Annotated in this window: 47 protein-coding genes and 3 pseudogenes (1 of these 50 cut by a window edge); 21 read left to right on the top strand and 29 right to left on the bottom strand. The window is 73.5% G+C overall.

The window, feature by feature from the left end:
- From I5Q34_RS29950 to I5Q34_RS29900, 11 genes and pseudogenes are all read right to left on the bottom strand, one after another.
- Positions 1-228: pseudogene (locus I5Q34_RS29950) on the bottom strand (sirohydrochlorin chelatase) (its annotated part extends 501 nt beyond the left edge of the window); the annotation flags it as partial.
- A complete protein-coding gene (locus I5Q34_RS29945; protein ID WP_199895580.1) occupies positions 225-1,100 on the bottom strand; it encodes an ABC transporter permease in 876 nt (291 codons plus the stop codon). The gene I5Q34_RS29945 and the pseudogene I5Q34_RS29950, both read right to left, overlap by 4 nt.
- Complete coding sequence (locus tag I5Q34_RS29940; protein ID WP_199895579.1) at positions 1,087-1,890, bottom strand: ABC transporter ATP-binding protein; 804 nt, start codon at positions 1,888-1,890, stop codon at positions 1,087-1,089. The genes I5Q34_RS29945 and I5Q34_RS29940 overlap by 14 nt, the downstream gene beginning before the upstream one ends.
- Positions 1,891-1,923: 33 nt before the next feature.
- A complete protein-coding gene (locus I5Q34_RS29935) occupies positions 1,924-3,030 on the bottom strand; it encodes an aliphatic sulfonate ABC transporter substrate-binding protein (RefSeq protein WP_199895578.1) in 1,107 nt (368 codons plus the stop codon).
- A 164-nt stretch (positions 3,031-3,194) separates the two neighbouring features.
- On the bottom strand, positions 3,195-4,523 hold the full coding sequence (locus I5Q34_RS29930; RefSeq protein ID WP_199895577.1) for a sulfate adenylyltransferase subunit 1: 1,329 nt from the start codon (positions 4,521-4,523) through the stop codon (positions 3,195-3,197).
- Between the two features lie 109 nt (positions 4,524-4,632).
- Positions 4,633-5,541: a sulfate adenylyltransferase subunit CysD gene (gene cysD / locus I5Q34_RS29925; RefSeq protein WP_199895576.1), complete on the bottom strand. Its 909-nt coding sequence runs from the start codon at positions 5,539-5,541 to the stop codon at positions 4,633-4,635.
- Positions 5,538-6,080, bottom strand: coding sequence for an adenylyl-sulfate kinase (gene cysC, locus I5Q34_RS29920; protein WP_199895575.1), 543 nt, complete (start codon positions 6,078-6,080; stop codon positions 5,538-5,540). Before cysC ends, cysD begins: the two co-directional genes overlap by 4 nt.
- A gap of 26 nt (positions 6,081-6,106) precedes the next feature.
- Complete coding sequence (locus tag I5Q34_RS29915) at positions 6,107-6,790, bottom strand: phosphoadenylyl-sulfate reductase (RefSeq protein ID WP_199895574.1); 684 nt, start codon at positions 6,788-6,790, stop codon at positions 6,107-6,109.
- Positions 6,777-6,956: a hypothetical protein gene (locus I5Q34_RS29910; protein ID WP_199895573.1), complete on the bottom strand. Its 180-nt coding sequence runs from the start codon at positions 6,954-6,956 to the stop codon at positions 6,777-6,779. Before I5Q34_RS29910 ends, I5Q34_RS29915 begins: the two co-directional genes overlap by 14 nt.
- A gap of 16 nt (positions 6,957-6,972) precedes the next feature.
- Positions 6,973-8,676, bottom strand: coding sequence for a nitrite/sulfite reductase (locus I5Q34_RS29905; protein WP_199895572.1), 1,704 nt, complete (start codon positions 8,674-8,676; stop codon positions 6,973-6,975).
- A gap of 435 nt (positions 8,677-9,111) precedes the next feature.
- The gene (locus I5Q34_RS29900) at positions 9,112-9,747 is read right to left on the bottom strand and encodes a GNAT family N-acetyltransferase (protein WP_199896048.1); all 636 of its coding nucleotides are present in this window, start codon (positions 9,745-9,747) and stop codon (positions 9,112-9,114) included.
- Between the two features lie 231 nt (positions 9,748-9,978).
- Here I5Q34_RS29900 and I5Q34_RS29895 point away from each other — a divergent pair, with 231 nt between their 5' ends.
- The 4 genes from I5Q34_RS29895 to I5Q34_RS29880 all read left to right on the top strand — a co-directional run bounded on the left by I5Q34_RS29895 (position 9,979) and on the right by I5Q34_RS29880 (position 14,587).
- Positions 9,979-11,064: a YihY/virulence factor BrkB family protein gene (locus tag I5Q34_RS29895; protein WP_199895571.1), complete on the top strand. Its 1,086-nt coding sequence runs from the start codon at positions 9,979-9,981 to the stop codon at positions 11,062-11,064.
- Between the two features lie 218 nt (positions 11,065-11,282).
- Complete coding sequence (gene rsgA / locus I5Q34_RS29890) at positions 11,283-12,389, top strand: ribosome small subunit-dependent GTPase A (RefSeq protein ID WP_199895570.1); 1,107 nt, start codon at positions 11,283-11,285, stop codon at positions 12,387-12,389.
- 210 nt (positions 12,390-12,599) lie between these two features.
- Positions 12,600-14,054 (top strand): DNA-3-methyladenine glycosylase 2 family protein, encoded by a 1,455-nt coding sequence (locus I5Q34_RS29885; protein WP_199895569.1) that lies wholly within the window; start codon positions 12,600-12,602, stop codon positions 14,052-14,054.
- Between the two features lie 44 nt (positions 14,055-14,098).
- Positions 14,099-14,587 carry a methylated-DNA--[protein]-cysteine S-methyltransferase gene (locus tag I5Q34_RS29880; protein ID WP_199895568.1) on the top strand — a complete coding sequence of 163 codons (489 nt, stop codon included), beginning with the start codon at positions 14,099-14,101 and terminating at the stop codon, positions 14,585-14,587.
- 18 nt (positions 14,588-14,605) lie between these two features.
- Here I5Q34_RS29880 and I5Q34_RS29875 read toward each other — a convergent pair whose 3' ends face one another.
- On the bottom strand, positions 14,606-15,328 hold the full coding sequence (locus tag I5Q34_RS29875; RefSeq protein ID WP_199895567.1) for a helix-turn-helix transcriptional regulator: 723 nt from the start codon (positions 15,326-15,328) through the stop codon (positions 14,606-14,608).
- Between the two features lie 102 nt (positions 15,329-15,430).
- On the opposite strand from I5Q34_RS29875, the gene I5Q34_RS29870 reads away from it, so the two are divergent.
- On the top strand, positions 15,431-17,407 hold the full coding sequence (locus I5Q34_RS29870; protein ID WP_199895566.1) for a protein phosphatase 2C domain-containing protein: 1,977 nt from the start codon (positions 15,431-15,433) through the stop codon (positions 17,405-17,407).
- 238 nt (positions 17,408-17,645) lie between these two features.
- On the top strand, positions 17,646-18,197 hold the full coding sequence (locus I5Q34_RS29865) for an ATP-binding protein (protein WP_199895565.1): 552 nt from the start codon (positions 17,646-17,648) through the stop codon (positions 18,195-18,197).
- A 56-nt stretch (positions 18,198-18,253) separates the two neighbouring features.
- Here the strand turns inward: I5Q34_RS29865 and I5Q34_RS29860 are convergent, their stop codons facing one another.
- Both I5Q34_RS29860 and I5Q34_RS29855 read right to left on the bottom strand, forming a co-directional pair.
- Positions 18,254-19,312: a DUF2637 domain-containing protein gene (locus tag I5Q34_RS29860; RefSeq protein WP_199895564.1), complete on the bottom strand. Its 1,059-nt coding sequence runs from the start codon at positions 19,310-19,312 to the stop codon at positions 18,254-18,256.
- Positions 19,313-19,501: 189 nt separating this feature from the next.
- On the bottom strand, positions 19,502-20,356 hold the full coding sequence (locus tag I5Q34_RS29855; RefSeq protein WP_199895563.1) for an iron-sulfur protein: 855 nt from the start codon (positions 20,354-20,356) through the stop codon (positions 19,502-19,504).
- Positions 20,357-20,473: 117 nt separating this feature from the next.
- On the opposite strand from I5Q34_RS29855, the gene I5Q34_RS29850 reads away from it, so the two are divergent.
- Entirely contained in the window at positions 20,474-21,259 is a 786-nt protein-coding gene (locus I5Q34_RS29850) for a GntR family transcriptional regulator (RefSeq protein ID WP_199895562.1), read from the top strand.
- A 418-nt stretch (positions 21,260-21,677) separates the two neighbouring features.
- Here the strand turns inward: I5Q34_RS29850 and I5Q34_RS29845 are convergent, their stop codons facing one another.
- On the bottom strand, positions 21,678-22,502 hold the full coding sequence (locus I5Q34_RS29845; protein WP_374193073.1) for a hypothetical protein: 825 nt from the start codon (positions 22,500-22,502) through the stop codon (positions 21,678-21,680).
- 288 nt (positions 22,503-22,790) lie between these two features.
- Between I5Q34_RS29845 and I5Q34_RS29840 the strand changes: the two genes are divergently transcribed.
- The gene (locus I5Q34_RS29840) at positions 22,791-24,761 is read left to right on the top strand and encodes a translation factor GTPase family protein (protein WP_199895561.1); all 1,971 of its coding nucleotides are present in this window, start codon (positions 22,791-22,793) and stop codon (positions 24,759-24,761) included.
- A gap of 57 nt (positions 24,762-24,818) precedes the next feature.
- On the opposite strand, the gene I5Q34_RS29835 is transcribed toward I5Q34_RS29840, so the two are convergent.
- Entirely contained in the window at positions 24,819-25,718 is a 900-nt protein-coding gene (locus tag I5Q34_RS29835) for a VCBS repeat-containing protein (RefSeq protein WP_199895560.1), read from the bottom strand.
- Positions 25,719-25,890: 172 nt separating this feature from the next.
- On the opposite strand from I5Q34_RS29835, the gene I5Q34_RS29830 reads away from it, so the two are divergent.
- Complete coding sequence (locus tag I5Q34_RS29830; protein ID WP_199895559.1) at positions 25,891-26,403, top strand: protein phosphatase; 513 nt, start codon at positions 25,891-25,893, stop codon at positions 26,401-26,403.
- Here the strand turns inward: I5Q34_RS29830 and I5Q34_RS29825 are convergent, their stop codons facing one another.
- Positions 26,404-26,613 (bottom strand): DUF397 domain-containing protein, encoded by a 210-nt coding sequence (locus I5Q34_RS29825; protein ID WP_199895558.1) that lies wholly within the window; start codon positions 26,611-26,613, stop codon positions 26,404-26,406.
- Complete coding sequence (locus I5Q34_RS29820) at positions 26,610-27,419, bottom strand: helix-turn-helix transcriptional regulator (protein WP_199895557.1); 810 nt, start codon at positions 27,417-27,419, stop codon at positions 26,610-26,612. Before I5Q34_RS29820 ends, I5Q34_RS29825 begins: the two co-directional genes overlap by 4 nt.
- Positions 27,420-27,552: 133 nt before the next feature.
- Here I5Q34_RS29820 and I5Q34_RS29815 point away from each other — a divergent pair, with 133 nt between their 5' ends.
- Positions 27,553-27,696: a hypothetical protein gene (locus I5Q34_RS29815; protein ID WP_199895556.1), complete on the top strand. Its 144-nt coding sequence runs from the start codon at positions 27,553-27,555 to the stop codon at positions 27,694-27,696.
- Between the two features lie 212 nt (positions 27,697-27,908).
- On the opposite strand, the gene I5Q34_RS29810 is transcribed toward I5Q34_RS29815, so the two are convergent.
- The 4 genes from I5Q34_RS29810 to I5Q34_RS29795 form a co-directional block, all read right to left on the bottom strand.
- Entirely contained in the window at positions 27,909-28,163 is a 255-nt protein-coding gene (locus tag I5Q34_RS29810; RefSeq protein WP_199895555.1) for a type II toxin-antitoxin system RelE/ParE family toxin, read from the bottom strand.
- Positions 28,160-28,504, bottom strand: coding sequence for a hypothetical protein (locus I5Q34_RS29805; protein WP_199895554.1), 345 nt, complete (start codon positions 28,502-28,504; stop codon positions 28,160-28,162). Before I5Q34_RS29805 ends, I5Q34_RS29810 begins: the two co-directional genes overlap by 4 nt.
- A 79-nt stretch (positions 28,505-28,583) precedes the next feature.
- Positions 28,584-29,642 carry a pyridoxal-phosphate dependent enzyme gene (locus I5Q34_RS29800; RefSeq protein ID WP_199896046.1) on the bottom strand — a complete coding sequence of 353 codons (1,059 nt, stop codon included), beginning with the start codon at positions 29,640-29,642 and terminating at the stop codon, positions 28,584-28,586.
- A gap of 160 nt (positions 29,643-29,802) precedes the next feature.
- Positions 29,803-31,485 carry a PucR family transcriptional regulator ligand-binding domain-containing protein gene (locus I5Q34_RS29795; RefSeq protein WP_199895553.1) on the bottom strand — a complete coding sequence of 561 codons (1,683 nt, stop codon included), beginning with the start codon at positions 31,483-31,485 and terminating at the stop codon, positions 29,803-29,805.
- 238 nt (positions 31,486-31,723) lie between these two features.
- On the opposite strand from I5Q34_RS29795, the gene I5Q34_RS29790 reads away from it, so the two are divergent.
- From I5Q34_RS29790 to I5Q34_RS29770, 5 genes are all read left to right on the top strand, one after another.
- Positions 31,724-32,611: a xanthine dehydrogenase family protein subunit M gene (locus I5Q34_RS29790; RefSeq protein WP_199895552.1), complete on the top strand. Its 888-nt coding sequence runs from the start codon at positions 31,724-31,726 to the stop codon at positions 32,609-32,611.
- Positions 32,602-33,096 carry a (2Fe-2S)-binding protein gene (locus tag I5Q34_RS29785; RefSeq protein WP_199895551.1) on the top strand — a complete coding sequence of 165 codons (495 nt, stop codon included), beginning with the start codon at positions 32,602-32,604 and terminating at the stop codon, positions 33,094-33,096. The genes I5Q34_RS29790 and I5Q34_RS29785 overlap by 10 nt, the downstream gene beginning before the upstream one ends.
- 4 nt (positions 33,097-33,100) lie before the next feature.
- Entirely contained in the window at positions 33,101-35,476 is a 2,376-nt protein-coding gene (gene pucD / locus I5Q34_RS29780; protein WP_199895550.1) for a xanthine dehydrogenase subunit D, read from the top strand.
- 263 nt (positions 35,477-35,739) lie between these two features.
- Positions 35,740-37,191 carry an NCS2 family permease gene (locus tag I5Q34_RS29775; protein ID WP_199895549.1) on the top strand — a complete coding sequence of 484 codons (1,452 nt, stop codon included), beginning with the start codon at positions 35,740-35,742 and terminating at the stop codon, positions 37,189-37,191.
- Between the two features lie 35 nt (positions 37,192-37,226).
- Entirely contained in the window at positions 37,227-38,345 is a 1,119-nt protein-coding gene (locus I5Q34_RS29770; RefSeq protein WP_199895548.1) for an XdhC family protein, read from the top strand.
- A 1,180-nt stretch (positions 38,346-39,525) separates the two neighbouring features.
- Here the strand turns inward: I5Q34_RS29770 and I5Q34_RS29765 are convergent.
- From I5Q34_RS29765 to I5Q34_RS29740, 6 genes are all read right to left on the bottom strand, one after another.
- Positions 39,526-40,557, bottom strand: a complete 1,032-nt coding sequence (locus tag I5Q34_RS29765; RefSeq protein WP_199896045.1) for an ABC transporter ATP-binding protein — start codon at positions 40,555-40,557, stop codon at positions 39,526-39,528.
- Positions 40,554-41,615 (bottom strand): iron ABC transporter permease, encoded by a 1,062-nt coding sequence (locus I5Q34_RS29760; protein ID WP_199895547.1) that lies wholly within the window; start codon positions 41,613-41,615, stop codon positions 40,554-40,556. Before I5Q34_RS29760 ends, I5Q34_RS29765 begins: the two co-directional genes overlap by 4 nt.
- A complete protein-coding gene (locus I5Q34_RS29755; RefSeq protein WP_199895546.1) occupies positions 41,612-42,829 on the bottom strand; it encodes an ABC transporter substrate-binding protein in 1,218 nt (405 codons plus the stop codon). Before I5Q34_RS29755 ends, I5Q34_RS29760 begins: the two co-directional genes overlap by 4 nt.
- Complete coding sequence (locus I5Q34_RS29750; protein ID WP_199895545.1) at positions 42,826-43,296, bottom strand: hypothetical protein; 471 nt, start codon at positions 43,294-43,296, stop codon at positions 42,826-42,828. The genes I5Q34_RS29755 and I5Q34_RS29750 overlap by 4 nt, the downstream gene beginning before the upstream one ends.
- 92 nt (positions 43,297-43,388) lie before the next feature.
- A complete protein-coding gene (locus I5Q34_RS29745; RefSeq protein WP_199895544.1) occupies positions 43,389-44,348 on the bottom strand; it encodes a cyclopropane-fatty-acyl-phospholipid synthase family protein in 960 nt (319 codons plus the stop codon).
- Positions 44,349-44,413: 65 nt separating this feature from the next.
- Entirely contained in the window at positions 44,414-45,313 is a 900-nt protein-coding gene (locus tag I5Q34_RS29740; RefSeq protein ID WP_199895543.1) for a phytanoyl-CoA dioxygenase family protein, read from the bottom strand.
- On the opposite strand from I5Q34_RS29740, the pseudogene I5Q34_RS29735 reads away from it, so the two are divergent.
- Positions 45,198-45,989: pseudogene (locus tag I5Q34_RS29735) on the top strand (adenosylcobinamide amidohydrolase); the annotation flags it as partial. The gene I5Q34_RS29740 and the pseudogene I5Q34_RS29735 sit on opposite strands and share 116 nt — an antisense overlap.
- Positions 45,990-46,055: 66 nt before the next feature.
- Here the strand turns inward: I5Q34_RS29735 and I5Q34_RS29730 are convergent.
- On the bottom strand, positions 46,056-47,846 hold the full coding sequence (locus tag I5Q34_RS29730) for an ABC transporter ATP-binding protein/permease (RefSeq protein WP_199895542.1): 1,791 nt from the start codon (positions 47,844-47,846) through the stop codon (positions 46,056-46,058).
- A 420-nt stretch (positions 47,847-48,266) separates the two neighbouring features.
- Here I5Q34_RS29730 and I5Q34_RS29725 point away from each other — a divergent pair, with 420 nt between their 5' ends.
- From I5Q34_RS29725 to I5Q34_RS29705, 5 genes and pseudogenes are all read left to right on the top strand, one after another.
- Positions 48,267-50,066, top strand: a complete 1,800-nt coding sequence (locus I5Q34_RS29725; RefSeq protein WP_199895541.1) for a serine protease — start codon at positions 48,267-48,269, stop codon at positions 50,064-50,066.
- Positions 50,067-50,198: 132 nt separating this feature from the next.
- On the top strand, positions 50,199-52,031 hold the full coding sequence (locus I5Q34_RS29720; RefSeq protein WP_199895540.1) for a trypsin-like peptidase domain-containing protein: 1,833 nt from the start codon (positions 50,199-50,201) through the stop codon (positions 52,029-52,031).
- A gap of 544 nt (positions 52,032-52,575) precedes the next feature.
- Positions 52,576-55,335, top strand: coding sequence for a magnesium-translocating P-type ATPase (mgtA, locus tag I5Q34_RS29715; RefSeq protein ID WP_199895539.1), 2,760 nt, complete (start codon positions 52,576-52,578; stop codon positions 55,333-55,335).
- Between the two features lie 42 nt (positions 55,336-55,377).
- The gene (locus I5Q34_RS29710; RefSeq protein WP_199895538.1) at positions 55,378-56,166 is read left to right on the top strand and encodes an MgtC/SapB family protein; all 789 of its coding nucleotides are present in this window, start codon (positions 55,378-55,380) and stop codon (positions 56,164-56,166) included.
- A 9-nt stretch (positions 56,167-56,175) separates the two neighbouring features.
- Positions 56,176-56,688, top strand: a pseudogene (locus I5Q34_RS29705) (GNAT family N-acetyltransferase).
- Positions 56,689-56,852: the final 164 nt, after the last annotated feature.

The following is a 56,852-nucleotide window of genomic DNA, read 5'->3' as shown; positions in this document are numbered from 1 at the left end:
CCGCGTCAGCAGCAGCGGCACCGCGACCGCCGACCGCACGCCGTCCGCCGCCAGCCGGGCCAGCATCTCCGGGACCGACGGCGCGGACGGCCCGCAGAAGTCGAGGAAGCCCGCCTCGACCCGTACGTCCGGCCGCCGGGCCGCGACCCGGGCGCGCAGCGCGGCGACGGTCGCCGCGTGCCGGGGGTCGCGGCTGCCGTGGGCGACCAGCAGCAGGGCGGCGGTCACCGCGCCGCCAGCCCGCGCGTCCGCAGCACCCGCCGCTCCAGCGGGCTGAAGACGGCGAGGTCGATGGCGATGCCGACGAAGAGGATCAGCAGGATCCCCAGCAGCACGCCCGGCATGTCGGAGTCGGTGCGGGCGTTCTCCAGGTACTGGCCCAGCCCCAGCCCCAAGTCGGGGGAGGACGCGATGAGTTCGGCGGCCATCAGTGAGCGCCAGGAGAAGGCCCAGCCCTGCTTGAGTCCGGCGATGTAGCCGGGCAGCGCGGCCGGCAGCAGGACGAACCGCGCGCCCCGCGCCCCCGTGGCGCCCAGCGTCCGCCCGGCCCGCAGATAGAGCGGAGGGACCTGGTCGATGCCGGAGACCAGCCCGTTGGCGATCGACGGCACCGCGCCCAGCAGGATGACCGTGTACATCGCCGCGTCGGTGATGCCGAGCCAGATGACCGCGGCCGGTACCCAGGCGACCGACGGGAGGGACTGGAGGCCGGACAGGACCGGGCCCAGCGCCGCCCGGACGAACGGCACCCGGGCCACGACCAGCCCCAGCGGCGTGCCGATGACGAGGGCGGCCACGAAGCCGAGCAGGCCGCGCGAGACGCTGGTCCAGATGATGTCGAACAGCGTGCCGTTCAGCCACAGTTCGCGCAGGCTGCCCCAGACCGCCGACGGGTCGGGGAGCTTGTAGTCGTCGGTGACCCCGGCGACGACCAGCAGCTTCCACACGGCGAGCACCAGCACCACGGCGGTCACCGGCGGCAGCACCTTGCGCAGCAGGACCTGGCGCCACGACACCCGGCGGTCCGGCACGGCGTCCAGCGCGTCGAGTCCGGCCTCCAGCCCCGCGAGGTCCGGACCGGCGGTGTCAGTGCTTGCCATGACGGCGGATCTCCCCACGCAGTTCCTCGGTTATCTCCACGGACAGCTCCGCGACCGCGCCGTCCTCGATGCGGCGCGGCTGCGGCAGGTCCACCGTCCACTCCCGCACCACCCGGCCGGGCCGCGAGGACAGCAGCACCACCCGCTCCCCGAGCCGTACGGCCTCGCGGACGTTGTGCGTGACGAACAGCACCGACAGCGCCGTCTCCGACCAGATACGGGTCAGTTCGTGGTGCAGCACGTCCCGGGTGATCGCGTCGAGCGCGGCGAACGGCTCGTCCATCAGCAGCAGCCGGCTGTCCTGCGCCAGGGCGCGGGCGAGCGCGACGCGCTGGCGCATGCCGCCCGACAGCTCGTGGACCCGCTTGCCGTACGAGCCGCCGAGGCGGACGAGGTCGAGCAGCCGCTCGGCCTCCGCGCGCCGCCCGGCACGGGGGACGCCGCGCAGCCGCAGGGCGAGTTCGATGTTCCGGCCGGCGGTCAGCCAGGGGAACAGCGCGTGTTCCTGGAACATCAACGCGGGCCGCCCGCCCGGCACGTCGATGGTGCCGGCGGTGGGCCGGTCGAGCCCGGCCACCAGGTTGAGCAGGGTGGACTTGCCGCAGCCGGACGCCCCGAGGAGGCAGACGAACTCCCCGGGGCGGACGTCGAGGGTGATGTCGTCCAGCACGGCGCGGTCCCCGCCCGCCCGGCCGAACCGCTTGTGGACGTGGTCGAGCCGGACGGCCGGCGGAGCGTCCTCCGCGACGGCGGTCGTGCCGGAACTGTCAGTGGTCGCTGCCGGGGCCATCCGGACCTCCAGGTACGTGGGCGGACACTGCCACTACTGCTTGCCGAGCTTCGCCGCACTGACGGCCGGTTTGCCCTCGGCCCTCAGCACCTTGTTGAGCAGGGTGAGGTCGTAGATGCCGGACAGGTCGGGCTCGTCGAGCAGTCCGGCCGCCACGGCGTGCTCCGCCTCGGCCCGCAGCGTCGGGGCGAGCGGGTCGTCGAGCGTCCGGAGGGACTTCCACGCCGGGTCGAGGACGCCGGCCGGGAGCGCCTTGCCGGAGAGCCTCTTGAGCGCGGCGTTGGCCGACGCCTTGGCCCGGTCCGGATGGGCGGCGATCCAGGCGTTGGTCCGCACCGAGCCGCGCAGCACGGCCTCGACCACGTCCGGGTGCGCGGCCAGGAACTTCTGCGACACGATCACATTGGTGATCACGAACTTGCCGCCCGGCCACAGCGAGGACTCGTCCAGCAGCACCTTGCCGCCCTCGGAGACCAGCTTGGAGGCGGTGGGCTCGGGCACCCACGCGCCGTCCACGGAGCCGGACCTGAAGGCGTCAGGGACGACCTTGTTGTCCGTGCGGACCACCGAGACGTCGCCCTTGCCGCTCTGCGGATCGACCTTCCAGCCCTTGCCGGCGATCCAGCTGAGGAAGGCGACGTCCTGGGTGTTGCCCTTCTGCGGCGTCGCGATCCGCTTGCCCTTCACGTCCTCGGCCGAGGTGATCTTCCTGGGGTCGACGACGAGTCTGACGCCCCCGGACGCGGAGCCGGAGACGATGCGCAGGTTCTTGCCCCTCGACTTGACCCAGCCGTTGATGGCGGGCGACGGGCCGATCCAGCCGATGTCGATCGAGCCGGCGTTGAGCGCCTCGATCGCGGACGGCCCGGCGTTGAAGGCGGCCGACTTCAGCCTGGTGCCGCCGAGTTCCCTCTGGAAGATCCCCTCCTGCTCGCCGACCAGGGGGGTGGCGTGGGTGATGTTGGGGAAGTAGCCGATCCGCACGGTGTCCGCGGAGAGTTTCCTCCCGCTCGTGGCGGTGGAGCCGACGTCGTTCCTCTCGGCCCGGGATCCGTAGCCGCAGGAGGTGAGCGCGGCGGTCAGCAGCGGCAGTGCGGCCAGGGCCGCGAGCGCGCGGCGGGCCGGGTGGGGGGCGGACATGAGGGGGCTTCCTCTCGACGGTCCGGACGTGCCTGGGCGGGGGAGGGGGATACGGGCGTCAGCGCGCACATCGGCCCACTCCGCCCTGTCCGCTGCCGAGGGCGCCGCTGCCCACGCGGCCGCCCTTCTTGTCGAAGCCGGAGAAGAAGTCCCGTGGTGTCATGTCAGAAGTCCCAGCCCTCGTCGTCCTCGTCCGCCGCCGCCCCGTCGGGCGCGCCGAACGCCGCGCCCGCCATGCCCGCCGCCAGCGTCGTGCCGTCGGCCGGGTCGATCAGCAGGAACGAACCGGTGCGCCGGGAGAGGGCGTACGCGTCGAGCGCCAGCGGCTCGGCGGTGCGCAGCACCACCCGGCCGATGTCGTTGGCCGCCAGCTCGCCGGGTGCGGGGTGCTGGGACAGGTCGGCGAGGTTCAGCCGGGACGGGAGGTCCTCGACGATCGCCTTGACCGTGCGCGTGGTGTGCTTGAGCAGCACCCGGTCGCCGGGCCGCAGCGGCCGGTCGGCGACGTGGCACACGGTCGCCTCCACCTCGCGCACCGGCACGGGCGCCCCGGCGGTGGGCGCGATCAGGTCGCCGCGGGAGACGTCGAGGTCGTCGGCGAGGAGGACGGTCACGGACTGCGGGGCCCAGGCGACGTCGGCCGGGGTGCCGAGCGCGTCGAGGGCGGCGATCGTGCTGGTGCGGCCGGAGGGCAGCACGGTCACCGAGTCGCCGACGCGCAGCACGCCGGAGGCGATCTGCCCCGCGTAGCCGCGGTAGTCGGGGTGCCCGGCGGTCCGCGGCCGGATCACGTACTGCACGGGGAAGCGGGCCGGGTCGGCGGTGGGGTCGGCGACCACGGGCACGGTCTCCAGGTGCTCCAGCACGGTCGGGCCGCCGTACCAGTCCATGTGGGCGGACGGCGTCACCACGTTGTCGCCGGCCAGCGCCGAGATCGGGATCGCCGTCACCTCGGGGACGCCCAGCGAGGCGGCGTAGGCGCCGAACTCCTCGGCTATGCGGGCGAAGACGGGCTCCGCCCAGTCCACGAGGTCCATCTTGTTGACGGCCAGCACCACGTGCGGGACGCGCAGCAGGGCGGCCACCGCGGCGTGCCGGCGGGTCTGTTCGACGACGCCGTTGCGGGCGTCGACCAGCACCACGGCGAGTTCCGCCGTGGAGGCCCCGGTGACCATGTTGCGGGTGTACTGCACGTGGCCGGGGGTGTCGGCGAGGACGAACCGGCGGCGGGCGGTGGCGAAGTAGCGGTACGCGACGTCGATGGTGATGCCCTGCTCGCGCTCGGCCCGCAGCCCGTCGGTGAGCAGGGCCAGGTCGGGGGCGTCGTGGCCGCGGCTGCGGGAGGCGTGCTCGACGGCCTCCAGCTGGTCGGCCAGCACCGAACGGGAGTCGTGCAGCAGCCGCCCGACGAGGGTGGACTTGCCGTCGTCGACGGATCCCGCGGTGGCGAAGCGCAGCAGGGTCGTGGCCCCGGCGTGCTCGGCTGTGGTCATGGATCGTCCCTGGAGCTGTGGGTGAACGGGGGCGTGACGAAGGGGCGGGCCGGCGCCAGCCCTTCCGGGCCGGAAGGGCTGGCCGGAAGCCGGGCCGGAAGCAGCCGGGCTAGAAGTAGCCCTCTCTCTTGCGGTCCTCCATGGCCGTGTCCGAGAGCCGGTCGTCGGCCCGGGTGGCGCCGCGCTCGGTCAGGCGCGAGGCGGCGATCTCGGCGATCACGGCGTCGGTCGTCGTCGCGTCCGAATCGACGGCGCCCGTGCAGGACATGTCGCCGACGGTGCGGTAGCGCACCAGGCGCTTTTCGACCGGCTCGCCGTCCTTGGGCCCGCCCCAGTCGCCGGCGGTCAGCCACATGCCGTCGCGGCGGAAGACCTCGCGCTCGTGCGCGAAGTAGATGTCCGGCAGTTCGATGCGCTCGCGGGCTATGTACTGCCACACGTCCAGCTCGGTCCAGTTGGACAGCGGGAAGACGCGGACGTGCTCGCCGGGGGAGTGCCGGCCGTTGTAGAGCTGCCACAGTTCGGGGCGCTGGCGGCGCGGGTCCCAGCCGCCGAACTCGTCCCGCAGCGAGAAGACCCGCTCCTTGGCGCGGGCCTTCTCCTCGTCGCGGCGGCCGCCGCCGAAGACCGCGTCGAAGCGGTGCCCGGTGATGGCGTCGAGCAGCGGGGCGGTCTGCAGCGGGTTGCGGGTGCCGTCGGGGCGCTCGCGCAGCCGCCCGTCGTCGATGAACTCCTGGACGGACGCGACGAACAGGCGCAGCCCGTGGCGGGCGACCGTGCGGTCGCGGTAGGCCAGCACCTCCGGGAAGTTGTGCCCGGTGTCCACGTGCAGCAGGGCGAACGGCAGCGGGGCCGGGGCGAACGCCTTGAGCGCCGCGTGCAGCATCACCACGGAGTCCTTGCCGCCGGAGAACAGCAGCACCGGGCGCTCGAACTCGCCCGCCACCTCCCGGAAGACGTGCACCGCCTCCGACTCCAGCGCGTCCAGGTGCGACAGGGCGTACGGACTGTCGGTCACAGCAGACCCCTTCCCGCCAGCAGCGCGTGCACCGCGTCGGCCGACTCCCCGGGCGTCCGCCCGTGCGCGGCGAGCCGCAGGTCCGGGGCGTCCGGGGCCTCGTACGGGTCGTCCACTCCCGTCAGCCCGGATATCTCGCCCTTCGCCTGCCGCGCGTACAGGCCCTTCACGTCGCGCTCGGCGCACACCTCCAGCGGCGTCGCCACGTGCACCTCGACGTAGGGGGTGCCGCGCTCCAGGTGCCGCTTGCGCACCGCCTCGCGGGAGTCGGCGTAGGGGGCGATGACCGGGACGAGGACGGTGACGCCGTGCGCGGCGAGCAACTGGGCGACGAAGCCGATCCGCTGGACGTTGGTGTCGCGGTCGGCGCGGGAGAAGCCCAGCCCGGCGGAGAGGAAGGCGCGGATCTCGTCGCCGTCCAGCACCTCTGCCCGGCGGCCCTCGTCGCGCAGCCGGCCGGCCAGCGCGCGGGCGATCGTCGTCTTGCCCGCGCTCGGCAGGCCGGTGAGCCATACCGTCGAACCCGTCGTACCCGTCATGCGGTTCCCCCAGGGGTCCGTTCCGGTCATCCGTGCAGTCCGCACTCGGTCTTGGCGAGGCCGGCCCAGCGGCCGGCCCGGGCGTCCTCGCCCGCCCGCACCCGCCGGGTGCAGGGCGCGCAGCCGACGGACGCGTAGCCGTCCGTCAGCAACGGGTTGACGAGGACGCCGTGTTCGGCGACGTAGGCGTCCACGTCGTCCTGGGTCCAGCGGGCGATCGGTGCCACCTTGACCTTGCCGCGGCGGGCGTCCCAGCCGACGACGGGCGTGTTCGCCCGGGTCGGGGACTCGTCGCGGCGCAGCCCGGTCGCCCAGGCGTCGTAGCCGGCCAGCCCGGCCTCCAGCGGCCGCATCTTGCGCAGGGCGCAGCACAGGTCCGGGTCGCGGTCGTGCAGCTCCGGGCCGTACTCGGCGTCCTGTTCGGCCACGGTCTGGACGGGGGTGAGGGTCAGGACGCGGACGTCCATCACCGCCTCGACGGCGTCCCGGGTGCCGATGGTCTCGGGGAAGTGGTAGCCGGTGTCCAGGAAGACGACGTCCACGCCGGGCCGGACCCGGGAGGCGAGGTGCGCGACGACGGCGTCCTCCATGGAGGAGGTGACACAGAAGCGGTCGCCGAAGGTGCCGGCCGCCCAGCGCACGATCTCCAGCGCCGGGGCGTCCTCCAACTCCCGCCCCGCGCGCAGGGCGAGCTCCTCAAGAGCGCTCATGGGAACCTCCCGGACCGGTGCGCCGGGCGAGCAGCCCGAGGAACTTCAGCTGGAACGCGCGGTTGCAGGCCGCGCACTCCCAGGCGCCGTGGCCCGACTCGTGGGGGCGCAGGTCCTCGTCGGCGCAGTAGGGGCAGTGGAAGGGGACGGCGCGGGCGCTGCTCACGACAGGTTCTCCTTGCTCACGACAGATCCTCCTCGGACGCCCGGGTGGTCCACGCCGCGAACCGCTCGCCGTCCTCGCGCTGTTCGAGGTAGCGGCGCAGCACCCGCTCGACGTAGTCGGGCAGGCCCTCGGAGGTGACCTTCAGGCCGCGGACCTTGCGGCCGAAGCCCGGCTGGAGGCCCAGCGCGCCGCCCAGGTGCACCTGGTAGCCCTCGACCTGGTTGCCTTCGTCGTCCATGACGAGCTGGCCCTTGAGGCCGATGTCCGCGACCTGGATGCGGGCGCAGGCGTTGGGGCAGCCGTTGAGGTTGATGGTGAGCGGCTCGTCGAACTCCGGGAGGCGGCGCTCCAGTTCGTCGATGAGGGACGCGCCGCGCGCCTTGGTCTCCACGATCGCGATCTTGCAGAACTCGATGCCGGTGCAGGCCATCGTGCCGCGCCGGAAGGGGGAGGGCGCCACGCGCAGGTCCAGCGCCTCCAGACCGGCGGTCAGGGACGCGACCCGGTCCTCCTCGACGTCGAGCACGATCATCTTCTGCTCGGCGGTGGTGCGCAGCCGTCCGGAGCCGTGCTCCTCGGCCAGTTCGGCGATCTTCGTGAGGGTGCTGCCGTCGACGCGGCCGACGCGCGGGGCGAAGCCGACGTAGTAACGGCCGTCCTGCTGGCGGTGCACGCCCACGTGGTCGCGCCAGCGCTCGACGGGGACCTCGGGCGCGGGGCCGTCGAGGAGCGCGCGGCCGAGGTACTCCTTCTCCAGCACCTCGCGGAATCGTTCCGCTCCCCAGTCGGCGACGAGGAACTTCAGCCGGGCGCGGGTGCGCAGCCGCCGGTAGCCGTAGTCGCGGAAGACGCGGATGACCGCGCCGAAGACGTCCGGCACCTCGGCCAGGGGCACCCAGGCGCCCAGCCGGACACCGATCTTGGGGTTGGTGGACAGCCCGCCGCCCACCCAGACGTCGAAGCCCGGGCCGTGCTCGGGGTGGCGGACGCCGACGAAGGCGACGTCGTTGATCTCGTGGGCCACGTCGAGCAACGGGGAGCCGGAGACGGCCGACTTGAACTTCCGCGGCAGGTTGGAGAAGTCGGGGTTGCCCACGAAGCGGCGGTGGATCTCGTCGATCGCCGGGGTGCCGTCGACGATCTCGTCCTCGGCGATGCCGGCGACGGGGGAGCCCAGGATCACCCGGGGTGTGTCGCCGCACGCCTCGGTGGTCGACAGGCCGACCGCCTCCAGCCGCCGCCAGATCTCGGGGACGTCCTCGATGCGGATCCAGTGGTACTGGATGTTCTGCCGGTCGGTGAGGTCCGCGGTGCCGCGGGCGAATTCCTGGGAGATCTCGCCGATCACGCGCAACTGCCCGGTGGTCAGCCGGCCTCCGTCGATGCGCACCCGCAGCATGAAGTACTTGTCGTCGAGCTCGGCGTCCTCGAGGACGGCCGTCTTGCCGCCGTCGATCCCGGGCCTGCGCTGGGTGTAGAGCCCCCACCAGCGCATCCGGCCGCGCAGGTCGGCGGGATCGATCGAGTCGAAACCCGTCTTCGAATAGATCGTCTCAATTCGTGTCCGTACGTTGAGACCGTCGTCGTCCTTCTTGAACTGCTCGTTGCCGTTGAGCGGGGTGAAGTGGCCGACGGCCCACTGGCCTTCGCCTCGGTGGCGGCCGGTCTTCCGGCGGGCCGCCGCGTTCGCGGCGGAGGGGGATTTCGGGGTGGCGGGCATGGCGATCCGTCCTTCGGGGTGCTGCTGCTGTCCTGCTGCGGCGGTGCCGGGCGGTGTATCGGGCGGTGGGCGGCGCACAGGGGCACACCCGGGGGCCCGGAGGGGCCTGGAGGGGCACGCCTGTCACCTGCGGATTCGCCAAGGGGCGCCGAAGAGCGCGCACTTACGGACCGGTGGGGAGCGAACAGGAAACGCAACCGTCCACGACAGTGGGGACGGCGGTGGGAACGGTGGTGCTGTGACTGTCAGCCCGCCGGACAGATGGCGCTGAACACGCGGCCGAGGTCGATATGACGCCGGCTCACCAAGGCAATTCCACCTCGTGACATGAGGGAAGAGTGGCACGCAGGCCTTCGGGCAGTCCACCATTCGCCATAATGTGAGACACCCCGTCCCGAGGAGTGGGACGGGGTGTCGAGGGGGCGCGTTCGGGGGTCAGGCGGCCGCGCCCTCGTGCGCGCCTCCGGATGCGCCCTCGTACGCGCCCTTCCGCGTACCTTCGTGCGCGCCCTCGTGTGCGTCGTCGTGCGTGTCGTCGTGCGCTCCCGGCCACGGGCCCGGGGCGCCGACGGCCGGCTCCTCCGCGGTCTCCGTCGCGAACACCCGGAAGCCGCGCCGCTCGTAGTTGGCCAGCGCGTGCGGGCCGTCCTTGGTGCAGGTGTGCAGCCACACCCGCTCCGTCGGCTCCCGGTCCGGCCACCGCCCGGCCAGGTCCCAGGCCCGCCCGGTCCCGAACGCCAGCAGGTGCCCGCCGATGCCCCGGCCCTGGAAGGCGGGCAGCAGCCCGAAGTAGACGATCTCCACCGCGCCTTCCGGCTGCGCCTCCAGTTCGATATAGCCCGCGGGCGTCCCCCGGTCGTAGGCGACCCAGGTCTCCACTCCGGGCCGCTCCAGGTACGCGCGCCACCGCTCGTACGACCACGGCAGGCGGTCCGTCCACGTCCAGTCGCCGCCGACGGCCGTGTAGAGGTACCGGCTGAATTCGGGCGAGGGAACCTCGGCGCGGACGAACCGGACCTCCGGCCCCGGCGCGGGAGCGGACGGCGGAACCAGGTCGGCCGGTGAGGTCATCTGCAGGGACCAGGTGGTCACGGAGATCGTCGCGTCGTTCACGCTCACACTCAACCACGCCCCTCCGCGGGCCCCGCCCGGGCCCCTCGGCAGGCTGCCCGGCGGATGAACGCACCGGTCGGAGGCGGATACCGTTAGCGCGTGCAGGAAGCGACAAATGAACCACCGGGGCCTCGGAAGGGCCGGCTCCACCGAGCCCGAGCCCTGTACCGGAACGTTTCGAAACGCAGGATGGCCTGGCTGCTCCTGAAGGACACGGTCAACTCCTGCATGGAGTACCGCGTCACGGGACTGGCCGCCGAAGCCGCCTTCTTCACCCTGCTCTCGCTGCCGCCCCTGCTCCTCGCCCTCATCAGCCTCCTCGGCTACCTGGACGACTGGACGGGCACCCACACCATCGAGAGCCTGAAGAACAACATCATCAAGGCCTCGGCGGCCGTCCTCTCCGACCGGGGCGTCAACGAGATCACCAAGCCCCTGCTGCGCGACGTCGACCAGAGCGGCCGCCGCCCGGAGATCGTCTCCGTCGGCTTCGCCATCGCCCTGTGGTCGGGCTCCCGGGCCGTGAACGTCTTCGTCGACACCATCACGATCATGTACGGGCTGGAGGGCCGGCGAGGCATCGTCCACACCCGGCTGCTCGCCTTCCTGCTCTACATCGTCGCCCTGCTCATCGGGACGGTGGTGCTGCCGCTGATGGTCATCGGCCCCGAGACGATGGTGAGCATCCTGCCCTGGAGCGAGGGCCTGGTCCGGTTCCTGTACTGGCCGGTGGTCCTGGTGCTGTCCATCGCCTTCCTCACCACGCTCTACCACGTGTCCGTCCCCGTCCGCTCGCCCTGGCAGGAGGACATCCCCGGGGCGTTCGTGGCCCTGACGATGTGGGTGCTGGGCAGCTTCCTGCTGCGCATCTACCTCACGCACACCGTCGAGGGCCCCACGATCTACGGCTCGCTCGCCGCGCCCGTCGCCGTCCTGCTGTGGATCGGCGTCTCGGCCTTCGCGGTGCTCGTCGGGGCGGCGGTCAACGCGGCCATGGACCGGGTGTGGCCGTCGGTCGCCACCGCGGCCGCCCGCGCCGACGTCGACCGGCAGCGCGCGGCGGCCGCGGCCCAGGCGGCGGCGGAACGGGCGGCGCTGGCGATGGTCCACGAGTACGAGGACGACCCGGCCGAGGACGACGGGGTGGCCGGCCAGGACCGGGTGCCGCCCTCGGAGTTCCCCGAGCGCTGGGCGCAGTTCCTGCCGCCGGAGGATGTGCGGACGCGGCTGCAGCATGTGAAGGGGGAGCGGGGCGGCAGGCACCGCAAGGAGTAGCGGGCGGGCCGGCGCGGGCGCGGGGCGAAGGGTGGAAAAAACCCTTCGCCCCGCGCCCTTTCGCATGCGTAGAGTCCCCGCGAAACGTTCGTATCCATCGGCATCCATCGGCATCCATCGGCATCCATCGGAATCAGGAGGTGAGCCCGCGATGACTGTCATCACGGAGATCCCCGCACACCACACCACCTCTCCGCTTCCGAAGGAGCACCACCACCGTGTCCACCGCTGCTCACCCCCTCGCCGCCTACGGCTGGGACGAGGGCTTCGCTGACAGCCACGCACCCTTCGCCGCCCGGGGCCTCGTCCCCGGCCGGATCGCCCGCGTCGACCGCGGGCACTGCGACGTCGTCGTCGCCTCCGACGACGGCGCCGGCGTCCGCACCGTACGGGCCGACGCCGCGCCCGTCGCCACCGGCGACCCCCTGCGCATCATGTGCACCGGGGACTGGGCGGCCGTCGACCTGACCGCCGGCCACGTCCGGGCGCTGCTCCCGCGCCGGACGGCCTTCGTCCGCTCCACCTCCTCCAAGCGGTCCGACGGGCAGATCCTGGCCGCCAACGTGGACCGGGCGGTCATCGCGTTCGCGCTCACCGCCGATCCGGACCTCGGCCGCGTCGAGCGGTTCCTCGCGCTGGCCTGGGAGTCCGGCGCCGAGCCCGTCGTCGCCCTCACCAAGGCGGACCTCGTGCCCGACCCGGTGACGCTCTCCCATCTGCTCGCCGATACGGAGGCGGTGGCACCCGGGGCGCGGGTGCTGGCCGTCAGCTCGGCCACGGGCGAGGGCGTCGGCGAGCTCGCCGCGCTGCTCGCCGGGGGCACGGGGGTGCTCCTCGGCCAGTCCGGCGCCGGGAAGTCCACGCTCGCCAACGCGCTCGTCGGCGAGGACGTGCAGGACGTCCGGGCCATTCGCGACCGCGACGGGAAGGGGCGGCACACGACGACCACCCGCAATCTGCTGCCGTTGCCGCTGCCGGGCGGGGGCGTCCTCATCGACACGCCGGGGCTGCGGGGGGTGGGGCTGTGGGACGCGGAGTCCGGGCTCGCCCGGACGTTCACCGACGTCGAGGCGCTGGCGGCGTCGTGCCGCTTCCATGACTGCGGCCACGACGGGGAGCCGGGGTGCGCGGTGGCGGCGGCGGTCGCGTCGGGTGCGCTGGGGCACCGCCGGCTGGAGAGCTACCGCAAGCTGCTGCGGGAGAACGCGCGGATCGCGGCGCGGACGGATGCGCGGCTGCGGGCGGAGATGCGGCGGGAGTGGAAGCGGCGGCAGGCGGAGGGGGAGCGGGCGGGCGCGCTCAAGCGGGGGCGCTCGCGCCGCTAGGCGCCCTGGGGGGAGGGTGCCCCAGTCCCGCCCTTTCTCCGTTTCCCGGGGAGACCCCGGACCCCGATCGCCCTTCCGGCGTTTGAGGACAATCTGCGCGCAGCGCGCGAGAAACGGTGAAAGGGCGGGCCAGGGGCATCCAAACCCGCGTCCAAACCCCACGTCCGATTCCCGCCAGCCCACCCCCACCCACTCCCGCACACTGGAAACGTGAACCCCACGGCCACCACAACCCCCGACGACGACCTCCGCTACGAAGCCGTCAGCAGCAGAGACGCCCGCTTCGACGGCACCTTCTTCTTCGCCGTCGCGACCACCGGCATCTACTGCCGCCCCAGTTGCCCGGCCGTCACCCCCAAGCGGCGGAACGTCCGCTTCTACCCGTCGGCCGCCGCCGCGCAGGGCGCCGGGTTCCGGGCGTGCCGGCGGTGCCGGCCCGACGCGGTGCCGGGGTCGGCGGAGTGGAACATCAGGGCCGACCTCGTCGGCCGGGCCATGCGGCTGATCGGCGACGGCGTCGTGGACCGCGAAGGCGTCCAGGGCCTCGCGGACCGGCTCGGCTACAGCACCCGCCAGGTGCACCGGCAGCTCACCGAGGAGCTCGGCGCCGGCCCCGTCGCCCTCGCCCGCGCCCAGCGCGCGCACACGGCGCGCGTCCTGCTGCAGACCACGGACCTGCCGGTCACGGAGACCGCGTTCGCGGCCGGCTTCGCGAGCGTGCGGCAGTTCAACGACACGATCCGCGCCGTCTACGCGCAGACCCCCACCGCCCTGCGGGGCGCGCCCCGGGCCACCGGGGGCAGCGCGCCGTCCGGCGTCCCGCTCCGGCTCGCCCACCGCGGCCCGTACGCCGCCCGCGAGGTCTTCGACTTCCTCGGCCGCCGGGCGATCGAGGGGGTCGAGGAGATGACGGGCGTCCCGGGCGCCCGGACCTACCGCCGCACCCTGCGGCTCCCGTACGGCACCGGGATCGCCGAGGTCCAGGAGCCGCACCGGGCGGACGCCGGCTGGCTCGCCTGCCGGCTGCACTTGACCGACCTGCGCGACCTGGCCGCCGCCGTCCAGCGCGTACGGCGCCTGTTCGACCTGGACGCCGACCCGGACGCGGTCGCCGAGCGGCTGGGCGCCGACCCGGCGCTGCGGCCGCTGGTCGCCGCCCGGCCGGGGCTGCGCTCGCCCGGCGCGGCGGACGCGGACGAGCTCGCGGTGCGGGCCGTGCTCGGCCAGCAGGTCTCCGTCGCGGCGGCCGGCCGCCTCGGGGCCCGGCTCGTCGCCGCGCACGGCACCCCCCTCGCGGCGCCCGACGGCACGCTCACCCACCTCTTCCCGGAGCCCGCGGCCCTGGCCGACGCCGAGTTCGACGGCATGCCCGAGGCCCGCCGGGACACCCTGCGCACGGTCGCCGGCGCTCTCGCGGACGGCACCGTGCGCCTCGACCCGGGAGCCGACCGCGACGCCACCGAGCAGCGGCTGCTCGCCCTGCGCGGGGTGGGCCCCTGGACCGCCGGCTACATCCGGATGCGGGCGCTCGGCGACCCGGACGTCTTCCTCCCCGGCGACGCCGGGGCACGGCGCGCGCTCACCGCCCTCGGCGCGGAGCCCGAAGACGCCGACGCCTGGCGGCCCTGGCGCTCGTACGCCCTGCACCACCTCTGGAACCTCTGAAACTCCTGGAACTCCTGGAACCCCTGGAACAAGGACTCCTGACCATGCTCTACACAGAGATCGACAGCCCCCTCGGCGTCCTGCTGCTCGCCGGCCGCCCCTCGCCCACCGCACCCGGCGGGACCGCGCTCGCCTCGCTGTCCGTCCCCGGCCAGAAGGGCGGCGCGACGGCCGCCCCGGACTGGCGGCGGGTGCCCGGGGCGTTCACCGAGGCGGAGCAGCAGCTCGCGGCGTACTTCACCGGTGAACTGCGCGAGTTCGACCTGGAGTACGCCGCGGAGGGGACGGAGTTCCGCCGCCGGGTGTGGGACGCCCTCGACTCCGTGCCGTACGGCGCCACCACCACCTACGGCGAACTGGCCCGGCGGATCGGCGCCTCCCGTGCCGCGGTCCGCGCGGTCGGCGGCGCCGTCGGGGCCAACCCGCTGCTGGTATTGCGCCCCTGCCACCGGGTCATCGGCGCGGACGGGTCGCTCACCGGGTACGCGGGAGGGCTGGAGCGCAAGCGCTTCCTGCTGGGCCTGGAGGGGTAGCCGGCCCCGCCCGAGGGCTCAGCGGCGGGCCGCCGTCCACCCCCGTTCCGCCGCGATCCAGCCGAGCTGGAGGCGGGTGGTCACCCCCGCCAGCTCCATCAGCCGCTTCACCCGCCGCTGCACTGTCCGCAGCCCCAGGCCGAGTTGCTTGGCGACGCTCGCGTCGGTCAGCCCGGACAGCAGCAGCGACAGCACCGCCAGGTCCGTGGCGTCGGGCCCGGCGGACGGGAGCGCGGCGGTGACGTGCCCCCCGGCCGGCCACAGCGGGCGCGCCTCGCGCCACAGCGCCTCGAACAACAGCACAAGGGAGTCGAGCAGTTCGCCCGGGCCCACCGCGAGCGCGGCCGGTTCGGCGTCGGGCCCGGTGAGGACGAGCAGCCCGTCCCGGCGGTCGGCGAGGAACAACTCGGCCGGCACCCGCTCGGCGATCCGGACCAGGTGCGCCCCCGCGCGGTCGACGGGCGCCGGGCGCACCCGGCGGTCAACAACGGTCCGGTGACGTACTCCTCGGGCGTCCCCGGTGTCAACCCAGGGACGGTTCCTCACCAGTGCGCACACTTCTTCGACGGCCCCCAGCCGCAGCCGGGTCAGCCGGTGCGTCACGGCCTGTGCCCCGGTGACGACCTCCACCCCCGCACCGGTGGCGGGCGGCCCGTCCTGCGGCCACTCGCGCCCGTGCTGTCCTGCGCGTCTTTCCCGTTCCGCGTTCCCGACGACCGCCGGGCCTATGGCACCGGGCATGTGACACCCCTCCCCACAACCGTGTTGCGACTGCCGCCATCATCCCGTGCGAGGGGCCTTGTGCACTCTTCCCGTATGCCCCGCAGTGTGGACAATAAGGGCATGAGTCAGCTGGGGGATCAGGGACAAGAGGACGCCTGGTGGACGGAGTTGTACGGCCCGCCCGCCGAGGGCGCGGCCTCCGTCACCGGTGAGGACAGCCTCGACGACCGGTTCGCTTCGGCAGCGGCCGTCGTGGGCGGCGACCCGTCGCCCCCGCCTCCGCCCCCTTCCGCGGCCCCGCCCGACCGGCCCTCCCGCACCCCGCCCCCGCCCAGCGGCCTGCCCGCCCGCGCCAGTTGGTCGCTCTCGCTGGGCGGCGCGCTCCCCGACCCCTCCCGGCTGCCCCCGCTCCCCGACCTGGCCGGCCCGCTCGAAGCGCCTCCGCCCCCGCCTCCTGTGCCACCCCCGCCTCCCGCGCCCGCCGAAACCCAGTGGGAGCTGGGCGTGCCCCCGGCGGGCCCGAGGCGGCGCCCGCCGCGTGCGGCCCCGGCCGGGCCCGGGTCCCCCTGGTCTCCGGGGACGTCGGACGACACCCCGGCTCCGGAGGCGTCCGCCGTCCCCGCCACCTTCCTGTCCGAGGCCGCCGAGGCGCCCGACCCCGGCTCCCGCCGGAACCCGGGGGGACGAGAGGCCGCCCCGGCCCCGCAGCCACCCGCCCCGCCGAGGTCCCCCCGCGGCCCGGTACCGTCCCCCCACATTCCGGGGGTGCTGGACGTCCCGTCGTCGTCGGAGGCGTCCGCCGCGCCGGTGCCTCCCCGGGTCCCGGGGGCGAGGGACGTCACCCGGGGCCCGGAGACGTCCGCCGCGCCCGGGTCCTCCCGCCTGCCGGGCACCCGGGGCGCGCCCCGGACGCCGGACCGCCCGCCCGTGCCGGACCCCTGCGGGATCCCGGGGATCCCGGACGGCCGCCCGGTGCCGGAGACGTCCGCCGCGTCCGAGGTCTCGGGGACGGCCGAGGCGTCCGTGCCCCCCGAGACGTCCGATTCGGCCGCCTCGCTGGAAGCGGCCGTCGTGCCGCAGGTCCCCCGGCCCCGCCGCCGGGGCGAGGTCCGGGAGTCAGTCCCCGAGGGCATCCGCTCCCGCGCGCCCGAGTTCGTCGGCCAGGGTCCGCCCACCTACGAGGCCGAGCCGACCGCCTGGCCCGAGGCCGACCCCGGCGGGCTGGACGACCTCGTCCCCGACACCGTCCTCGACGGGGCGCGCTACGGTGCCATGACGCTGCGGGCCGTGTCCCTGCGCGGGGACTCCGCCCGCTACCGCGGCGAGCCCCGGCGCGACGCGCTGCTCACCGCCCGGTTCGGCGGCGGGGACGAGGCCGTGGTGCTGGTCGCCGTGGCCAGCGGGGCGCGCGCCGCCGAGGGGGCGCACCGCGCGGCGCGCGACATCTGCGCCTGGCTGGGCGGCGCGGTCGGCCGCAGCCACGCCCGGCTCGGCGAGGACATCCGGGCCGGACGGCGCGGCGAACTGCGCACGGGCCTGCACCGGCTGACCGACCGCTCCTACGGCCGGCTGCGCGCCCGCGCCGCCGAACTGGGGCTGCGGCCCGCCGAGTACACCGCGGCCCTGCGCTGCCTGCTGCTGCCCGCCGACTCCCGCTGCCGCACCCGGGTTTTCTTCGGCGTCGGCGGCGGCGGCCTCTTCCGGCTGCGCGAGGGGGCCTGGCAGGACCTGGACCCCGAGCCCCGCGCGGACGGCGGCCTCCCGGAGACCGGCCGGGACGCCCTGTGCGAGGACCGGATCACCGTGGACCTCGGCATTCCCACCCCCGGCACCACCCCGGTCATCGACCCCGAGGAGGTGCCGAGCGAACCCTTCCGCTTCCGTGCCTCGGTGGCCCGGCCCGGCGACGCGCTGCTGCTGTGCAGCGCGGGCCTGGCGGAGCCGCTGCGCGGCGAGCCGGCGCTGGCCGACGCGCTGGCCGAGCGGTGGGGCGCGCGGACGCAGCCGCCGGGGCTGGCCGAATTCCTGGCCGACGGGCAGCTGCGCGTCAAGGGGTACGCCGACGACCGCACGGCGTGCGCGATCTGGGAGGCGTGACACCGGTCCGGGAGACGTGACACGGGGAGCGGCGGGCCGGGATCTTTCCCGGCCCTTTCGCGTGCCCGACCGGCCGTCGGGAGACCGCTATTCACGACCGGCGCAAGACGTGTCCGCATTCCCGGCGCATCACCGATGTTGATGGCTCAACAGGAGTCGTTCCCCCGGTCGCGGGGCATGCACTTGCCGTGAGCCTGTTCGATGCCGGGGCGCCGGGGAGGGGTCGGGGCGGACGGAAATGAAAAGGCGGACTGCACGCTGGGAGGGCGCGGGGAACCGCGAAGGTCGGGAAGGGTCCGCGGACGGCACGGCTTCGGAAGAGGTGAGGAAAGGGGGACAGGAGCCGTGCTGGGAAAGACGGCTCCGGCGCGGTGACCTGGCCGCCGTCGCGGAGACGCGGGCCGGGCTGCGCCGGTTCCTGGAGCACTGGGGAGCGCCCGGCCGGGCCGAGACCGCCGAGCTGCTGACGAGCGAGCTGGTCACCAACGCCCTGCTGCACACGGACGGTGGCGCGGTGGTGAGCGCCGTCCTCACCGGCGGCCCCGCCGCCCTCGCCAAGGGGCGGCTGCGCGTGGAGGTGCGGGACCTCTGCGCCCGGCGCCCGGCGCTGCGCGCGTCCGCGGCGGCGCCGGACCCGGGGAACCCCGGGGGCGGGACCGCCGACGTGAGCGGGACCGCGACCTCCGGGCGCGGCCTGCTGCTCGTCGACTCCCTCGCGGACTGCTGGGGCGTACGGGCCCACGGGGTGGGAAAGGCCGTGTGGTTCGAGCTGGACGCCGAGGACCGCTGACGGCCGCGGGCGTGCCGACCGCTCCGCTCCGAGCCGCGGGGCCCGGAGGGAGCGGGTCAGCCGATCTGCTTGGCGATGCGCGCCAGCCGCTCCTCCAGCGAGTCGAGCCGCTGGATGGGCTGGGTGTCGTCCTCGGCGGTCAGGTCGATGGGCCGGCCGGGCCCGGGCCGGTTCACCGCCTGATAGGGATGATTGTGCAGGGGGAGCTGCTCCGGGTCGGTTATGGAAGGTTCCGACCCGGACTGCGAGCCGATCTGGGCCGGCTGCGGCGCGGACGCCACCGCGGTCACCTCCACCTGCCGTCCGCCGCGCGCCCGCCCCCACAGGATGCGGTGCTGGCGGTTGTACGCCTTGATCCGGGCGCGCTCCAGCTTGCCCGCCTCGCGGCGGCGCAGCCGGTGCTGCTGCCGCTGCCGCTTGTCCTCGCGGACCTCGTCGACCGCCTCGTCCAGCGTGCGCACGCCCTCCAGGAGCATCAGCGACCACGCGCCGAACGTCTCGCGCGGGGCCCGCAGCCAGCGGACCATGCGGATCTGCGGCAACGGGCGGGGCACCAGGCCCTGTTCGCGCAGGGCGGCCCGGCGGGTCTGCTTGAGCGCGCGGTCGAAGAGGACCGCCGCCGACAGCGACATGCCGGCGAAGAACTGCGGCGCGCCCGCGTGGTCCATCCCGCGGGGCGCGTGCACCCAGTTGAACCAGGCCGCCGCGCCCGCGAAGGTCCACACCAGCATCCGGGAGCCGAGCGCCGCGTCGCCGTGGCTGGCCTCGCGCACGGCGAGCACCGAGCAGAACATGGCCGCGCCGTCGAGCCCGAAGGGCACCAGGTACTCCCAGCCGCCCCACAGGCCCAGGTTCTGCCGCCCGAAGCCGACCAGGCCGTGGAAGGAGAGCGCGGCGGCGACCGCCGCGCAGCAGAAGAGGAGCACGTAGGAGGCGCTGCCGTAGAGGGCTTCCTTGCGCCGTCTGCGTTCCTCGGTGCGTTCCCAGGAATCCGTGGCCGCCAGGTCGTCCGGGCCGTTCTTGCCCCGGGCGTACACCGTCACCGCCACCACGGCTCCGGCGAGCGCCACGGCACTGGGCAAAACCCAATTCAGCGGTATGTCGGTCACTCTCATCTTGCGTCCCTTGCGTCGCGGTACGGCCTTTCGCGCGCCATCCTTACGGAATCGGCCGGGGAGCCAAGGGGTTTCGGAGCAACTCCCCGCCAATGGACGCCAAGGGCATACGGATAGGTGTGTATCCTTTCGAACGCCATTCAGCGGCAAGGGAATTGTGTTCACATCAAACCACTCGTTCGAGTGGGTTCAAGTCGATCGCCTTGCCGTCAGCCGTTGGAGGCGCTCCGCGTCGCCGGTGCGGGGGCAGGTGAGGCAGGCGCGGGGGCGCACGGTGTAGAGGAGGCAGCAGCTCGACCGGTCGCGGGTGCGCGGCGGTGCCGGGTCGTCCGGCTGCCCGCGCAGGGCGCGGAAGGCGGCGCCGCCGGCGGCGTACGGGGGTGTTCCGTGCGGCAGCAGCAGCCCCAACTCGGCGCGGGCCCGGGCCTCTTCGCCATCGCCCAGCAGCTTCCCCAGGTGCCACAGGCCCTCGGTCGTCGCGTCCGTCATCAGGCCCCACAGGGCGCGCGAGCCGCGCCGCGTCCAGGGGCCGAACCCCTCCAGTACCGGCCCGAGATGGCCCGCGAGCCCCTCGCGCACCACCTGCCGCAGCGACTCCTCGTCCGCCGCCACCGACGCGTCCGGCAGGCCGGCGGCCGGGTCGTCCGGGAGGCAGGTGAACTCCCGGGTCGTGAAGGCGATTTCGGTGCGCAGCCCGCGGCGCACCGCGACCGCGGCGAGCGGCGCCGCGGGGACCCGGCGGTGCAGGAACCAGGGGAGCGTCAACAGCAGGGAGGCCGACCACGCGTAGCGGTAGAGTCCAAAACCCGCCGCCACGTCCGGGCGCGGCACGCGGCCGTACTCCCGCCGGGACCGCTCCGCGTCCCAGGCGGAGAACGCCGTGACGGCGGGGCCGCCGGCGGCGAGCGCCGCCGCGGTGATCCAGCCGTCCCCGCGGGGGAGCGGTCCGCACGCGACGGCGAGCCGCGGGAAGACCTCCGTCAGCCGGTCGTAGGCGGCGGTGGCGGGCGGCCGCGAGGGTGGTGCGGCCGAGGCAGTGGACATACGGGACCACCGGGGCGCAAATGGGTGCAGGTAAGGCTTACCTTACCCATGTCGGCCGGGGTTTGAACTGCCGGACATGCCGCCTATGGTTCGAAGGAACACATCAGGAGGACCCCCATGGAGCAGGGCAGATCCCACCCCGCCGTGCCGCGCCAGCGGACCGACGGCCCCGGCGAACCCGCCCGCGCGCCGCTCCCCGGGAGCGCCGCGGCCCGCGGCGAGCACGTCCACGGGTGCGCGGAGGCCCCGGCCTCCGGGCCGGCTCCCGCCCGGCGGATGCCGACCCGCTACTCCGTGCGGGGACAGGTGCTGGACGCCCTGCGCAAGGCCCTGCTCGGCGGCGAGCTCATACCCGGCGAGGTCTACTCCGGGCCCGTGCTCGCCGAGCGGTTCGGCGTCTCGGCCACGCCGGTCCGCGAGGCCATGCAGCAACTCGCCCTGGAGGGCGCCGTCGAGGCCGTGCCCAACCGGGGCTTCCGGGTCACCAGCCGCTCCGCCCGTGACCTCGCCGAACTGGCCGAGGTCCGCGCCCTGCTGGAGGTGCCCGTCGTGCTCCGGCTGGCCAGGACCGTCCCCGCGGCCCGCTGGCGGGACCTGATGCCCTCGGCCGAGGCCGCCGCCGAGGTGGCCCGGCGCGGCGACCGCGCCGCCTACGCCGAGGCCGACCGGGCCTTCCACCGTGCCCTGCTGGGCCTGGCCGGCAACCGCCAGCTGGTCGCGGTCGCCGACGGGTTGCACCGGCGCGCCCAGTGGCCGGCGCCGGACGGTCCGGCGTCGCCTGCCGCCGATCTCGTCGCCGACGCCGCCGAGCATCTCGCGCTGCTGCGGGCGCTCGGTGCGCGGGATCTGCGGGCGGCGGAGGCGGTGCTGCGGGGGCATTTCGCGGGGGCGGTGGGTTGGTAGTGGGGGTTCTCTCCCCGCCCCGCCCTTTCACCGTTTCCTCCGGGGCTGCGCCCCGGGCCCGACACCGCGCTCCGCGCGGTGGACGGGGCTCCGCCCCTGCGCCCCGGCGGGGCTCCGCCCCTGCGCCCCGGCGGGGCTCCGCCCCTGCGCCCCGGCCGGGTTGTGCCTCCTGTGCCCTGGCGGGGGTGCGCCTCTGCGCCCCGGCGGGGGCTCCGCCCCTGCACCCCTACCGGGCCGCCTCATCAGAACCCGCACCGCTTCAGCGGTGGCGCGCCGGGCCGCAGGGGTGACGGCCCCTGCCCGTCGTAGGGCGACCCGCCGGCCACCGGCTGTGGGTGCGGCCGGCCGAACCACCGACCGTGGGTCGGCCGAACCACCGACCATCGGCCGCGGGCCGCGGGCCGCGGGCCGCCTGCCGTCAGGCGTCCGCCCCGTCCGTCGCCGGTGTCGGTGCCAGGCGGTCCGCCAGCCACGCCGGGACTCCGCCCAGCAGGCGGACCAGGCGGGCGGCCTCCGCGCGGAGTCTGGCCGCTTCCTCCGGGTCGGGCAGCACGGCCGCCAGTGAGGCCAGCGCCGGGGCGATGCCCACCAGGTAGCCCAGTTCCTCCCGGATGCGCAGCGACTCCGTGTAGCCGTGGCGGGCGTCGGTCAGGCGGCCGTGGTGCTCGGCCATCGCGGCTATGTGCCGCCAGGTGAAGGAGAGCAGCAGCCCGTGCCCGTGCGCCGTCGCTCCGGCGTGGGCGCGCTGGAAGGCGGCCGTGGCGTCGGACGGATTGTCGGAGAGGTGCTGGGCGATCAGGCCGCGCCGGAAGTCCAGCAGGGGACGTCCGGGTGAACGGGGCGCGAGCAGCGCCGCCGCGCGCCCCAGGGCCGACCGTGCTTCGTCCGCCCGGTCGCGTACCCCCAAAAGGGTGGCCGCGTACGCGAGATGGCCCCGTTCGCAGGCTGCCGCACCGCGCTCCTCGTCGTCCGTGGCCAGCGCCTCCGCCGCCCGCAGCGCGTCCTCGGCGGCCCCCCAGCCCTCGCCCGTGAACACGCACCGTTCGACCAGGACGGCCGTCCGCCAGCGGGCCGCGCCCGGATCGGCCGCCGCCCGCGGGGCGATGAGCGCGGCCGCGTCCTCCCAGCAGGCGCGTGAGCGCAGCCGCCACACCGCGCGCTCCAGCGGCCCGTCCTGCGGACTGGGGCCCTTCGGTCCCCATGGCTCCGTCAACCCCGATTTCCGCATGGCGGTGTCCGCCACAGTGCCCTCCCCAAGCGCGCCGTCGAGCTGGAAACCTGCACCGATCTCAGCACGAAGACGCGGGCCCGGCCAAGGGTTAGGTGTGAAGCAATTCACAAAGCCCGGCGGGGAGTTCAATCGAACGTGCTGTCGCCGACCGGTCGGAAAACCGCTCGCGCCGCCGGTCCGTACCTGACAGCATGCCTCCGCAGCAGTCGTCCCACGGAGGAGAGATCCCGCAGATGCGCCAGGCCCTCGAAAACCCCCAGCGTCCCTGCCTGACGAACGTTTTCGAGGACTCCTCCGCCCATGCGCACCCCGCCCACACTGAACATCGGGATTCTGGCCCACGTCGACGCCGGTAAGACCAGCCTCACCGAGCGCCTGCTCTTCGACACCGGGGCCATCGGCCGGCTCGGCAGCGTCGACGCCGGCACCACCCGCACCGACACCGGCGCCGTCGAACGCCGCCGTGGCATCACCGTCCGCACCGCCGTCGCCTCCTTCACCACCGGCGGCCTGCGCGTCAACCTCATCGACACGCCCGGACACGGCGACTTCACCGCCGAGGTGGAGCGCGCCCTCGGCGTGCTCGACGCGGCCGTGCTCGTGCTGTCCGCCGTCGAGGGCGTGCAGGCGCGGACCCGGGTGCTGATGAAGACTCTGCGCCGGCTCGGCCTGCCCACGATGGTCTTCGTCAACAAGACCGACCGCACCGGGGCCCGCGAGGACGCGACGCTCGCCGCGATCCGCGCGCGCCTCACCCCGCGCGTCCTCCCCATGGCCACCGTGCGGGACATCGGCACCCCGGACGCCCGGACGGTCCCGCACTCCTTCGACGACCCCGCCTTCCGCGAACGCGTGGCCGAGGCCCTCGCCGAGGACGACGACGGCGTGCTCGCCGAGCTCGTCGACGGCCGCGTCCCGGACGCGGACCGCCTGCGGGCCGGGCTCGCCGGCCACACGGCGCGCGGCCTGCTGCACCCCGTGTACTTCGGCTCCGCCCTCTCCGGGCAGGGCATCGACCACCTCCTCGACGGCGTCGCCCGCTGGCTGCCCCCCGCGCGGGGCGAGTTGAGCGGGGAGCCGCGCGGCACGGTCTTCGCCGTCGAACGCGCCGCGTCCGGCTCCGGCGAGAAGACCGCCTACCTGCGGCTCTTCTCCGGCACGCTCGACCGGCGCGACCGCGTCACCCTCCACCGCCGCGAGCCCGACGGCACTCTCGCCGAGCACGGCGGCCGCGTCACCGGCCTGGACGTCGCCGGCGGAGGTCACCACCGGTTGACACCGGGCGGCATCGCCGCCGTTCGCGGTCTGCCCGCCGTGCGTGTCGGCGACCGGCTCGGCCCGGTCGGGGACCGGCCGGAGGCCGTCTTCGCGCCGCCGACCCTGGAGTCGGTCGTCCGCCCGTCGCGACCGGCCGACGCGTCCCGCCTCCACGCGGCGCTCGCCGCCCTCGCCGACCAGGACCCGCTGATCGCCACCCGCCCGCTGCCGGACGGCGCCGGCACCTCCGTCCTGCTCTACGGCGAGGTCCAGAAGGAGGTCCTCGCGGCCACGCTCGCCGAGGAGTTCGGCGTCGAGGCCGTCTTCGAGGAGAGCCGCCCGGTCTTCCGCGAGCGGCCCGCCGGGACCGGCGCCGCGTACGAGGGCATCGACCGCCGCACGACCGCCGCCTTCTGGGCCACGGTCGGGCTGCGCGTCGAGCCCGGCACGCCCGGCTCCGGAACGGTCTACCGCCGGGAGACCGAACTCGGTGCCCTGCCCCTGGGCTTCGACCGGGCCATTGAAGAGACGGTCCGCCGCACGCTCCAACAGGGGTTGTACGGCTGGCCGGTGACCGACATCGTCGTCACCCTCACCCACTCCGGCTACGCCAGCCCCGTGAGCACGGGCACCGACTTCCGCCGCCTCACCCCCCTGGTGCTCATGCGTGCCCTGGCGGAGGCGGGTACGGCGGTGTACGAGCCGTGCCACGCCTACGAACTGGAGGTGCCCGCCGATGCGTTGAGCGCCGCGACGGGCCTGCTCGCCGGGCAGGGGGCGACCGTCGGCGACACCGTCCCCGCCACGGCCGGCTGGCTGATCCGGGGCGTGATCCCGGCCCGCCGGGTCGCCGCCGTGGAACGGCGGCTTCCCGGAGCGGCCCGGGGCGAGGCGGTCTGGTGGTCGGCGCCGACCACGGACCGCCCGCTCTCCGGGACGCCGCAGGTCCGCGAGCGCTCGGGTGCCGATCCCCTCAACAGGGCCGAGTACCTGCGGAGTCTGGGCCGCGCCTGAGCCCGGCCCCGGGGGCTCCTTCCCCTCCGAGGAGCCCCCGGTGTCCAGGAGCTCCCGTCAGTAGACGAGCCGGTACTGGTTCCAGCCGGAGGCGCCTATCTTCTCCTTGGCCTTGAAGGGGGCGGACGCCTTGCCGGTGCCCTTGTAGCGCCACAGGGCACCGGACTTGTCGCGGGCTATGAGGTCGGTGTGACCGTCGTAGTCCGTGTCGCCCGCGCCGTGGAGCAGATTGAACTGGTTCCAGCCGGTGCCGATCTTCGTGCGGGCCGCGAAGGGCTTCTTCCAGTCGCCCGTGCCCTTGTAGAGCCAGAGCACGCCGTCCTTGTCGCGGGCGACGATGTCCGCCTTGCGGTCGCCGGTCAGGTCGCCCTTGCCGGTGATCTGGGTGTACTGCCCCCAGCCGCCGCCGATCTTCTTCGCCCCGGTGAACGAGCCGTCGGGCCGCGCCAGATGGAGCCAGAGCACGCCCTGCTTGTCGCGGGTCAGCAGGTCGGACTCCTTGCCGCCGCCGAGGTTGCCGGGAGTGAGGAAGATGTCGTACTTACCGAAGCCGGACGCGACCTTGCGCTCCGTCTCGTCCTCCAGGGGCCGCTCGAGTATCACGGAGCCGTCACCCGTGAGGAAGTACGTCTCGCCCTCGGGGATCCCGTCCTGGTCGAGGTCGGACTGCGTGGCCAGCCGCGTGTCCCGCTCGTCGTCGAGCCAGGGGATGCGCTTCTCCAGCTTGCCCTTGTAGTCCCACGAGTAGAAGTAGGTCTTTCCGGCCTTGTCGATCGTCTTCAGCGAGAAGTACGGAGCGTCGCCCGAGAGCGTCCCCCTCGCCTGCGCCTGCTGCTTCTGCGCGGCGACGGCCGCCTTCCCCGGTGCCTCGTCGGCGGCGGCGGTGCCCACCGCCGTGCCGGTCAGGGCCGCGGCGGCCGCGGCCGCGGCGACGATGCGGCTGCTGATTCGCGTCACGTCGTTCTCCGGATCGGTTCAGTGAACGGACACACGGATGTGAACCCACCTGACGATGGGTCATGCCCGTTCGGATGTTCACATCCTTTCACAATCTCGATGCGTGTCAACCGTGTTCACAAGTCCGGGTAGGTTGAGGTGTGACCGGCCTCCGGCTGCGGAAGGATGTCAGGTGAGGGTGCATCAGAAGAACCATGGAGAACCGGAACCGCAAGCTCCATGGGACGAGGTCGTTCCGGGGCTGTGGATCGGGGGTCACCACTGGGCCGATGCTTCGGGGGAGCGCCATCCGGCGGTCGCGGGCGGCGAGTTCGACCTGGTCGTCAGCCTGTTCTCGCGCCCCGGTCACGGGCCGGACCCGGCCGTCCGCCACTTGATCACCGAGATCCCCGACGACCCGCTCGATGCCGGGCAGCTCCGTGCCGTTCGCCGCCTGGCGCGAATCGTCGCCCGTACCGTCCGCGCCGGGCGCGTCACCCTGGTCCGTTGCAACGCCGGTTACAACCGCTCCGGCCTGGTCGTGGCGCAAGCTCTCGTCGAGCTGGGCGGGGAGGCGCCGGCGGCGATCGACGCCGTGCGGCGGGGGCGCGGGCCCTGGGCCCTCAACAACCGGATCTTCGAGGAGTACCTGACCGCGGGGCTCGACGTCGCCTGTCTTCTCGCCGGCCTGGAGGCTCCCGACTGATCACTTGCGGCGTTGGATTCCGATGACGAATGAGTGCCAGGACGCCGAGGGGAAGGTCAGGTTCGGCCCCTGGGGGCGTTTGCTGTCACGTATGGGTATGGCGCCCGACATTGTTCTGGCGGGGGCCCATTCGACGCACTGGCCGCCTTGGCCGCTACTGTGGCTGGACTTCGCCCACTCCGGACGCGAGGGTTCTTGTGTGTTGCTCATCTCGGCAACTCCTCCATCGCCTTGCGCAATTCAGTGATCGAATTCTCCGGGGAGAGCGCGTCGGCGCGCAAACGCTCGTAGATTTCGTCGGCCGTTGCCACGTGGGTGGCCGAGTCGATGACGCGCCCCATGCCTTGCGCTTCGGTGTAAAGGGCTGTGGGCTGCTGCTCGAACTTCAGCAGCGTGAAGCTCTCGCCCGCCGGAGGTGCCCCGGTGGAGAAGGGGAGCACTTGCAGGGTGATGTGCGGTGACTCGGAGAGTCCCAACAGGTGCTCCAGCTGTTCGCGCATGACGAAGGGTGGGCCGACCGTGCGGCGTAGACATGATTCGTCCAGGATCACCCAGACAAGCGGAGGGGCTTCGCGTTCGATCACGTCCCGCCGCCGCACTCGGGCCGCCACCTTTTCCGCTGTTGTGCCGAGGTCATCACGCGGTGCCGATGCGCGGAAGAGCGCGTGAGCGTACCTCTCCGTCTGCAGCATCCCGAGGACCAGGTATGAACTGAAGTCGAGAATCTGCGTTGCCCGCGCCTCCAGTTCGAGATACGGCAGGAACCACTCGGGATGCCCCCGGCGGGAAGCCCGCTTCCACAGCCGGAGGAACGTACCCGGTGTACCGAACACCTTGTCGCAGTGCGCCGCGAACCTCGGCGACCCGATCCGGTCCCCGCTCTCCACCATGGCCACATACGACTGCCCGTACCGCGCCCCCTCGCCCAGCTCCCGCTGGCTCATTCCGCGCATCAGGCGCCACTCCCGTACCTCAGTACCGTAGTTGGAACCCGAACTGCTGGACGACTCGGCCAATGCTCAACTCCCGCTCATCACAGGTTTTTTGTGATGCCGATAACCCTGTCGTCAGGAGTGCCGGTTCGGCAAGTCTGGGCCCCACGGTTGATGCCCGCCCACCGTGGGCGGGACACGCGGAGGATCGAACGCAATGACGGAAACAGTGGTGGTGCCATGCGCGAAGTGCCGCAGGATCAAGAGCGCCCATACCAGGGCGGCGGCAGCGCGGCGTACCGCCGTCGTGGACCGGCTGATCGCCATCATGGGCAGGCACCTGCGCGGGGAGCATGTGTGATGCTCGTGACCCTGCCGCACAGCGCGGGGCCGCCCATGCGGCGCGACGACCGCTGCCCGGTCTGCCTCCGGTTGCATGACGCGATGGTCGAAGCGGGACACCGAGGGGACAGCAAAGCGAGAGAACTGTTTCGCGACGCGCTCATCCGGCACCGGGAGTTGCGGCATGTCTCATGACGACCGTCAGCGGCGCCGGGTCGCCCGAAGGGACAGTCAGAGCGTGACCTTGCCGACCATCAGCACCTTGATCGCGATGTTGATTCCGTCGATCTCGTAGGTCACCCGGTATTCACCGATCCGCAGGCGGCGGAAGCCCGTGCCGCCGAGCTTGCTGCTGCTCGGCGGTTCCGGGTCCCGGGCGAGCTGGTTGACCGCGCGCGTCACGGCGCTTGCCACGGTGGTGTCTTGAGCGCGCAGCTTCTCCAGGCCCTGCCGTGCCCGCAGTTCCCAGATGATGGTGTAGGTCACGCGGCATCCTCGGCGAGCTTCGCCGCCACCTCGGCGGTGGTGTAGGTGGGGCCGGGGTGGGCCTTGACGTGCAGTGCGATGGCGATGTCCGCGCAGTCCACGGCGACCTCGCGGACGTCCTCGTCGGCGCTGTCGGCGATGGCCTGCACCCACCAGTGGTCGAGGAATGCCTCGAAGCCGGGGCCGTCGCCGAGCCGGGACAGCTCCGCCCGGTATGCGGCGTGGCGTTCCTCGGCGAGCGCGGATTCGATGGCGGCGACGGTGCGGCCCGGGATGGGGCCGGTATAGCCGGTCTGTTCCCGGGCCTCGGTCACGATGCGGTCCCACGGCTGTTCAGTCACGGCGAGATTCCTCCGTCGTCGGCGCGGCGCTTACCGTATCGGAGCGTAGTGCGCACCGGCTCTGATTCCGGGGTTTTCCTCACGCCGCCGGCGGCGCCGACTTCAGCCCCGTCCCGCACAGCGGTGCCACCGCGAACGGGCGGTCGCCCTCGACCGGCGGCACGGGGACCAGCCCCGCCTCCAGCGCCGCCCAGCAGACGGCGGACGTCGGTTCGACGTACAGCCCGGACCGCGCCAACTCCCGGTGCGCGGCGCGGATCCGGTCGTCCGTGACCGTCACCACCGTCCCGCCCGTCTCGGCTATCGCCGCCAGGATCTGGGCGCCGCGCGCCGGGCGGGCGATGGCGATGCCCTCGGCGACCGTGGGCTCCGGGGTGATCCGCTCCGAGGCGGCGGACGCCAGCGGGGCGCAGGCCGCCGCCTGGACGGCGGTGATCACCGGCATGCGGTCGATCAGGCGCTGTTCCAGGAGTTCGCGGCAGCCCAGGTACGCGCCCAGCACCAATGTGCCGTTGCCGACGGGCAGGACGAGCGTGGCGGGCAGGCGGCCGCCGAGCTGCTCCCAGAGCTCGAAGACGTATGTCTTGGTGCCGTGGACGAAGAACGGGTGGTGGACGTGGCTCGCGTAGAAGACGCCGGGGGCGTCGGCGACGCGGGCCGCCGCCGCGGCGGCGGCCTCGCGGGGGCCCTCGACGCGGTGCACCTCGGCTCCGTAGGCGCGGAGTTGGCCGAGTTTGCCCTCGGAGGTGGACGCGGGGACGTACACGGTGCACGGCAGCCCCGCCCGCGCGGCGTACGCGGCCACGGCCGTCCCCGCGTTGCCGCTGCTGTCGGCCACCAGCCGCGCCGCGCCCAGCCGCAGCGCGAGCGCGGCCAGCACCACGGCGCCACGGTCCTTGAACGAGCCGGTGGGCATGAGGAAGTCGGCCTTGAGCAGGACGTCCGACCGGCCCGGCGCGGAGACCAGGGGCGTCATGCCCTCGCCGAGGGAGATGCGCGGCGGGCCCGGCACCGGGAGGGCCTCCGCGTAGCGCCACAACGTCGGCGCGCGGCGGCCGAGTTCGAGCGCGTTCGGCAGGGACGGTGCAAAGCCGTGGACGTCCAGCAGGCCACCGCACGCCGTGCAGCGCCAGGCCATGTCCGCCAGCGGATGCAGCCGTCCGCACGAGGCGCATCCCAGTGTCACCCCGCTCACCACCCTGTCCGTCACCTCCCGAACCTCCCGAGAACGACATGAGTCTCCGGCGGGCCGCCGCAGCCGGTCAAGATCGAGTCAAGCCAAGATCAACTGCCGGTTGTCAGCTCATCCGCAGCGCCAGGAAGAAGTCCAGCTTGTCCTCCAGCCGCGACAGATCGCGCCCGGTGAGCTGCTCGATCCGGCCCACCCGGTACCGCAGCGTGTTCACGTGCAGGTGCAGCCGCGTCGCGCAGCGCGTCCAGGAGCCGTCGCTGTCCAGGAACGCCTCCAGGGTGGGGATGAGTTCGGCGCGGTGGCGGTGGTCGTACTCGCGCAGCGGGTCCAGGAGGCGGGCGGTGAAGGCGCGGCGGACGTCGTCCGGCACGAAGGGCAGCAGCAGGACGTGCGAGGCCAGCTCCTGGTGGCCGGCGGCGCAGACGCGGCCCGGGCGGGCGGCGGCGACGCGGCGGGCGTGCCGGGCCTCCTCCAGGGCGCCGCGCAGGCCCTCCGCGGACAGGACGGGGGCGCTGACGCCGAGGGTGAGGCGGCCGTCGCCGTCCAGCCCCTTCGAGAGGGGAGCGCGGATGACGGCCAGCAGTGCGTCGGCCTGGAGGCCGGACGCGTCCGGCTGGTCCGATCCGGTGACAGTCGCCGGCAGCGGCACCAGCGCGACCGCCTCGTCGCCGGTGTGGGCGACGGCGATCCGGTCGGACGGCTCGGTGCCGGCGGCCTCCGGGGCGACCAGCACCTCCTCCAGCAGGCTCTGGGCGACCGGCCCGCCGGCGAGCTCGTCCCCGTCGCCGTCCGTCCACTCCACCTTGGCCACGACGATCTGCCAGTGCGGGGCGGTGGCCAGCCCGGGCAGCAGCACCGGCGCGGCGACCCGCAGCCGGGCGGCGATCTCGGCGGGGGAGGCGTTGGTCTGGACGAGCTCCAGCACCTCCTGGGCGAGCCGGCGCCGCACCGTGCGGGCCGCGTCGCGCCGCTCCCGCTCGACGGCGATCAGCTGGGTGACCCCGTGCAGCAGGTCCAGCCGCTCGGCCGGCCAGTCGCCGGCGTCGGCCTCCACGGCCAGCAGCCAGTCCGAGAGGACGGTCTCGCGCACATCGGAGGGGGCCGCCGCGGCGCCGCGGATCGGGAAGAGCGAGTAGGTGGCCGTGCCCGCGAGGACTCGGTGCGGGCCGGGCCGGCCGGAGCGGGAGACGGCCAGCTGCTCGCCCGCGAGCGTCGCCGCGACCTCGGCCGGCAGCGCGGGACCCGTGCCCGCGAGCGAGGAGCCCGCGATCACGCGGCCGGTGGGGGAGAGGACCCAGGCGCGCAGGTCCAGGTCGGAGCCGAGCAGGTCGAGGACGACCTCGGGGCCGCCGCCCGCGGGGCCCGAGGTCATCAGCCGCCGGTGCCGGTCGACCACCGCCGCCAGGTCGCCGGCGCGCTCGCCGGAGACCTGCCGGACGACGTACTCGGTGATGGACGCGAAGGACACCTTCTCGTCCACGGAGAACAGCGGCAGGCGGTGCCGGGCGCACGCCTCGATCAGGTCGTCCGGGGTGGAGCTGATCTCCGCCTCGCCCGCCGCCAGCCCGGCCACCCCGGCGGCCGCCAGGATGCGGACGAACCGCTCGGAGTCCGCCGGCTCGCGCCGCCAGGCCAGGCCGGTCAGGACCAGCTCGCCGCCCGACAGATAGCGGCTGGGGTCGCGCAGGTCGGTGGTCATCACGCCACGTACGGTGCGATCCAGCTCGTCCTCGCCGCCGAGCAGGCGGAGGCCCAATGCCTCGGTCTCCAGCAGTGCGCGCAGCCGCATCGTGGGTCGCCGCCGATCTTTCTCGATGTTCTGTGTGTTTCCGGTGCGAAGCCGTGAGGTTTCGAGGCTCCGCCTTTCGTTCGAATCTACAAGACCCACCCGGCGACCAGCCAACCGCTTCATGTTTTCGGTGACTGCTCCCGCCCGCCGGACCCTCGGTGTACTGGCAGCACGCGGCGCGCACACGGCAGACGAACCCCCGGACACCGTCCGGAAAGAGCCCGAGAAGAGAACGCCCATGGACTTCCTGCGCCCCGCCCGCTGGGAGGACGCTCTCGCCGCCAAGGCCGAGCATCCCACGGCGGTCCCCGTCGCCGGCGGCACGGACGTGATGGTCGAGATCAACTTCGACCACCGCCGCCCCTCGCACCTGCTGGACCTCAACCGCGTCGGCGAGCTGCACACCTGGCAGGACGGCGGCGACCACGTACGCCTCGGCGCCGCCGTCCCCTACGCCCGCGTCATCGACCGCCTGGCCGCCGAGCTGCCCGGCCTCGCGCTGGCCGCCCGCACCGTCGGCTCCCCGCAGATCCGCAACCGCGGCAGCGTCGGCGGCAACCTCGGCGCCGCCTCCCCGGCCGGCGACTCGCACCCCGCGCTGCTGGCCGCCGGGGCCGAGGTCGAGGCGGAGTCGGTGCGCGGCACGCGCCTGATCGCCGTCGAGGAGTTCTACACCGGCGTCAAGCGCAACGCCCTCGCCCCCGACGAGCTGATCCGCGCCGTGCGCGTCCGCAAGGCGGGCGGACCGCAGCAGTTCTCCAAGGTCGGCACGCGCAACGCGATGGTCATCGCCGTCTGCGCCTTCGCCCTCGCCCTCCACCCGGACACCCGCACCGTGCGCACCGGCGTCGGCTCGGCCGCGCCGACGCCCGTCCGGGCCCGGGCCGCCGAGGACTTCCTGAACGCCGCGCTGGCCGAGGCCCGTTGCTGGGACACCGGCGCGCCCGTACCGCCCGCCGCCGCGGCGGAGTTCGCCCGGCTCGCGTCGGCCGCCTGCAGCCCGATCGACGACGTGCGCGGCAGCGCGGACTACCGCCGGCACGCGGTCGGGGTCATGGCCCGGCGCACGCTCGCCTGGGCCTGGGAGCAGCACACCACGGGGGAGAGGAGCGCACGGTGCGCGTGAACGTCACGGTCAACGGCCGCCCGCAGCAGGCCGACGACGTCTGGGAGGGCGAGAGCCTGCTGTACCTGCTGCGCGAACGGCTGGGCCTGCCCGGCTCCAAGAACGCCTGCGAACAGGGCGAGTGCGGCTCCTGCACCGTCCGCCTCGACGGCGTCCCCGTCTGCGCCTGCCTCGTCGCCGCCGGCCAGGCGCACGGCCGCGACGTCGTCACCGTCGAGGGCCTCGCCGCCCGTGCGGGGGCCGGAGAGGGCGAACTCTCGCCCGTCCAGCAGGCGTTCGTCGACGCCGGAGCCGTCCAGTGCGGCTTCTGCACCCCCGGCCTCCTCGTCGCCGCCGACGACCTGCTGGAGCGCGACCCCGACCCGTCCGACGCCGACATCCGCGAGGCCCTCTCCGGCAACCTCTGCCGCTGCACGGGCTACGAGAAGATCCTCGACGCCGTCCGCCTCGCGGCGGCCCGTACCGCTACCGCCCAGGGGGACTGAGCCGATGCGACCCGACCGCACCCTCCTCACGCAGCAGAGCGCCCGCGGCGGCATCGGCGCGTCCACCCTGCGCCCCGACGGCGGCCTCAAGGTCACCGGCGAGTTCGCCTACGCCTCCGACCTGTGGCACGAGGACATGCTCTGGGGCCACACCCTGCGCAGCCCGCACGCCCACGCCCGGATCGTCTCCCTCGACACCGCCGAGGCCCTGGCCACCCCGGGCGTCCACGCCGTGCTGACGCACGACGACCTCCCCGCCGCCACCCGCTACGGCCTGGAGGTCCAGGACGCGCCCGTCCTCGCCGACGGCGTCGTGCGCCACCACGGCGAACCGGTCGCCCTCGTCGCCGCCGACCACCCCGAGACCGCCCGCCGCGCCGCCGCGAAGATCGACGTGGTGTACGAGCAACTCCCCGTCGTCACAGACGAGAAGACCGCCACCGACCCTGGCGCCCCCCTGCTCCACCCCCGCCGCACCGACCGGCACGCCCCCTACGTCCCGCACCCCAACATCGTCCACCGCCAGCCCGTCGTCCGCGGCGACGTCGCGGCCGCGCGCTCCCGCGCCCATGCCGTCGTCAGCGGCGACTACGAAGTGGGCATGCAGGACCAGGCGTTCCTCGGCCCCGAGTCCGGGCTCGCCGTCCCCGCCGAGGACGGCGGCGTCGACCTCTACATCGCCACCCAGTGGCTCCATGCCGACCTGCGCCAGATCGCCCCCGTCCTCGGCCTGCCCGAGGACAAGGTGCGCATGACCCTCTCCGGCGTCGGCGGCGCCTTCGGCGGCCGCGAGGACCTGTCGATGCAGGCCCACGCCTGCCTGCTCGCGCTGCGCACCGGACGGCCGGTGAAGATGGTCTACAACCGCTTCGAGTCCTTCTTCGGGCACGTCCACCGCCACCCCGCGACCCTCCACTACGAGCACGGGGCCGACCGCGACGGCAAGCTGCTCTTCGTCCGCTGCCGCATCGTCCTCGACGGCGGCGCCTACGCCTCGTCCTCGGCGTCCGTCGTCGGCAACGCCGCGTCGCTCGCCCTGGGCCCCTACGAGTGCGACAACGTGGACATCGAGGCCCTCGCCCTCTACACCAACAACCCGCCCTGCGGCGCCATGCGCGGCTTCGGCGCCGTCCAGGCGTGCTTCGCCTACGAGGCCCAGATGGACCGGCTCGCCGCCGAACTCGGCCTCGACCCGGTGGAGTTCCGCCGCCGCAACGCCGTCTCGCAGGGCTCGGTCATGCCCACCGGGCAGGTCATCGACGCCCCGGCACCCGTCGCCGAACTGCTGCGCCGCGTCAAGGCGCTGCCCCTGCCGCCCGGGCGCCAGTGGGAGAGCGCCGGCGGCTCCGCCGACCTGCGGGCCCTGCCCGGCGGGCTGTCGAACACCACCCACGGCGAGGGCGTCGTGCGCGGCGTCGGCTACGCCGTCGGCATCAAGAACGTCGGCTTCTCCGAGGGGTTCGACGACTACTCCACGGCCCGGGTGCGCCTGGAGACCGTCGCCGGCGAGGCGGTGGCCACCGTGCGCACCGCGATGGCCGAGGTCGGCCAGGGCGGCGTCACCGTGCACGCCCAGATCGCCCGCACCGAGCTCGGCGTCGCCCGGGTCACCATCCGGCCCGCCGACACCCGCATCGGCTCGGCCGGTTCGACGTCCGCCTCCCGCCAGACGTACGTCACCGGCGGCGCGGTCAAGGCCGCCTGCGAGGCCGTCCGCGAGCGGGTGCTGGAGACCGGCCGGGCGAAATTCGGGACGTACCATCCCGCCTGGGCCACGGCCGGACTCCTCCTGGAGGACGGCAAGATCGTCACCGACGGCGGCGAGGTGCTGGCCGGCCTCGCCGAGGTCCTCGACGGCGAGGAGCCGGTGGAGGCCGAACGCGTCTGGCGCCACCGGCCCACCGAACCCTTCGACCCGCGCACCGGCCAGGGGCAGGGGCACGTCCAGTACTCCTTCGCCGCGCACCGCGCCGTCGTCGAGGTGGACACCGAACTGGGCCTGGTCAAGGTCGTCGAGCTGGCCTGCGCCCAGGACGTCGGCAAGGCCCTCAACCCGCTCTCCGTCATCGGCCAGATCCAGGGGGCCACCACCCAGGGGCTCGGGCTGGCCGTCATGGAGGAGATCGCCGTGGACCGCGCCACCGGCCGCGTCCGCAACCCCTCCTTCACCGACTACCTCATCCCCACCATCCTCGACACCCCCGCCATCCCGGTGGACATCCTCGAACTCGCCGACGCCCACGCCCCGTACGGGCTGCGCGGCGTCGGCGAGGCGCCCACCCTCTCCGCCACCCCGGCCGTCGTCGCGGCCGTCCGGCAGGCCACGGGCCTGGCCCTCCGCCGGGTCCCGCTGCGGCCGGAGCACCTGACGGGGACGTGAGGCGGCAGCGGACGGCACGGCCGTGTACGGGGTACGGGCGGGCCGTCGCGCACGGCGTGCGGACCGCATGCCGTGCGGGGGCGGCGCACGCGGCCCGTACCCCGTACGGACCGGGCGCGCCGCCCGCTCCGTACGGCGGCCGGACCGGCCCCACAGGTCCGGCCCCTCCGGCAGCACCCCCGGGGCCATGGCAGTGCGGCCTTGGGCCGCCCACGCCCCGGAACCCCCCACACATCGGCATCGGCACCGCAAGGAGCAGGCCCATGACCCAGTCGTCCGCCGGGCCGGCGATCGCGGCCGGGGACGCGTGTCCCCCACCCCGCAGATCCTGGCCCGACCGGTACTTCCGCATCACCGAACGCGGCTCCACCCCCGCCCGGGAGGTGCGCGGCGGCATCACCACCTTCATGGCGATGAGCTACATCCTCCTGCTCAACCCGCTGATCCTGTCCGGCAAGGACGCCGGCGGACGCACCCTCGGCCACGCCGGGCTCATCACCGCCACCGCGCTCGCCGCCGCCGTCTCCACCCTCCTCATGGGCCTCGTCGGCCGGGCGCCGCTCGCGCTCGCCGCCGGGCTCGGCGTCTCCGGCGTGCTCGCCGGGCAGGTCGCCCCGCACATGAGCTGGCCGCAGGCGATGGGCATGTGCGTCGTCTACGGCGGCGTCATCGTCCTGCTCGTCGTCACCGGGCTGCGCGAACTGGTCATGAACGCCCTGCCGTTGGCGCTCAAGCACGCGATCACCATGGGCATCGGGATGTTCATCGCCCTGATCGGCCTGGTCAAGGCGGGGTTCGTGCACGCGGGGGCGAAGGGCGGCGGGCCGGTCACGCTCGGTCCCGCCGGTGAGCTCGCCGGGTGGCCGGTCCTGGTCTTCTGCGCCACGCTGCTGATCGTCTTCATGCTCCAGGCCCGCGGGATCCCGGGCGCCATCCTCATCGGCATCGTGGCCGGCACGCTCCTCGCCCTCGCCGTCAACGCCCTCGCCCGCCCCGGCCCCGGCGCCTGGCAGGCCGGCCCGCCCGAACTGCACGGCGGCGCCGTCTCCATGCCCGACTTCTCCCTCTTCGGCGACGTCGCGTTCGGGGGCTGGGGCTCCCTCGGCGCCCTGACCGTCGGCGTGATCGTCTTCACCCTCGTCCTCGCGGGCTTCTTCGACGCCATGGCGACCATCATCGGCGTCGGCACCGAGGCCGGGCTCGCCGACGACCGCGGCCGCATGCCGGGCCTCGGCCGCGCCCTGTTCGTCGACGGCGCGGGCGGTGCGATCGGCGGCATCTCCGGGGCGTCCGGACAGACCGTCTTCGTCGAGTCCGCGACGGGCGTCGGCGAGGGCGCCCGCACCGGCCTGTCGGCCACCGTCACCGGACTGCTCTTCGCCGCCTGCCTGTTCCTCACCCCGCTCACCCGCATCGTCCCCGGCGAGGTCGCGGCCGCCGCGCTCGTGGTCATCGGGGCGATGATGATGGCCAACGCGCGGCACATCGACTGGAACGACCGGGCCGCGGCCGTCCCCGCGTTCCTCACCGTCGCCCTCATGCCCTTCACCTACTCCATCACCGCCGGCGTCGGCGCGGGCGTCATCGCCTGCACCGCGATCCGGACGGCCGAGGGCAGGTGGCGGGAGCCGGGCCCCTTCATGTGGGTGCTCACGGTGTTGTTCAGCGTGTACTTCGCGCTGCACCCGATCGAATCCTGGCTGGGTGTCAAGTAGCCCAAGTAGTCCAAGTAGTCGAGGAGGACGCACCGATGCTCGACCTCGCCGAGGAACTGCACCGCTGGTGCGCGGAGGGGCGCGACTTCGCCGTCGCCACCGTCACCGCCGTGCACGGCAGCGCACCCCGGCAGCCGGGCGCGTCCCTCGCCGTGGACGCGGACGGCACGGCCGTCGGCTCCGTCTCGGGCGGCTGCGTGGAAGGAGCGGTCCACGAGCTGTGTCTGGAAGCCCTGGAGACCGGGCGGGGCACGGCACAGCGCTTCGGCTACTCGGACGAGGACGCGTTCGCGGTGGGGCTGACGTGCGGGGGCGTCCTGGACGTCCTGGTCACGCCGGTGGGCGCCGCTCAACGCCCCCTGTACGAAGCGGCGTTCGCGGCCGTGGTGCGGGGCGAGGCGACGGCCGTGGCCCGGCCGGCGGACGGCTCGGCGGGCGTTCTGGTCGTGCACGCGGACGGCACGTCCCGGGGAGCGGCGGCCGGACTGCCCGAGGCGGCCGCCTTCCTCGCCGCCGGCCGTACCGGGACGGTCGAGGCCGGCTGTGAACGCACCGCCCTCTTCGTGGAGTCGAGTGCCCCGCCGCCCCGGATGATCGTGTTCGGCGCGGTCGACTTCGCGGCGGCGCTGGTCCGCGCGGGCAAGTTCCTCGGCTACCGCGTCACCGTCTGCGACGCCCGCCCGGTCTTCGCGACGCGACGCCGCTTCCCGGAGGCGGACGAGGTCGTGGTGGACTGGCCGCACCGCTATCTGGACGGTCAACGGGTCGATTCCCGCACGGTGTTGTGCGTCCTCACGCACGACGAGAAGTTCGACGTCCCACTGCTGGAACGGGCGCTGCGGCTGCCGGCCGCGTACGTGGGCGCGATGGGCTCGCGCCGCACGCACGCGGCCCGGCTGCGGCGCTTGCGGGAGGCGGGCCTGGGGGAGGACGAACTGGCCCGGCTGCGCTCGCCGATCGGGCTGGACCTGGGCGGGCGGACGCCGGAGGAGACGGCGCTGTCGATCGCGGCGGAGATCGTGGCGGTGCTGAGGGGAGGGTCGGGGGCGCCGCTGACGGGGGCGGGGGTGCCGATCCATAGGGAGGCGGGGCCCTGGGGTTCGGGGGATCAAGGGGAGGGGGGCGGGTTGCCGGTTTCCGCGTCGACGAGGTGATGAGGTGACGAAATCCCGCACCGGACAGGGGCGTTGACCGGCTCTCCGCGCGGCCGGTGGCGCGTCGCTGCGTGACGTGCGCAAACGGAGCGGTACGGCGCCGTCGCCGCGCGGGAACCGCGTGTATCCGACAACGCGGCCCGCAACCTGGGCTATTCGGGGTGAAGCCCGGTGAGAGGCTTCGAAAATCAGGGAATCGCGTGTCTGAATTAACACAGACATACGCAGGGTGACCCTCCCGTGGAAGACGGGTAACGGCTATCCTCGGCGCGTGACCGGGAGGACGGGGGGATGCCCGGGTCCTTTCCTGTGCTGCCCCTCCTCGACGTCGCATCGATGGATCAGGCGTGGTCGAACCACATCTGGTGAGACGCCGTCGCCCCTAGCTCCGGCCAGAGGGATGGGGCGACGGCTAATCGTCGTCGGACGGCCGTGGGATTCACCCGGTGAGCAGAATGCATTAAACCCCGGACTGTTGTTGCCATTTGCAAAGAGGTAAGGGTTTTGCGCCTCCCCGGGGGCGGGGTGACGCCGCGCACCCCAGTGTGACATGTGCCACTTTCGTTGGCTCATGCCGTGGTTGAAGGGGGTGCTACTTAAGGGTAGGGATGCGGGTATAGACCAATTTTTGCCCCTCCGTGCGGCGTCTATTGACGGATCCGCCGCAAATGTTCAGGCCAGTGGGTCACGGTCTACGCGTGTCGCGTCCCGGACGCCTCTGTCGACCCCATGTCACCGGCATGCGCGGCCCGTTGCGACCGCAGAGCATGCTTCGTACTACCCTCTCTCCACACACGATGCGATCCGTGTCAGTCCCTGGCCGGAGCTCAGACGCGGATCGTTCTCACCGGAACGGGCGGTGTTCACAACTGCCCGGGTTTGATCGGAGAGTTATGCCGCATTCGATTCAACCTTCCCAGGTCGACGGCGACCCGCCGGATGCCGGCGGAGGAGCCGCGTGCGACCGGACCGGCCACCGCCGGTTCCGGCTGGCGCTCGAACCCGGCTTCGAGGTCAGGCTCTGTGTCTCGCGTCGCCTGCTCCGCTGGGCTACCCCGCCGCTCTGTGCGGCGGTGGGGTTCGGGGTGTACCACTGGTTCCCATGGACCCTGCAATGACCAGTTGAACGAGGGGAGTTGAGGGCCCCGGAGTCCTGCGGGACTCCGGGGCCCGGGCGCGCTCAGGTCGCGCTACCGCCCCGCAGGGCCCGCGCCAGGGCCTCGAAGGTCGGGACGCGGACGGCCTCGCCGTCGCCCCGGCGCAGCAGCAGCGACCCGTCGTCCGCCACCGCGACATGGTGGTCGGCAGGGCCGGACGCGACGGTCAACCCCTCGCGGGCCAGGGTGTGTTCCAGCAGCGGCCGCAGCGCGGGAGGCGCGTCGAGCGTCGCGGTGCCGCGGGACGGCCGGCGCAGGGCGAAGCTCGCCGTGTCCGGGTCGAAGGCCAGGTGCTCGGTGTCGAAGGCGGCCGCGACGGCCCCGGTGCGGATGAGGTCCTCGGGCGCGCCCGTGCGCAGGCGGCCCTCGCGGTCGGTCAGCCACACCACGTCGGCCAGGCGCAGCGCGAGTTCGACGTCGTGCGTGCTGGCCACGACGGTCAGGCCGCGCCCACGGGCCAGGTCGCGCAGCAGGACGGTGACCGCCACCCGGGACGGCGCGTCGAGGAAGGCCGTCGGTTCGTCCAGCAGCACCACCCGGGGCTCCTGGGCGAGGGCGCGGGCGATGAGCACCCGCTGCCACTCGCCGTCGGACAGTTCGGTGGCCGGCCGGTCCGCCAAGTGGCCCGCGCCCACCGCCTCCAGGGCCCAGTCCACGGTCGCGCGGTCGGCCGCGCGGAGGCGGCCGAGGAAGCCGGTGTGCGGGTGGCGGCCCAGGGAGACCAGCTCCCGGGCGGACAGCAGCCCCGGGGCGAACCGGTCGGTGAGCACGACGGCCAGCTGCCGGGCCAGCGAGGCGGGCGAGTGCGCGGAGAGGTTCTCGCCCGCGATCCGTACCGTTCCGGCGACGGGCGGCAGCAGGCCGCACAGGGTGCGCAACAGGGTCGACTTCCCCGACCCGTTGGGGCCGAGCAGGACGGTGAGCTCGGCGGGGCGCGCGGTCAGCCACAGGTCGCCGAGGACGACGCGGTGGCCGCCGCGTCCCCACGCGGCGCGCGTGCGGTGGCCGACCGACAGGCCCTCGGTGGTCAGAGTGTCCGGGGTGGAACCGGCTATGACACGGCCTCCTGTGTGCTGCGGCCCCTGCGGATCAGCATGGTGACCACTACGGGCGCGCCCAGCAGGGAGGTCACCGCGTTCAGCGGCAGCATCGCGTCCGTGGACGGCGGCTGGGTCGCCAGCCCGCAGGCCAGCGCGACCGCGGCCCCCGCGAACACCGCCGTGGGCAGCAGGATCCGCTGGTCGGAGGTGCGCAGGGCGACCCGGGCCAGATGGGGCACGGCCAGCCCGAGGAACGCGACCGGGCCGCAGAAGGCGGTGCTCGCCCCCGCGAGGAGCGAGGTCGTCAGCAGGGCGAGGTCGCGGCTGCGCCGGACGTTCAGGCCCATCGTGCGGGCGTAACTCTCGCCCAGCAGCAGGGCGTTGAGCTGCTTCGTGGTCAGCAGGGCGGTGGCCAGCCCGATGCCGGTGACCGGGAGCATGACCCTCAGGTCGGGCCAGGTGGTGGCGTCGAGGCTGCCCAGGCCCCACAGCACGAACTGCTGGGCCTGCTCCGGGCGGGCGTAGACGAGCATGACGCTCACCGCGGCGGTCACCGCGGAACCGATCATCACGCCGATGACCAGGAGGGTCGCCACGGACCGGACCCGGCGCGACAGCAGCAGCACCAGCGACAGCACGGCCCCCGCGCCGAGCGCCGCCGCGGCGACGACACCGGCCCGGCCCAGGCCGGCCAGGCCGCCGGTGAAGGCCCCGGCCGCGCCGCCCGTGCCCGCCACCGCCGCGGCCACACCCAGGCCGGCGCCGGAGCTGACCCCCAGGGAGAAGGGGTCGGCCAGGGGATTGCGGAACAGCGTCTGCATCTGGACGCCGGCCACGGAGAGGGCCGCCCCGACGGCGGTGGCGGTCACCGCGCGCGGGAGCCGCACCTCCGTGACGATGGCGCTCCAGCGGGGGTCCGCCGCCGCGCGCCCCGTGAGCACCCGCACCGCCTCCGCCGGCGGGACCCGGGAGGGGCCCAGCACGATCGTGAGGAGGAACAGCACCGCGGTGGCGACGGCGAACCCGGTCAGGACCGCGAGGTGCCGGCGGCGGTCGGCGGCGGTCGGCGTCAACGCGTGGGCACCTTCTCGTAGAAGACGAAGGTGTGGCCCTTGGCGAGCTCGGGGTGGAGGATCGCCGTCATGTCGTCGAGGATCAGGTCGGGCCGCAGCACGCCGCGCTCGTAGAAGTCGTTGCCGCCCTCCCCGCCGGCGGTTCTGGTGTTGGTCCACACCTCGCCGTCGCGCACCGCGGCCAGCCGGCCGTAGCGGCTGTCCGCCTTGGTGATGTCGCCGCCCGACTTCCACGGCTGGTCGGTCAGCCACAGACGCGCGCCGCCGGCCTTGGCGTAGACGGCCTCGAAGCCCAGCCGCAGACTGCCGGTTCCCCGGTCGCCCGCCCAGGGGTACGTGCCGCCGGCGTCCTTGATCAGGGTGCCGACGTAACTGCCGCCGGCGGCCATGGTCCAGGTGCCCTGGAACATGCTCCCGGAGAGGACGTCGACCGGTTTACGGGCCCGCGCGGCTCGTGCGGTGGCCTGCGCGTAGGCGTTCTCCACGTCCTGGAACACCTGGCCTGCGGTCTGCTCGGCGCCGGTGAGCGCGGCCATCGCCTTGACCCACTCGGCGCGGCCGAGCGGGGTGGGCTCCAGCCACTCGGCGTTGGCCACCACGGGGATGCCCGCCGAGCGCAGCTTGGGGTAGCGCGGGTCGTCCGAGCCCTGGGTCACCAGCACGTCGGGTTTCGCGGCGATGACCTTCTCGGTGTTGATCGTGCCGCCCTTGGCGTACTCGGCCGTCTTCCCCGCCTTGATCCGGTCCCGGATCTCGCCGGAGTTGACGAGGGAGGCGTCGGCCACGCCGGTGACGACGTCGGCGCGGTCCGTCGCGGTGAGCAGCGGCAGATGGGTCGTGGACATCGAGTAGAGGCTGCGGACGGGCACGGTGAGCTGCGGGGCCTTCGCCAGGTCGCCGCTCAGGGAGGGCTTCGGCGCACCGCACTTGACGAGGATGTACGACTCGGGTCCGGCGTTGGGGTAGGGCTGCTTGACGGTGAGGACCTGGTAGCTCTTCTCGTACCGGAGGGTGAAGTTCTCGGCGTGCGTCACCGTGGACTTGACCGGGAAGTAGTCCTTGTCCGAGGAGAAGTCGGTGACGCACCCGGCTCTTCCGCCGCCGTCGGCCTTCGCGTCCTTCGGGGAGGAGCCGTCGCCGCAGGAGGCCACGAGCAGTCCCGCGAGCAGCAGGGCGGCCGTGCGGAGGCGGTGGCGTCTGCGCGGTGCGGTCATGCCCGGAAGCCGAACGAGGCCACGTAGGCGTAGTCCGTCGCCCGGTTCGACAGCCGGGTGAGGACGAAGTCGTCGTAGAGCCCCGGCGGGACATCGGTGTCCACGCCCAGCCGCACGCCCAGTCGGTGGGGTGCCTGGTGCCCGGTGAAGTCGACGGCCAGGGAGTGCTGGGTGCCGCTGCCCGTGAGCCGGGTGCTCGCCAGGAGCTTCCGGGTGAAGCGCTGGGGAGCGGAGGCCGGGGCGAAGAGGAAGACCTCCAGGAGATGGCCCGGGTACCCCTGGAAGGTCCGCAGGTCCTGCGTCTCCAGTACCAGGGTCGTCGTGAGCGGCCCGGTGGTGGCCAGGCGCTCGACGGTGAGCGGCAGTTCCACGGTCAGGCCCGCGTAGGACGCGTCCCCGTAGACCCCGGGCTCGTCGCCCAGGTGGATCCGGCCCTGCCATACCAACTCTGCCTGTGCGGACAGCATTGCAGACACCTCCTGATCGGTCAGTGTGCACGAAGGGGCTGGAGCGGTGCCAGTGCGGGATAGTGGTCAACTGGACGTGGTGGCAAGGCACTTCACGGCTTGCGCACCAGTATTCTGTGGTAGGTCATCCTCCGCCGGGCGTAGAGCCGGATGGTGGTGTTCACGGCCTCGACGAACTGCTCGATCATCAGCCGTCCGTAGGCGGGCCTGCCCGGCGACTCCACCGGGTCGCCCGGCCAGTCCGAGATCACCTGGGGCGCGAAGTACTCCCACATCTGGCGCTCGAAGTGGTCCGCCATGGGCCCGCGCCCCACGTGGCCGAGGTCCAGTGAGACCTCGGCGGGCGGGAAGCCCGCCGCCATCAGGTCGTCCTCGACGGTGTGGGTCCGGGCGAAGTGCGGGAACCGGAAGTGGGCCACCAGGCCGGCCACGTCCTCCTCGGTGGCGTGCGAGGTCAGCATCCAGTCGTCGACGACGAACCGTCCCCCCGGCGCGAGGCCGCGGAAGACCCGCTCGTACAGGGCGCGGTGGTCCCGCACCTGGTACAGCATGTTGACGCTGAGCGCGGCGGCGAAGGGGCCGCGCGGCAGGGCCTGCTGGCCGTCGCCGAGGACGACGGTGACGCTTCCCGGACCGAGGGGCAGGGCCGCGTTGAGCCGGCGGCTCGTGCGGGCGTGGGCGGCCGAGTTGGTCACCGAGGTGACGTGCACGCCGTAGTCGTGCGCCAGCAGGCGGGCGGGGCCGCCGAGCCCGCCGCCGACGTCCAGGACGCGTTCCCCGGCGGTGAGTTCGGCGAGTTCGGCTATCCGGCGGGTGTGGAGCGCGGCGCCCTGCTTCCACCGTCTCCCGTCCGACCAGATCGTGCTGTCGGGCACCATCGGGGGATGCAGCAGGTCGCCGGTGAGGTAGATGTGGAGGCCGCCCCCGGGCAGTCCGCGCCGGCCGCCGACGACGTCCAGGGAGTAATGACCGGTGTCGGCGGGGGAGTTGCCGGGGAGCTCGTCGACGGCGGTGTCCGATGCCTGTTCGCCACAGAGTTCGCCACCATGCATGAACGTTACTTCTCCTTGGGCGCTTGGACGCTTGGGCGCTTGGACGCGAAGCCGTGGACCGCGTATCAGGGAGTGGCCGGCCGTCGGCGGGGCCGTCGGCGGTAGGGGACGGGCGGGTGGTCGGGGCCCTCGTACGTCGGGAGCACGCGGCCGACCGGGGCGCCGCGCAGGGGGTGGCCCGGCTCGCGCCACCAGCCGGCCTCCGGGAGGCAGAACTGCCGTACGTAGTGCGCCCGGAACTCCTCCGGAAGGTCCCGGAAGTGCGGGGCGAAGAGCAGGTCCACGGCCGTGCGCGGGCGGTCGGTGCGGTTGGGGTGCGTCGCGTGCAGCACCCGGACGTCACCGATGACCAGGTCGCCCGCGTGCGCCTCGATGGTCAGCTCGCCGGGGGCGGGGAGGTGGGAGAGCGAGTCCTGCGGCTGGTTCTCGATGTCGGGGGTGTGCGGCTCCGGCAGGGTGTCGTGCAGCTCGTGGTGGTGGCGGTGGCTGCCGGGGATGACGCGCAGGGCGCCGTTCCCCTCGTGGGTGTGCTGGAGGTAGAGCATGCAGAAGACCTGGGCGGGCCGGGCCGCGAAGCTGAGGTCGTGGTCCCAGGCCCACCAGTCCTGGTGCCACCAGAGCCCCGGCGAGCGGGGCGGTTTGGTGATGACGTAGCCGCTGATCCAGCGGGGATCGGTGAAGCCGAGGTCGCGGAAGGCGGTGTGCAGGGCGGGCGAGGTGAGGAGGTCGGCGTGCGGGTCGTCCTCGACGTGGACCGGGATCAGGCTGCCGTGGTGGGCGTACCGCCGGAAGTGGCCCTGCTCCTCGGAGCGGAGCTTGCGCTCGGACAGGCCGCGCAGCCGCTCGATCATGTCGGGTTCCAGGGCGCCGGGGATCAGACAGAAGCCGTCGGTCGCCATGCGTTCGGTGGCATCGGATGCGGTGACATGGGATGCGGTGGCATCGGAACTGTGCGTGTGCGCCATGGAGTTCGTCCTCCGGACACCTGAATATGCCGTAGGCGGGACGGTACCAGCGTGCGGAGAGGGGCAGGAAGGCATGATGGACATCGAGTTGTGCGGGCCGCCGGGCGCCCGGGTGCTGGTGTGGCGGGCCGGTCCGGGGTGGCGCATGCTCTCCTCCGGCGTGGCGGGCGGCGGGCTGGGGCCGCGCGAGTGGGTGATCAACGCCCAGGTGCCGGTGTCGTACGCCCGCACCGACCCCGAGGTCCACGTGGAGGAGCTCGCGGTGGCGCACCGGCTGCGCGGGCCCGGGGTCGGCATGCTCACCGCCGCCGCGGTACGCCACCGCGCGCGGGCCGGGGAGCGGGGCGTACGGGCCGTCGCCACCGTCGGGTTGAGCGTGCCGATCTGGGCCGCCGCCCCCGACGGCCCGGCTCCCGGCGATCAGGCTCCCGTGTCCCGGCCCGGCACGGTGAACCTTGTCGCCGTGGTGCCGGTGCCGCTGGAGGACGGCGCGCTGGTCAACGCGGTGATGACGGCGACCGAGGCGAAGACGCAGGCGTTGCTGGAGGCGGGTTTCGCCTGCACCGGCACGGCCTCGGACGCGGTGTGCCTGGCCGTGCCGTACGCCCCGGGCGCCGCGCGCGAGCGCTTCTGCGGGCCGCGCTCGCCCTGGGGCGCCCGGCTCGCCCGCACCGTGCACTCCGCGGTGCTGCGCGGGGCCCTGTCCTGGCTGGAGCGCCACCCGGACCGGACGACCGCCGCGTCAGCGCAGGCCCCGTCCCGACCGCGCGGGGGACAGCCGGCCCAGCGCGAGCAGGCAGCCGGCGGTGAACAGCACCAGCACGGACAGGGGAACGGCCAGGCCGGCCCGCCACCCGTCGAGGACCAGGCCGCGGATCACCTCGATCGCGTACGTCAGCGGGTTGAACCGGGCGATGGCCGCCAGCCACCCCGGCATGGCGTCCAGCGCGACGAACGCGTTGCTCGCGAACAGCAGCGGAAATGAGGCGAATCCGCTGATCGCGAAGAAGGTCGTGTTGCTCGACGAACCGTAGGCCAGGGCGATGAAGCCGGTGGTGAGCGTGCCGGTGAGCAGCATGACGGCGACGAGCACGAGCACGGCGTCGACCGCGTGTGCCGCCGGCCGGGCGCCCAGCGCCAGGGCCACGAGCATGATGAGGGCCGCCTGCACCGCGCCCAGCGCCATCTGGAAGAGGAGCCGGCTGACGACGATGGAGCTGCGCGCCAGCGGCATGCTCATCAGCCGGCCCAGATAGCCGGTCTCCTTGTCCCACAGCAGCGGAACGGCCCCGCTCACCCCGGCCCCGACCGCGTTGAACGCGATCACGCCCGGCAGCATGAAGGAGATGTAGTCGGCGTCGGCGACCGCGCCGGGGTCCACCGCCCGCCGCAGGGAACTGCCGAAGAACACCAGCCAGATCGCTGGCTGGAGCAGGGTGAAGACGAGGTTGAGGCGCTCACGGCGCAGCTGGAGGAACCAGCGGCGCAGCAGCGCGGCCGTCTCCTGCGGACGGCCGCGCAGGGCACCTCGTCGCGCGGGCCGCGCGGGTGCCGGCCCGGGTGCCGGGGTGGCTTTCACGGGCAGCCGTTCGCCGTCCGTGCCGCGCGGGCCCCGGCCGGTGTGCAGCAGGAACACGTCGTCGAGCGTGGGCCGTTGGAGGCCGATGTGCTCCAGGACGATGCCGCGCTCGCGGGCGGCGCCCGCCACTTCCGCCAACGCGGCCAGGGCGTCGCCGACATGGAGGTTGACGGTGCGCGGCCCCGCCTCCAGGACGCGGTGGAACCGTTCCCGGCCGTGGACGATCCCGCGCAGGCCCGCCACGTCGTCCGTCACCACGTGCAGGACGTCCGCGCCGACGGCCCGCTTGAGGGTGTCGGGGGCGCCGCCGACGACCTCCTTGCCGGCGTCGATGATGGAGACGCGGTCGCACAGGCGGTCCGCCTCGTCGAGGTAGTTGGTCGTCAGCAGCACGGAGACGCCCTGGCGGCGCAGGTGGGCGACGTGCTCCCAGACGCGGTGCCGCGACTGCACGTCGAGGCCGAGCGTCGGCTCGTCGAGGATCAGCACCTCGGGCCGCTGCAGCAGCCCGCAGGCCAGGTCGAGGCGCTTGAGCATGCCGCCGGAGAACTCCGCCACCTGCCGGTCCGCGTCCGGCAGCAGCCCCACGACGTCCAGGACCTCCGTCACCCGCAGGGCCCGTTCGCGGCGGGGGACATGGTGGAGGTCCGCCTCGATCTCCACGCTCTCCCGGGCGGTGAGGAGGTGGCGCACGCCCTTCTCCTGGGACACGTAGCCGATCCGCCGGCGCACCTGGGCGGCCTCCCGCCGCACGTCGTACCCGCACACCAGGGCCCGGCCGCGGCTCGGGGCCAGCAGCGTGGTCAGCATCCGTATCGTGGTGGTTTTTCCGGCGCCGTTCGGCCCGAGGAGACCGAAGACCTCACCCGCCTCGACCTGGATGTCGAGCCCGTCCACCGCTCTTCGTTCGCCGAACTCGCGGGTCAGGCCCTGTGTTTCGATGACATAGCTCATGCGGACGAGGATCCCCTTCCGGTCGGGGAGGCGTCCAAGCGCGGTGGATCACCGTGCGCACCGGGCGACTTCGCCCCGTCGCCCCGCTCGCCCCGGCCGCCGCCGTGGCGTCGGCGGACGACGTGCCGGCGGCGCCGCAGCCGCCCCCCGCGACGGCCATCCGGAGGGGCGGGTGCGGGACCGGGCCGGATCGGCCTGCCGGCGCGCATGGCCGAGGCTCGCGCCGCGGAGCCGGCGAAGGGCGGCCGCGAGCCGGAGAAGGGTCCCGTGCACTGGCAAACCGTCAACTCGCCTTGAAGGAAGGGGCGCTGGGCCCTTCCTGTGCAGGGGTGCGAGCCCGGCCCGGACCCGGGGTGAAGAGCATTGGTTCGCTATGCAAATATTTGGGCGAACACTTGTCCCCTATCTCGGTGAGTCGCCTTGACCTCCACGTCCACGTGGTCCCGGACCCTCTCCATAGCCCTGAGCCTCGCGGCCTGCGGCACGGCCGCCGTCGCCGTGCCGGCTGCCGCCGCTCCGGCCGCGACGCCCGACGCGCGCGGCGCCGAGCAGTACTGGACGGCCGAGCGGCTGGCCGGCGCGCAGCCCGTCGACGCCGGGCGCGGCACGGCCCCGCCCGCCGCCGCCCTGCGGTCGCCGGGCGTGGCCGCCGCCGCGCCGCGCAACGTCAAGCAGGGCACGCTCGGGGGCGGCATCCCCTCGGTCGGCACGTTCTTCGCCGCCGGGCCCTCCGGGGCCACCTACTGCAGCGCGAGCGTCGTGCGCAGCGCGGGCAAGAACCTGGTGCTGACCGCGGGCCACTGCGCCAAGTCCCTGAAGGCGGACGGGCGGACGATCTTCGTCCCGCAGTTCCGCAAGGGCAAGGACGCGGCGCACCAGCCGTTCGGGGTCTTCCCCGTGCAGCGGGTCTTCATGGACCCCCGCTACCGCAGCAACTCCAAGCAGGCGGACTCCGACCTGGACTTCGCGTTCGTCCGCGTGGGCCCCAACGCGCAGCGCGCGAAGGTGGAGAGCCGCACGGGCGGGCTGCGGCTGACGAACACCCCGCGCTGGACCAGCACGGTCACCGTGTACGGCTACCCCAAGTCGAAGAACCCCGGCCAGCAGGCCGTCAGCTGCACCGTGGACACGAGCCGCGCACCGAAGTTCCGGCAGCTGAAGATGGAGTGCGGCGGCTTCTACGGCGGAGTCTCCGGCGGTCCGTGGATCGCCAACTACGACGCGAAGCGGAAGACCGGCGACGTCATCGGCAACGTCGGCGGCTACAACGGCGGCGGCGACGACCAGAACCACGACTGGGTGAGCTACTCCCCGGTCTACGACCGCGAGATCCAGGCCCTCTACGCGGACGCGGTCGCCGGCCGGGCGCCCTCGCGCGGCCCGCTGCGCTCGCTGTCCGGGCCCCGGCTGCCCGAGAGCGCCCGCACGATGTCGTTCGCCCGGCACCTGGCCGCCGGCGAGTTCACCGGCGACGGCCGCGAGGACCTCGTGGTGGTCTGGCGCGACGGCGAGGCCACCCTCTACCCGGGCGACGGGAAGGGCGGCTTCGGCGCGGGGCGGCAGCTGATGCGCAAGCACAGCGCCTGGGAGCGGATCCAGACCATCACCGCCGGCGACTTCACGGGCAACGGCCGCTCCGACCTCATGGTCGTCTGGACCGACACGAAGGGGAAGCCCACCGGCAAGGTGAGCGTCTTCGCCGACGGGAGCGCGTCCGGCCCCGGCAAGGAGCACGTGGTCGCCAAGAGCGGCTCGATGTGGAAGGACGCGTCCCGGATCACCGCCGGGAAGTACACCTCCGGCCGGGCCAACGACGTGGCCGTCGTCTGGCGCGACGGCGAGGTGACCCTGCACACCGGGGCGAGCGGCTCGGGCACGGGCAAGGAGCGCCGGCTGGCGGCGAGCGGCCCGACCTGGAAGGGGGCCGCGGCCCTCACGACCGGGCAGTTCTCCGGGGGCGCGGCGCGGCTGGTGGTCCGCTGGGGGGACGGGCAGCTGCAGACCGTCGCCGCCACGAAGGACCTGAAGTCCCGGGCCACGTTGATGTCCGCGAACCGCGCGTACCGGGGGGACTCCCCGATGGTCGCGGGCGCCTTCACCGCCCCGGCCGGGCGGGCGGACGACCTGCTGGTCCGCTGGGCGGGCAAGGGCGAGACCGCGCTCTACGCGGGGAGCGGGGAGGGGCGCCTGGGGGCGTGGAGCCCGCTGGTTTCCCCCTGAGACAGGTGTCCGTGCGCGGGGCCGTGGCCTTACGGGCCGCGGCCCCGCGTCGTGGCGGCGACCCGGGGGTGGGGGCGCGAACACGCTGTGTGAACATGTGTGCGACCTCATCCCCTAGCTCAGTGAGTCGCTTTGACCTCATCCAGACACTCCAGGACCCTCTCCATAGCCCTGGCCATGGCCGCCTGCGGCACGACGGCCACCGCGACGACGGCGGTCGCCGCCCCCGGGCCCACGCCGTCCGCCCCCGTGCCCACTTCGTCCGCCTCCGCGTCCCCGGACCTCTCCTACTGGACGGCCGAGCGCATGGCCGGGGCCCGGCCCGTCGACGCCGGGTCCGCCGCGAAGCAGCGCTCCGGCGTGGCGCGTTCGCCGCGCGCGGCCGCCGCGGCGCCGAAGAACGTCAAGAAGGGCAGCCTCGGGGACGGCATCCCCGTGGTGGGAACGTTCTTCCTCAAGGGCCCCTCCGGAGCCACCTATTGCAGCGGCGGCGTCGTACAGAGCGCCGGGCGCAACCTGGTGCTGACCGCCGCGCACTGCGCGAGGCCCATGAAGACGGACGGTTCGGCGATCTTCGTGCCGCAGTTCCGCAAGGGCAAGGACGCCGCGCACCAGCCGTTCGGCGCGTTCCAGGTGAGGAAGACCTTCGTCGACGAGCGCTACCGGAGCAACTCCAAGGCGGCGGACTCCGACCTGGACTTCGCGTTCGTCCGCGTGGACCCCGCCGACAAGGGCAAGAAGCTCCAGGACCGCGTCGGCGGCGGCCTGCGCCTGACCGGCACGCCCCGCTGGGCCAACACCGTCACGGTGTACGGGTATCCGAAGTCCGCCAACCCGGATCAGAAGGCCGTGAGTTGTACGGTCCCGACCGTCCGGGGCCCGTACTTCCGTCAGTTGAAGATGGAATGCGCCGGCTACTACCCGGGCGTCTCCGGCGGCCCGTGGATCACCAACTACGACGCCAAGAAGAAGACCGGCGACGTCATCGGCAACGTCGGCGGCTACAACGGCGGCGGTGACGACGGCAACAGCGACTGGGTGAGCTACTCCCCGGTGTACGGCCCCGAGATCCAGCGCCTCTACGCCGACGCCGTCGCCGACCGCAAGCCCGTACCCGGCGACCTCCAGGGCCCGGTCAAGGCCGGACTGCCCTACCGCGTCGCCAACTGGAAGGACGCCCGGCACCTCGTCACGGGCGACTTCACCGGCGACGGCCGCGACGACCTGCTCGTCGTGTGGCGGGACGGCGAGATCTCCTCCTACGCGGGCGACGGCAAGGGCCACTTCGGCCGGGAGGTCACGGTCCGCGGGCAGAACCCCTATTGGGCGAAGGTCGGGGCCGTCGCCGCCGGCGAGTTCAACGGCGGCGGCACCGCTGACCTCGTCGTCCGCTGGGACAACGGCAAGGTCAGCGTGTTCAGCGACGTCCGCGCCGGCTCCACCGGCAAGGAGACCACGCTCGTCAAGGCCAACAACACCTGGAAGCACGCCACGCATTTCACGGCCGGCGCGTACAACTCCCCCGGCAAGGCGAACGACTTGGTCGTCCGCTTCGACGACGGCGAGGTGGACCTGTACTCCGGCACCACCGCCTCCCGCCTGGGCGGCGAGAAGAAGCTCGTGCCGGGCGGCAAGGGCTCGAAGTGGGCGGGCGGCTCCGTCCTCGCCCTCGCCACCGCCCAGGTGTCCGGCAAGGGCAACGCCGACCTGCTGGTCCGCCGGGACAACGGCCGCCTGGAGACCTACGCGGGCGTGACCAAGGCCGGACTGCCGGCCGCCGCGTACACGCTCCAGGGCGCCAACGCCTCGTACCGGGGCGCCGCCCTGATGGCCGCCGGTGACTTCGGCGGGCCCGCGGGCCGGCGCGACGACCTCGTCGTCCGCTGGAGCGACGGCGAGACCGCGTACTACGACCGGACGGCCGCGAACCGTCTCGGTGCGTGGACGCCGCTGGTCTCCCCCTGATCCTCCCGGATCCCGGTGGGCGCGGGGCGGGACCGGCTTCGGCCAGGTCCCGCCCCGCGTCTGTTTACCTCTATTTACCTCCGATTTACCCGCTTCTCCAGCGTGTGTGGCAAGCTGGGGCGCGAAAGGTGCCGTGCGGCACCCACGCTGTTCGTTCGAGCGAGGAGGTGATCGGGATGACCAGTCGGAGTCCCGAGGGAAGTCCTCGCCACAGTGTGCTCGTCCCGGTCACGATCGGCTGACGTCTTCGTCGTCGCCCCTGCCGAACCGACTCGGTATTCCGGGCCGTTGACGTCCTTGTGACGCGTCCGGCCCTCCGCGCTGTCGCGTGATTTCCCCTTCTTCAGTCGGCCCCGCCCCGGGCCGTCGTCCCCATTTTTTTCGCGATCCGGTCCAACTCCTCCCGTAATGCCGGGACTTGACCGTCCGCATCGCGCGATTCCGCTCACCGTTCCGAGCCACGATGCCGCCTCGGCCTGCCCGCGTGCCGTAACAGCCGTGACGCCATGCCGTCGCACCGTCGTGCCCGGAGAAGGGTTCCGCCATGACCAACACCACCCTCACCCCCCAGAAGCTCGCCCCGCCGGGCGGCCGCACCCCCGGCACCCGCCGCGAGCGCAGGGCCGCCGAACTGGAGGCCCGTACCCGCACCGTCGCCGAGCGCCTGGCCGCCGTCAGCTCCCAGCCGGCCGCCCAGGCGCTGCAGCACCACCGGTCCACCGCCCAGGGGCTGCGGCAGGACGAGGCCGCCGAGCGCCTGGAGCGCCACGGCTCCAACGCCGTCGAGCAGGAGCGCGCCCCGCGCTGGTTCGTCCAGTTCGCCAGGGCGTTCTGGAACCCGTTCATCCTGGTCCTGCTCGTCCTGGACGCCGTCATGCTCTGGCAGTGGCTCCAGGTCGCCGACGAAGAGCCCTTCGACCCCGGAATCGCCATTCTCGCCACGATGGTGCTGGTCAGCGCGGTGCTGCGGTTCTGGCAGGAGTACCGCTCGGGCCGCTCGGCCGCCGCGCTGCGGGCCCTGGTCACCACCACGACGGCGGTCACGCGCCGCGCCGGCCGCGGCGCCGACCCCGCCACCGTGGAGATCCCGATGGAGCAGGTGGTCCCGGGCGACATCGTGCGCCTGGCCGCCGGCGACCTCGTCCCCGCCGACCTGCGGCTGCTCACGGCCAAGGACCTCATGGTCGGCCAGGCCGCGCTGTCCGGCGAGTCCCTCCCGGTGGCCAAGGCGGACACCCGTGCCCACGACTACGGACAGCGCACCACCAGCGACCCCGTCGAGGCCGACAACCTCTGCCTGATGGGCACCTCCGTCACCTCCGGCACCGCCACCGGCGTGGTCGTCGCCACCGGCGCGGACACCTACTTCGGCTCCATGGCCGGCTCCCTCGTCGGCGAGCGCCCGCGGACCAGCTTCGACACCGGCGTCCGCAAGGTCAGCTTCCTGCTGATCCGCTTCATGCTGGTGATGGTCCCCGTCGTCCTCGCGATCAACGGATTCACCAAGGGCGACTGGGCCGAGGCGTTCACCTTCGCGGTCGCCGTCGCCGTCGGGCTCACGCCCGAGATGCTGCCCATGGTCGTCACCACCAACCTGGCGCGCGGCGCCGTCGCGATGGCGAAGCGCAAGGTCGTCGTCAAGCGGCTCAACGCCATCCAGAACCTGGGCGCCATGGACGTCCTCTGCACGGACAAGACCGGCACGCTCACCGAGGACCGCATCGTCCTCGACCGCTACCTCGACGCGCACGGCCGCGAGGACGGCGAGGTGCTGGAGTACGCCTACCTCAACAGCCACTTCCAGACCGGGCTGCGCAACCTGATGGACCAGGCCGTCATCGACCGCGTGCTCGAGGCCGAGGAGGTTGTCGTCGACGCGCGCTTCACGATGATCGACGAGATCCCCTTCGACTTCGCGCGCCGCCGGATGTCCGTCGTCCTGGGCCGCAACGACGTCACCGGACCGCCCACCGAGCATGCGGTTGATCAACACTGTCTGATCACCAAGGGCGCGGTCGAGGAGGTCCTCGCCCTGTGCACCCACATGACCGAGGCCGGCGAGCGGATCGCGCTCACCGACGAGCTGCGCCGCCGCGTCACCCGCACCGCCGAGGACAACAACCGGCAGGGCCTGCGCGTCCTGGCCGTGGCGACCCGCACGTTCACCGCCGAGCGGGATGCGTATGGCGTCGCGGACGAGGACGGCCTGACCCTCATCGGCTTCCTCGCCTTCCTCGACCCGCCGAAGCAGGACGCGGCCGAGGCGCTGCGCGCCCTCGCGGACAACGGGATCTCCGTCAAGGTCGTCACCGGCGACAACGAGCTGGTCGCCGCCCGGGTCTGCGCGGACGTGGGCATCGACGTGGGCGAGGTCGTCACCGGCGCGGTGATCGACACCCTGGACGACGCCGCCCTGCGCGAGCTCGCCCGCACGACCACGGTCTTCGCCAAGGCGAACCCCGTGCAGAAGGCCCGCATCGTGCGCGCCCTCCAGGCCGAGGGCCACACGGTCGGCTTCCTCGGCGACGGCATCAACGACGCCGCCGCGCTGCGCGACGCGGACGTCGGCATCTCCGTGGACACCGCGGTCGACATCGCCAAGGAGTCGGCCGACATCATCCTGCTGGAGAAGGACCTGACGGTCCTGGAGCGCGGGGTGCTCCAGGGGCGGCAGACCTTCGGCAACACCATCAAGTACATCAAGATGACGGCCTCCTCGAACTTCGGGAACGTCTTCTCGGTGCTGGTGGCCTCCGCCTTCATCCCCTTCCAGCCGATGCTCGCCATGCAGTTGCTGGTGCAGAACCTCGCCTACGACATCTCGCAGCTCGCCACGCCGTGGGACCGGATGGACAAGGAGTACCTGCGCAGGCCGCGGACCTGGGACGCGCGCGGGATCGGCCGGTTCATGCTCGTGATGGGCCCGACCAGCTCGGTCTTCGACATCACCACCTTCCTGCTGATGTGGCACGTCTTCGGGGCGAACGGCGAGGGGCATCAGGCGCTGTTCCAGTCGGGCTGGTTCGTGGAGGGACTGCTGACGCAGACGCTGGTCGTGCACATGCTGCGCACCCGGAAGATCCCGTTCCTGCAGTCGCGGGCCACCGCGCCGGTGCTGCTGATGACCGCGCTGGTGATGGCCGTCGGCATCGCCCTGCCGTTCTCGCCGCTGGCGACGGCGCTGGGCATGCAGGCCCTGCCGCTCGGCTACTTCCCGTGGCTGGCCGGCACGCTGCTCGCCTACTGCCTGCTGACCCAGGTGGTCAAGACCTGGTACATCCGCCGGTTCAACAGCTGGCTGTGAGCGGCCGATAGAGATCACGACACCGGAGGAGGACCAAGAGGCATGATCAACGAGTGGCACATGGCGGCCAACATCGCGGCCGGCCTGGGGCTGGGCGCGATCATCGGACTGGAGCGGCAGTGGCGGGCCCGGGAGGCGGGACTGCGCACCAACGCGCTCGTAGCGGCGGGCTCCTCGCTCTTCGTCCTCCTCTCCACCTTCGGCTTCGCGGACGCGACCAGTACGACGGGCTACGACGGCTCGCGGGTCGCCGCGCAGATCGTCTCCGGCATCGGCTTCCTCGGCGCCGGTGTGATCATGCGGGACGGGTTGCGGGTGCGGGGGCTGAACACCGCGGCGACGCTGTGGTGTTCGGCCGCGGTCGGTGCCCTGGCGGGCACCGGGCTGTACGTCATCGCCGTGCTCGGCACGGTCGGGGTGGTCGCGGCCAACGTCCTGCTCCGGCCGCTGGCCCGGCAGTTGGACCGTGATCTGCGGGGCGGCGCGGAGGTCGCCACCGACTACTTCTTCGAGGTCGTGTGCACCGAGCCGGAGGAGGCGCACGTCCGCACCCTCGTCGTCCAGTCCGTCACCCGGCCCGGCTTCCGGCTGCGCTCGGTCACCAGCCGGGACGTCGAGACGGCCGGCAAGGTCGCCGTCACGGCCGAACTGACCACCGAGCGGCGGGACGACAGCCTCCTGGAGGAGGCGGTCAGCCGCCTCTCCCTGGAGCCCGCGGTCTCGGCGGTCAGCTGGACGGTGCTCCACGCGCCGGACGAGGAGGCGGAGGACCGGGAGGAGGACCGCGGCCGCCGGCGGTGGCCGCGGAATCCCTTCACGGGCCGCCCGTAGCATGAGGCAATGCGAATACGCGTGCGTACGGCCCTGGCGGACGAACTCCCCCTGCTCCAGGACATCGAGAGGGCGGCGGGCCGCGGCTTCCACGACGTCGGCATGCCGGAGATCGCGGACGACGAGCCGCCGTCGCTGGAGACGCTGGCCTCCTTCCAGGAGGCCGGGCTGGCGTGGGTGGTGGCCGAGGACGGCACCGACCGGCCCGTCGCCTATCTCCTCGCCGAGCGCGTGGACGACGCGCTGCACGTCGAGCAGGTGTCGGTCCACCCGGACGCGGCGGGGCGCGGCGTGGGCCGCGGGCTGCTGGATCACGCGGCGGGCGTGGCGCGTGCGATGGGTGCTGCTGCGCTGACGCTGACGACGTTCGTGGATGTGCCGTGGAACGCGCCGTACTACGAGGGGCGGTGCGGGTTCCGGAGGCTGGGGTAGGGCGAGTTGGGGCCTGGCTTGCGGGCAGTGCGGGAGAGGGAGGCAGGGCTGGAGGGGTGGGGGAGGGTGTGCATGCGGCGGGAGGTGTGAGGGGTTTTGGCCCCGCCCCGCCCTTTCACCGTTTCCGCAGGGGCTGCGCCCCTGCGCCACCCCGCGGGCGCTCCGCCCCCCGCACCCCCGAAACCGCGCTCCGCGCGTTCGGCGCAGCCGCGTTGCGGGGCCGAGGGGCGCAGCCCCGGAAGAAACGGTGAAAG

The sequence above is a fragment of the Streptomyces sp. AV19 genome, from assembly GCF_015999245.1.
GTDB lineage: Bacteria > Actinomycetota > Actinomycetes > Streptomycetales > Streptomycetaceae > Streptomyces.
Note: the sequence above shows the minus strand (reverse complement) of the source record. Positions and strands in the feature narration are given on the sequence as shown.

Excerpts from the sequence above, each read along its gene's own strand:
- I5Q34_RS29880 (WP_199895568.1), top strand. The coding sequence starts at position 14,099 with ATGCTCTACACAGAGATCGACAGCCCCCTCGGCGTCCTGCTGCTCGCC.
- I5Q34_RS29860 (WP_199895564.1), bottom strand. The coding sequence starts at position 19,312 with ATGAGAGTGACCGACATACCGCTGAATTGGGTTTTGCCCAGTGCCGTG.
- I5Q34_RS29930 (WP_199895577.1), bottom strand. The coding sequence starts at position 4,523 with ATGACCACAGCCGAGCACGCCGGGGCCACGACCCTGCTGCGCTTCGCC.
- I5Q34_RS29740 (WP_199895543.1), bottom strand. The coding sequence starts at position 45,313 with ATGGCGCACACGCACAGTTCCGATGCCACCGCATCCCATGTCACCGCA.
- I5Q34_RS29800 (WP_199896046.1), bottom strand. The coding sequence starts at position 29,642 with ATGGCCTGGCGCTGCACGGCGTGCGGTGGCCTGCTGGACGTCCACGGC.
- I5Q34_RS29840 (WP_199895561.1), top strand. The coding sequence starts at position 22,791 with ATGCGCACCCCGCCCACACTGAACATCGGGATTCTGGCCCACGTCGAC.
- mgtA (WP_199895539.1), top strand. The coding sequence starts at position 52,576 with ATGACCAACACCACCCTCACCCCCCAGAAGCTCGCCCCGCCGGGCGGC.
- I5Q34_RS29915 (WP_199895574.1), bottom strand. The coding sequence starts at position 6,790 with ATGAGCGCTCTTGAGGAGCTCGCCCTGCGCGCGGGGCGGGAGTTGGAG.
- I5Q34_RS29905 (WP_199895572.1), bottom strand. The coding sequence starts at position 8,676 with ATGCCCGCCACCCCGAAATCCCCCTCCGCCGCGAACGCGGCGGCCCGC.
- I5Q34_RS29945 (WP_199895580.1), bottom strand. The coding sequence starts at position 1,100 with ATGGCAAGCACTGACACCGCCGGTCCGGACCTCGCGGGGCTGGAGGCC.
- I5Q34_RS29815 (WP_199895556.1), top strand. The coding sequence starts at position 27,553 with ATGACGGAAACAGTGGTGGTGCCATGCGCGAAGTGCCGCAGGATCAAG.
- I5Q34_RS29935 (WP_199895578.1), bottom strand. The coding sequence starts at position 3,030 with ATGTCCGCCCCCCACCCGGCCCGCCGCGCGCTCGCGGCCCTGGCCGCA.
- I5Q34_RS29870 (WP_199895566.1), top strand. The coding sequence starts at position 15,431 with ATGAGTCAGCTGGGGGATCAGGGACAAGAGGACGCCTGGTGGACGGAG.
- I5Q34_RS29750 (WP_199895545.1), bottom strand. The coding sequence starts at position 43,296 with ATGCTGTCCGCACAGGCAGAGTTGGTATGGCAGGGCCGGATCCACCTG.
- I5Q34_RS29900 (WP_199896048.1), bottom strand. The coding sequence starts at position 9,747 with ATGACCTCACCGGCCGACCTGGTTCCGCCGTCCGCTCCCGCGCCGGGG.
- I5Q34_RS29850 (WP_199895562.1), top strand. The coding sequence starts at position 20,474 with ATGGAGCAGGGCAGATCCCACCCCGCCGTGCCGCGCCAGCGGACCGAC.
- I5Q34_RS29795 (WP_199895553.1), bottom strand. The coding sequence starts at position 31,485 with ATGCGGCTGCGCGCACTGCTGGAGACCGAGGCATTGGGCCTCCGCCTG.
- I5Q34_RS29865 (WP_199895565.1), top strand. The coding sequence starts at position 17,646 with ATGAAAAGGCGGACTGCACGCTGGGAGGGCGCGGGGAACCGCGAAGGT.
- I5Q34_RS29940 (WP_199895579.1), bottom strand. The coding sequence starts at position 1,890 with ATGGCCCCGGCAGCGACCACTGACAGTTCCGGCACGACCGCCGTCGCG.
- I5Q34_RS29875 (WP_199895567.1), bottom strand. The coding sequence starts at position 15,328 with ATGCCCGGTGCCATAGGCCCGGCGGTCGTCGGGAACGCGGAACGGGAA.
- I5Q34_RS29895 (WP_199895571.1), top strand. The coding sequence starts at position 9,979 with ATGGCCTGGCTGCTCCTGAAGGACACGGTCAACTCCTGCATGGAGTAC.
- I5Q34_RS29775 (WP_199895549.1), top strand. The coding sequence starts at position 35,740 with ATGACCCAGTCGTCCGCCGGGCCGGCGATCGCGGCCGGGGACGCGTGT.
- I5Q34_RS29790 (WP_199895552.1), top strand. The coding sequence starts at position 31,724 with ATGGACTTCCTGCGCCCCGCCCGCTGGGAGGACGCTCTCGCCGCCAAG.
- I5Q34_RS29755 (WP_199895546.1), bottom strand. The coding sequence starts at position 42,829 with ATGACCGCACCGCGCAGACGCCACCGCCTCCGCACGGCCGCCCTGCTG.
- I5Q34_RS29745 (WP_199895544.1), bottom strand. The coding sequence starts at position 44,348 with ATGCATGGTGGCGAACTCTGTGGCGAACAGGCATCGGACACCGCCGTC.
- I5Q34_RS29710 (WP_199895538.1), top strand. The coding sequence starts at position 55,378 with ATGATCAACGAGTGGCACATGGCGGCCAACATCGCGGCCGGCCTGGGG.
- I5Q34_RS29730 (WP_199895542.1), bottom strand. The coding sequence starts at position 47,846 with ATGAGCTATGTCATCGAAACACAGGGCCTGACCCGCGAGTTCGGCGAA.
- I5Q34_RS29825 (WP_199895558.1), bottom strand. The coding sequence starts at position 26,613 with ATGAGCAACACACAAGAACCCTCGCGTCCGGAGTGGGCGAAGTCCAGC.
- pucD (WP_199895550.1), top strand. The coding sequence starts at position 33,101 with ATGCGACCCGACCGCACCCTCCTCACGCAGCAGAGCGCCCGCGGCGGC.
- I5Q34_RS29855 (WP_199895563.1), bottom strand. The coding sequence starts at position 20,356 with ATGTCCACTGCCTCGGCCGCACCACCCTCGCGGCCGCCCGCCACCGCC.
- I5Q34_RS29770 (WP_199895548.1), top strand. The coding sequence starts at position 37,227 with ATGCTCGACCTCGCCGAGGAACTGCACCGCTGGTGCGCGGAGGGGCGC.
- cysC (WP_199895575.1), bottom strand. The coding sequence starts at position 6,080 with ATGACGGGTACGACGGGTTCGACGGTATGGCTCACCGGCCTGCCGAGC.